Here is a 41,265-nt window from a genome sequence, read left to right on the forward strand (position 1 = left end):
AGCGGCGCAAGGTTGTTATGGACACACCTAACGCCTTTGCTGCTTCTCCTATGCTTACTAAGCTCTTCATAATGGATATATTAGCATAGATTTGAGTAGATTTGTTGAGTGCTGCTGCTAACCCTTTTGAAATCCGTCCCTTGACGGCTGCTGAGGGCGGTGGTTTTTTGATTTCGTACCCGGATTTCTCTGAGTGCATCTCCGATGGCGAGACGATTGAGCAAGCCATCATTAACGGCCACGATGCGTTGCTCAGCACTATCACTGCACTAGAGGCGAAGGGATTTCCTGTGCCCGCGCCCAACAGCGGCGGTGTGGCCTCTGACAAGTTCGTTGCCCGCGTGCCAAAAACAACGCACGCGCAACTTACCACCCGTGCGAAGGCCGAGGGGGTTTCTCTCAATACGCTGGTTCTTACTTTTATCGCGGAAGGCTTAGGATGTCGAGAGCATCGTGCTTGAGCTGTCTTTCGGTGTAGTACCGTCTGGCGCATGGCTGGTATGGATGTGCTGCTCAAGGGGCGAACAAAAAGGCTTCTAAAGCGTACGCATCGCCCAAAATAGCCCCGTTGCGCCGATTGGAATATGTCTGATCCAATGCAAACGAGCCAGTTGCTGCACCAGTGGATAAAAATGCCTCAAACAGTAAGCTACACCAGGCTTGAGCTTGATGTTGCTGCTGCCTAGGCGCTCGTACAAAAATTCATCGGTAAAGCCGCCAAAGTTTTGCATAAATTTGAGCGGCTGCGCCGAAACCACCGCCGCCACCGAGGCCAACAATGGCTGAAAACGGGGATGCGCTGTGGCTGCCAGAAACGTTGGTATTTGCGTCTGCGCGCGAAAATTAGCAATCGCAGACACGGCTATGGCCTGTGCGCCATTGTTTTGCCACAGTACCCCTGCTTCTGTGCCATTTTGCCCAGAATCGTAGGGCAATACCTGTTGCCAATACAAACGGATGAAGCACATAGCAATCTGCCGCGTGGTCAATAGCAGGTCTTCATTGTTATCTGCACCGTGTTCTACTGCCAAATCAGCCAAGGCAATGAGCAGGGCAAATTTGTAAGTGGAAGCAAAGGAACCTTCAGCAAAAAGGCGCTGCAACTTGTGCAAGAACTGCGCCTGGGCCTCGGAACTGGGGTAAGAATGGCTACTCTGCTGCAAGCCAGTGCCGATGTTATGCACAACAAGGCGCGGCGGGTGCAACGCCAGCCAGCCAAGTATCGAGCGCGTTGCGCTGAGGGGGCGTGAGGGTTTGCAGCTGTAACACTGCATTGGCCAGCCAGTCGTCTTCGCAGTAGAAGTAAGCCACATCCACCCGTAAAACTTGCGCCAACCTGCAAGCGATGTTGAATGCTGGTTCGTGTACGCCGGTTTCGTAGCGGCTGATGCGGGCGCTGCTGCAACCCTCATCCAAACCAATCAGCACGCCCAATTTGTCTTGGGGCAAACCCAGCCGCTCGCGCGCTTGGCGCAGGCGCACGCCAAAACAACAGGAAGAAAGGGAGGCTTTTTTGACCATGTTGGAACCAAGTAAGCACGCGCAACCGTCGTGGAAGTTGCTCTACTGGGAGGAGGTGCAAAAAAATTCCACATTGGTTACGCACGCTTACTTATGAAGAACGTCAAAAGGTAGTGGTAAAAATCCAAATGGTAACGCAAAGTGACATCGCTGTTTTGTGCAAGCTGCCTCTCGGGTGATTGTTCTAAAGTTACCTATGTTGATGCCTGCTTTTCATTTGGCACTTGACTACTACCCTATTTCGAAGCACTCATTACCTTGATTGAGACATGAGAGCGCAAGCATTACCCGGTTGGCGCTATCAATGCCGCACCTTATCCCCGCGCCACCAGCGTTGCCAACGCCACAGTAGCGTCTGCCACCACAGCGGCGGGGAGGATGGTGCAGGCGGGGCCGGCTCCGAGGCAGCTTCCATCAGCAGCCCCAAGCCTTGTTGGTACATGTCCAGCAACAGCAAACCCTCGCCCAAGGTGCGCCATGCCAGCCGTTCCATCTGGTCAAACACAGCCCCTTCTTGGCGGCTGCGCTGGGCCAAGGCCTCGCGCCAGTGCTGCACGGCTTGGGCCAACTCGCGCAGGTCGCGCAGGTAGCTGTGCCATTCGTACATGGCTTTCCAAGCGGCACTGAGCTGGCCCACCAAAGCCTGATGCTGGCGCAGTTCTTGTGCCAAAGTGGCAGCACGGCGGGCAATGGTGGTGGTTTCGCGCCGCTGCCGCCGCGCCCCCACCGCACCATCTAAGGCTTTGGCCAAGCGGCTCACGTTATCGCGCAGGCGGCGCAGTTCCTCATCGGCTACACATTCGTGCAGCAGCAACAGGCTGATGTCGGCAAACGACTCTGCCGTTTGCGAGGCTTGCGTTAAAGGGCCGCCCATCGTTATCCAGTGTTGGGGATGCCGCCCAGCCGCCAACCAAGCCAGCAGCTCAGGCCGTACCCCCTACGGTCAGGCCATCAATCCGCAGGGTAGGCTGGCCCACGCCCACGGGCACGCTTTGGCCCTCTTTGCCACAGGTACCCACGCCACTGTCAAGGCGCATATCGTTGCCAATCATGCAGATTTTTTTCAAAGATTCGGGGCCGCTGCCGATGATGGTGGCCCCTTTGACCGGGTACAAAATTTTGCCGTTTTCTACCCAATAAGCCTCGCTGGCACTGAAAACAAATTTGCCCGAGGTGATGTCCACCTGCCCACCGCCAAAGTTGCTGGCATACAAGCCTTTTTTGATGCTGGCGATGATTTCTTGTGGGTCTTTGTCACCACCCAACATATAGGTGTTGGTCATGCGCGGCATGGGGATGTGGGCATAGCTTTCGCGGCGGCCATTGCCGGTGGGGGCTACGCCGGTCAGGCGGGCATTGAGCGCATCTTGGATATAGCCTTTCAGGATGCCATCTTCAATCAGCACATTGCGCTGGCTGGCGTGGCCTTCGTCATCGACATTGAGCGAACCACGCCGGTCGGCCAGCGTGCCATCGTCCAGCACCGTCACGCCCTTGGCCGCCACGCGCTGGCCAATGCGGCCACTGAAGGCGCTAGAGCCTTTGCGGTTGAAATCGCCCTCTAGCCCGTGGCCTACCGCCTCGTGCAGCAGCACACCGGGCCAACCGGGGCCAAGCACCACCGTCATTTCGCCCGCTGGGGCTGGGCGCGATTCCAAATTGACCAGCGCTGCATGGACAGCCTCATCCACATACTGCGTAATCAGCGCATCGTCAAAATAGGCCAAACCCAAACGGCCACCACCACCGGCGGAGCCAACTTCGCGCCGCCCGCCTTGCTCGGCAATCACCGTGACCGACAGGCGCACCAAAGGGCGCACATCGGCAGCCAAAGTACCATCAGCACGGGCCACCAACACCACATCGTATTCGGCGGCTAAACCGGCCATTACTTGGGCCACACGCGGGTCTTTGGCGCGGGCGCGTTGCTCCACGCGCTCCAATAGGGCTACTTTAGCCGTGCTGTCTAAGCTGGCGATGGGGTCAGTGCCGGGGTACAAACTGCGGCTAGTGGCCACCTTGGGGCGCCCCACCTTGACCTTACCGGCTTGGGCAAGCGCCCCAATCGAGCGCACCGTGCGCGCCGCATCCAGCAGCGAGGCCAAAGAAATATCGTCCGAGTAGGCAAAGGCGGTTTTTTCGCCACTGACGGCGCGCACCCCCACCCCTTGGTCAATGCTAAAGGAGCCGGTTTTGACAATCCCTTCTTCCAAACTCCAGCCTTCGCTGCGGGTGTATTGAAAATACAAATCGGCATCATCCACCTGATGGGTGCGGATTTCTGCCAGCGCTTGGGCTAAATGGGACTCATCCAAGCCAAACGGAGTCAGTAGCAACTGGCGGGCAATGTCGATACGTTCAAGGGTAGGCGCGCGTCGTGGCGCAGCAGAGGAGGTACGGGAGGTCATACGGGCATTTTAGGTTGCGGCCTCGGGCTGTGCTTGCGGTGTTGCTGCTGGCGCATCACCCATTGGGATGCCGGTGACATCGACGGGCTGGTTGTGCGCTACGGGCATCCGCTGTGCGCGCGCAATCGACATCAAAATGCCCAGCGCCAGCCCCAACGTGACCATCGCCGTGCCGCCGTAGCTGATAAAGGGCAAAGGTACGCCCACCACCGGCAACATGCCACTGACCATGCCCATGTTGACAAAGGCGTAGGTGAAAAAAATCATCGACACCGCACCGGCCATCAGCCGCCCAAACAAGGTGGTGGCCCCCAAGGCAATCGCCAAGCCGCGCCAGACCAAAAACAAAAAGCAACTCACCAGCAACAGGTTGCCCAGCAAACCAAACTCTTCCGAGTAGGCAGCAAAGATAAAGTCAGTGGTGCGCTCGGGGATGAACTCTAAATGCGTTTGCGTGCCAGCCATAAAGCCCTTGCCCCAGATGCCGCCGGAACCTATCGCAATCATGCCTTGGATGATGTGAAAGCCCTTGCCCAACGGGTCGCGTGTCGGGTCGAGCAAGGTACAGACGCGCTGTTGTTGGTATTCGTGCAACAAGGGCCAACGCACCCCCGGCGCACACAAATCATCACCAAACCAGACAATCGAGCCAATGCCTATCAACCCCAACAGCACGGGCGGAATCACCAGCTTCCAAGGCAGGCCTGCAAAAAAAATCACCGACAAACCAGCGGCCAACACCAGCAGCGAAGTGCCCAAATCCGGCTGCTTCATGATGAGGCCCACCGGCACCGCCAGCAACACCCCCGCCACCAAAAAATCCAAGGGGCGCAATTGGCCCTCGCGCTTTTGAAACCACCACGCCAGCATCAGCGGCATGGCAATTTTGAGCAGCTCACTGGGTTGGATAACGATGCCGAGGTTAATCCAACGTTGCGAGCCTTTTTTGGTGATACCAAACAAAGCCACCGCCACCAGCAACACCACCCCGGCGGTGTAGAGCGGCACGGCCAACATCAGTAAACGCTGTGGCGGTATCTGCGCCACGACAAACAAAATGCCCGCTGCCAACGCCATGTTGCGGCTGTGGTCGCTAAAGCGGGTGCCGTGGTCGTAGCCCGATGAATACATGGCCAGCAGCCCCAAACTGGCCAGCAGCAGCAGCGCCAGCAGCAGCCAGCCATCAAAGCCACGAAAGAAGGGCTGTAAACGTTGCAGCAGTGAAGGCCGCTCAAAAGTGATTCCCATAGGGTGCAATTATCCGTGCAGCAGCAAAAACTGCGCTACAATAGCCGCTTGAATTTGCAAACGCTTCAAAAAAGCCCCGCAAACGCTAAAGTTTCAGACAGTTTAAGCAAGTCAAATTTTAGTGCTATAATTCAAAGCTTAGCGGCTGTAGCTCAGCTGGATAGAGTACTTGGCTACGAACCAAGGGGTCGTGGGTTCGATTCCTGCCAGCCGCACCAATAAGGTAAGCCCTGAAACTGCAAAGTTTCAGGGCTTTTTCCTTTTCTCTTGGGAATTTTTGGCCATGAACAAAGCATTCACCAAAGAATCCGACGGCGATGGTGCTGACGACGACATCCGCTTGCCGCCCCTGCCCGCAGGCAGCAAAAACTACATCACCCCGCTGGGCTATGGCCGTTTGCGGGCCGAGTTGCTGGCGCTGATAGATGTAGAGCGCCCGCGCATCGTCGAAATCGTCCATTGGGCCGCCAGCAATGGCGACCGCTCCGAAAACGGTGATTACCTGTATGGCAAAAAACGCCTGCGCGAAATTGACCGGCGCATCCGCTTTCTCACCAAGCGCCTAGAGCTGGCCGAAGTGGTGGACCCAGCGCTGCACAGCGGCAAAGACCAAGTTTTTTTTGGCGCTACCGTCACCTATGTGGATGATTTGGACTGCGAGCGCAGCGTCACCATTTTGGGCATTGACGAGGCCGACAGCAGCCAAGGCCAAATCAGTTGGGTAGCACCAGTGGCGCGCGCTTTGCTCAAGGCGCGCGTGGGCGACCAAATCGACTTGCCCACCCCGGCCGGGTTACGCACCCTGGAGATTTTGCAAGTGTGCTACAGCAGCGCTTTTTCGGCAGTGTTGTAGCTGGCGCACTTTAGCGGCGTGAGGCACGCAACACTGCTGGCACCCGGTGCAGGTTACGCAAGGCGGTTTCTAAATGGGTTTGGTCGCGCACAGCCACGACAAAACGCAAATCAATCGTGTCTAGCGCGACTTCGTCGTCCATATCCACATGCAGAATGTCCACCTCGGTACCAGCCAATTCGGAGGCAATGCGCGCCAATACCCCTTTGCCATTGCTGATGGTGACGACGATACCGGCCTCGAACAGGCGCGTAGGCTCTTCGGCCCAATCGACGGTAATAAAGCGTTCGCTGTCGCGGTGTTGCAATTTTTGCGCTGTGGCACATTGGGCCGTATGGACTACCAAGCCCTCGCCCCGGCCCAAGTAGCCAATGATGTTGTCGCCCGGAATCGGGCGGCAACAGCGCGCGTATTGCACCGAGGCGTTTTCACTGCCATCCAAACTCAAACCACCTTGCGAGACGGTTTCGTGCGAGGTATAGCGCTCGCGCGTCATGAGCAAGGCATCGGGGCGGTGGCCGTGTTCACTCATCAGCACCGTGAGGCGTTTGGCCACAATGCTGGCCACCCGTTTGCCCAAGCCGATGTCGGTCATGAGTTCATCGCGGCTGTGGCTGCCCGTAAAGCGCAGTAGTTTGTCCCAAATGACTTTGGTGTTGCCGTCTTCGGACGGCAAGCCTTCAATGCCTTCGGCGCGCAGGGCTTGGGTGAGCAATTTTTCGCCCAAACCTTCGGACTCGGAATGGGCCAAGGTTTTGAGGTAATGGCGAATTTTGGAGCGCGCGCGCCCAGTACGCACAAAGCCCAACCAAGCGGGGTTGGGGGTGGCCTCGGCGGTGGTGATAATTTCGACCACATCGCCGTTTTTCAGTTCGGTGCGTAGCGGCACCTGCTCATTGTTGATTTTGGCTGCCGAGGTGCGGTTGCCAACGTTGCTGTGGATGGCATAGGCAAAATCCACCACCGTGGCCCCTTGCGGCATGGCCATAATTTGGCTCTTGGGGGTAAAAACATACACCGCATCGGGGAACAAATCCACTTTAACGTGGTCCCAAAACTCGGCTGCATCGCGGGTTTCGTTTTGGATGTCCAGCAGCGATTGCAGCCATTGGGTGCCTAGGCGCTCGGCGGCGGTGCCATCATGCTCTTGTGCTTTGTACAGCCAATGCGCCGCTACGCCAGCCTCGGCGATGATGTGCATCTCTTCGGTGCGCAGCTGAAACTCGATGTTGATGCCCGATGGCCCGACCAGGGTGGTGTGCAAAGACTGGTAGCCATTGAGCTTGGCAATGGCGATATGGTCCTTGAACTTGCTGGGCACTGGCTTGTACATTTGGTGCAGCAGGCCCAAGCCGGTGTAGCAGTCAATGATGCTGGGCACAATCACGCGAAAGCCATACAAATCTGTCACCTGGGCAAAACTCAGGTGCTTGAGCATCATTTTTTGGTAGATGGCGTACAGGGTTTTTTCGCGTCCAGCCAGGCGCACCTTCATGCCCGCTTTGGCAAATACGCTATCGACATCGGCCTGCACTTTTTGAATCAAATCACGGCGGCGGCTGCGGGCTTTGTGGATGGCTTTGCTCAGGGTGGCATAGCGCCACGGGTGCAAGTGGCGGAACGACAAATCTTGCAGCTCGCGGAAGGTTTGGTTCAGGCCCAAACGGTGGGCAATTGGGGCGTAAATTTCAATCGTTTCGGACGATATACGCTTCCATTTGCTGCGTGGCATGTCCGACAGGGTACGCATGTTGTGCGTGCGGTCGGCCAGTTTAATCAGGATAACGCGCACATCGCGCGCCATTGCCAACAGCATTTTGCGAAAGGACTCGGCTTGGTTTTCTTCGCGCGTGTCAAATTGCAGCTTATCGAGTTTGGTCAGTCCATCCACCAACTCGGCCACCGGCAGGCCAAAGCGCTCGATTAAATCGGCTTTGGTGATGCCGCAGTCTTCCATCGCATCGTGCAGCAGGGCCGCCATCAGCGCTTGGGCATCCAGCTTCCACGTAGCGCATTGGGCCGCCACTGCTATGGGGTGGGTGATGTAGGGTTCGCCGCTGTTGCGTAGCTGGCCCAAATGGGCGGTATCGGCATAGCGGTAGGCTTGGCGCACCAGCTCAATGCTGGCCGGGTCAAGGTAGTCTAAATTGTCGGTCAGGGCGGCAAAGCTGGCCGCCGCTGCATTGGCTGCCGCTGCTGCGGCATCCCCGCCGCTGGCTGGGGGGGCATCCGCCTGTGAGGAGCCAAGAGAGGTGGGGGTTTTCAAAGCCGATTTCATGCCTCAAATGTAGCGTTGCTGTGCCAAGTGTGCAAAACAGGAAAAAATACCATTTTGCCTATTCGCATTTTTTGCTGCCCAAAGGCATCGTCTTTGCTGCAATTTTGGCAGCAAATGGACACTACGGCGTTAAGATGGATGGACTCCCCCAATTGCGACCCTAGGAGTCCAACATGGCAACAAAAGCGTGGGCAGCCGCTTGGTGCTTAGCACTGGTGGCCTGTGGCCCACAGCCCGAGATGGCGCGCACAACACCACAATACAGCACGCAAGCCCCCGACGGGGTGCGCCAGTATGTGTTTGCCATTCATCCGCTGCACAACCCAGCGCGCTTGTTTGCTTTGTATGGGCCGCTGATGGACTACCTGAACCAGCATTTGCCCGACACCCCGCTGCGGCTAGAGGCTTCGCGCAATTACGAAGAGTTTGAAAAAAAACTCTATGGCCGCCAATTGGACTTTGCCCTGCCCAACCCCTACCAAACCCGCAATGCGCTGCGCCACGGTTACCGGGTGATTGCCAAAATGGGCAATGATGAGCTGTTTGCCGGGCTGATTTTGGTGCGCCGCGACAGTGGCATCCAACAGGTAAGCGACCTCAAAGGGAAAAAGGTAGCCTATCCAGCTGCAACCGCCTTGGCCGCTACCATGCTGCCACAATACTACCTACAAACCCACGGCCTGAATGTGCAACGCGACCTCGACAACCTGTATGTAGGCTCGCAAGAATCCTCTATTCTGAACGTCTATTACGGCCACACCGCCGCAGGTGCTACTTGGCCCCTGCCGTGGCGCGAGTTCCAAAAAGAGCAGCCCGACAAAGCCGCCGAATTGGAAGTGAAATGGCAAACCGAACCGCTGGTCAACAATGGCGTGGTAGCGCGCGATGACGTGCCCCCAGAGCTGGTCGAAAAAATCACCGTACTGCTGGAAACCTTGCACACCACTCCAGAAGGCGAGGCCCTGCTCAAACGCCTAGAGCTATCGCAGTTTGAGCGCGCCGACAACCAACGCTATCAAGTGATAGAAGACTTTTTGCAGCGCTTTGCACAAAAAGTGCGCCCGCTGCCGCAGGAGCAACCATGAGCGCGGCTACATGGCAACGGGTGACTTACGGCGTAATCGGAGGGGCTTTTAAACGCCAAATTGTGCTGGTGTTTGCACTGGGTTTTTTGTGCCTGTTCAGCGCCCTGGTGGCCTATTTGGTGCGCGCACAAAGCCAAAATTTGTACCAAGAAAACCACAACGCCGCCCAAGGCTTGGCGCAATCGCTGGCGGTCAGCTCGCGCTCTTGGGTGTTGGCCAATGATTTAATGGGACTGGAGGAAGTGATTGTCTCGTTTGCCTCTTATCCCAGTCTGCACTATGCGATGGTGCTATCGCCCACGGGCCGGGTGCTGGCGCATACCGACCCCAGCAAAATGGGCCTGTTCATCCACGACGAAACCAGCAAAACTTTGCTACAAGCCCCCAATGGTGCCTACCAAAGGCTGGCCGATGATGCCCAACTGATTGACCTTGCCGTGCCCATTGCCTTGGGCGAGCGCCACATGGGCTGGGCGCGCGTGGCACTGGGGCGCGAGAGCATTCAGGCCGACCTGCGCGCCGTAGTCATCCGCAGCATGGTGTTTATTGGTTTGGCCACCGCTTTGGCTTTGCTGGCTTCAGCCCTGATTGCCAACCGTTTGGCGCGGCGCATTGCCGCTTTGGTGCGTGTGGCCGACAAGGTACGCAACGGCGATAGCAGCGTGCGTGCCGACCTCAGTGGTGCCGTCGATGAAGTCACCCTGCTGGCCGAAAGTTTTAACCGCATGTTGGATGCGCTAGAGCAAAATCAACAGGCGCTACGCACCGCCTCGCGTTATAGCCGCAGCCTGATAGAAGCCCACCTAGACCCGCTGCTGGTAGTCAACAGCGCTGGCAAAATTACCGACCTCAACCACGCAGCAGAAAGCATCACTGGGCGTAGCCGCCAAGCCTTATTGGGCACTGATTTTGCCGAGCATTGCACCGAATCCGCACAAGCCCACGAGCTGTTTGTGCAAGCACTGGCCAGCGAACAAGTCACAGACCGCGCATTGTCGATTCGGCATGTGGATGGCCACATCACCCATGTGCTGTACAACGCTGGTATTTTTCGCAACGCTTTGGGCGAGGTGCTGGGCGTGCTGGCCGCCGCGCGCGACGTGACCGAGCGCCAGCGCTTAACGGAAGAAATGCGCCGCTACAAAGACCGCCTAGAAGCCGAAGTGCAACAACGCACCGCCGATTTGGTGTTGGCGCGCAACGCTGCCGAAGCTGCCAACCAAGCCAAAAGCGCCTTTTTGGCCAACATGAGCCACGAGCTACGCACGCCGCTCAATGCCGTGCTGGGCTTTTCTAACATGATGCGCCGCGACCCGCAGTTGCCCGAGCGTTTGCGGCAAAACCTCGACATCATCAATCGCAGCGGTGAACACCTGCTCACCTTGATTAACGACGTGCTGGACATGGCCAAAATTGAAGCTGGCCGTGTGCAGTTGCAACAATTGCCGTTTGATTTGGGTGCCTTGGTGCGCGATGTGACCGACATGATGCAAATACGGGCGCAAGAAAAGGGCCTGCATTTGCTGATTGACCAAGATTCGGAGTTTCCGCGTTACATCGTGGGCGATGAGGCCCGCTTGCGCCAAGTGTTCATCAACTTGCTGGGCAATGCAATTAAATTTACCGAGCAAGGCGGGGTCTCCATCCGCTTGGGTACACGGCAAAACGAACGCGCGCATTTGGTGATTGAAGTGGAAGATTCTGGCCCCGGCATTGCCCCGCAAGACCAAGAAGGCATCTTTTTGCCTTTTACCCAAGTTGGCGAACAAGGCATCAACAAAGGCACCGGCTTGGGCCTGACGATTACGCGCCAGTTTGTGCAGCTAATGCACGGCAGCATCACCCTGCACAGCACCGTGGGCGTGGGTTCGATGTTTCGCATCGAGTTGCCCTTGCAATCGGCTTCAGAAGCCGACATCCACCGCCCCGAGGCCGTCCAGCATGGCGAAGTACTGGGCTTGGCACCGGGCCAACAACCTTGGCGCATTTTGATTGTGGAAGACCAGCGCGATAACCAAGTTTTGCTCTCACAATTGTTGGGGTCGGTAGGCTTTGAATGGCGTATTTCCGAAAACGGGGCCAAGGGCGTGCAAATGTTCCAAGAGTGGCACCCCGACTTTATTTGGATGGACCACCGAATGCCCGTGATGGATGGCGTAGAAGCCACGCGCCGCATTCGGCAATTGCCCGGTGGCAAAGAGGTCAAAATTGTGGCCGTCACGGCCTCGGCCCTGCAAGAGCAAAAAGCCGAACTCTTGGCCGCTGGCATGGATGATTTTGTGCGTAAACCGTACCGCTCCAGCGAAATTTTTGACTGCATGGCCAAACATTTGGGGGTGCGTTATCTGTACGAGGGTCTGCCCGAGGTCGATGATGACGCAGCCACCGCCCTGAGTGCAGAGATGTTTGCCAGCCTGCCCGATGCCCTGTGCCAACAATTGCAGCAGGCGCTAGAAAGTTTAGAAAACGAGGCCATTGACCTTGCCTTGCAGGCTGTGGCCGGGCACGATGCCGCTTTAGGCAAAATTTTGCGCCGTTTAGTAGGCAACTTTGACTATCCGACCATCCTCAACACCCTACAAACACGCCTCCATGTCGCATAAAGGAAGAATTCTGGCCGTCGATGACACCCCGGCCTCGCTCAAATTGCTGTCCGATTTATTGCGTAACGAGGGCTACGATGTGCGCTCGGCCATCAATGGCGAGTTGGCCTTGCGCTCAGCGGCCATCAACCCGCCCGAGTTGGTGCTGCTCGATATACGGATGCCCGAAATGGACGGCTTTGAAGTCTGCCGCCGCCTCAAGGCAGACCCTGTCACGGCACAAGTGCCGGTTATTTTTGTCAGCGCCCTGACCGACACCGATGAAAAACTGCACGGCTTTGAGCTGGGGGCGGTCGATTTTGTGACCAAGCCGTTTCAGCGCGAGGAGCTGATGGCACGGGTGCGGGTGCATCTCGAAGTGGACCGCCTACGCAATCACCTAGAGGAAGTGGTGCTAGAGCGCACGCATAAATTGCAAGAAAGCCAAGAACACCAGCGCAAAACACTGATTGATTTTGTGACCACCTTGGGCGCTACGGTAGAGCTACGCGACCCCTACACCGCTGGCCACCAGCGCCGGGTGGCCGACTTAGCGAGTGCTATTGCGCGGCAATTACAATGGCCACCAGAGCAGATAGAGGGCTTGTATCTGGCCAGTGTGGTGCATGATTTTGGCAAAATCAGGGTGCCGACCGAAATTTTGTGCAAGCCGGGCAAACTCAAAGAGCTGGAGTTTCGCTTGGTGCAAGAACACTCTAAAACTGGCTACGACATTTTGCAATCCATTGCGTTTCCGTGGCCGATTGCCCAAGCGGTTTATCAGCACCATGAGCGCTTAGATGGCTCGGGCTACCCACAGGGTTTGCGCGGCCCCGACATCTTGCCCGAGGCCAAAGTGCTGGCCGTGGCCGATGTGGTTGAAGCCATGATGTCGCATCGCCCCTACCGGGCCAGCTTGGGGCCAGAAGTGGCACTGCAAGAGATTGAAACCCACCGAGGCACACTGTACGAGGCCGAAGTGGTCGATGTGTGCGTGCGCCTGTTCCGCGAGCAGGGTTATCGGCTACCGGGCTAAGGCGCAGCCGCCTGGGCTGGGGGCAAAACAGCGCGCTCCTCTAGCGCTTTGGCACAAGCCGCAGCCAACAGCAAAGCGGCGGAAGAAAAGTAAATCCACACCAGCAACGCTACCAAAGAGCCTGCGGCCCCATAGGCTGACACCACCGCCGCCCCAGATAAGTAGCTGGCCAAGCCGTGGCGGCCTACCGTAAACAAGCCCGCCCCCAGCACGGCCCCCCAAGCCAAAAAGCGCAAACGCGGTTTGGGGCTGGCGCTGATACGCATCAAGCCCAAAAACAGCGCTGTGGCAAACAGAAACGACACCCCTTCGCTTAACAAGAGCAAAGGCAAACGGTACGGCAAATACGCACCCACCCATGCAGTGGCCAGCGCCAGCGCTGCCGACAACAACAGCGACAACAGCAGCAAAAAGCCCAGCGCCAGCAAATAAGCCAGCCCACGCAAGCGCAAAGCCGCTGTGGCACGCCAACCGCCCCCTAGTGCGGGGGCTTGGCTGTGCCAGATACGGGTAAAAGAGGCTTGCAACTCGGCAAACACCCCAGTGGCCCCCCACAGCAGCAGCAACAAAGCCACCACCGAGGCCAGCAAACCCTCAGCCGGGGCTTGGGCGCTCGCCAAGGCTTGGCGCACCACTTCGGCGGTGCGTTCGCCAGTAAAAGTGCGAATCTGCACCAATAAGTTGTGCTCTACCACGGTGCGGTCTAGCCACCAACCTAAGCTGGCCACCAGCACCACCAACAGGGGGGCCAGACTCAACATGCCGTAAAACGACATGGCGGCACTCATGCGCGGGCCGTCGGCCTCTAGCCATAACTGCACCGCCCGCACCGGCCACCAGTGTGTGGCTGGGGGCGTAGAGGCATTGGCTGGTGGAGCCTGCGCGCTGTCGGGGGATGGGCTGGACATAGGTGCAATATAGTGCTTTTGGCTACTGCTGCAGGTTGCGCTGGCGCAGGGCCAACCAAAGCACAGCGCCCCCCGTCAGAGCCAGCGGCAACAAAGAACCCACATTCAGCCACCACCAACCTTGCGTAGTCACTAAAGCGCCGGAGGCAAACGAGGTCAGGGCCATCGTGGCAAACACCGCAAAATTGATGGCCGCTTGGGCGCGGTCTTTTTCTTCTGGCCGATAGGCTTGCAAGGCCAGGGTGGTGCCACCAGTGAACAAGAAATTCCAGCCCACGCCCAAAAAGAACAAAGCCACGGTAAATTGCGCCACTTCTTGCCCAGACAAGGCCACCAGCACGCAGAGCAAATTCAGCAACACCCCCGCCCCCATCACAGGCAACACACCCCAGCGCTTGACCAAATGGCCGGTAAAAAAGCCGGGGGCAAACATGCCCACCACGTGCCATTGCAAGACAAAGGCTGCCTCTTCAAAGGCGTAGCCGCACACCTGCATGGCCAGCGGAGTGGCTGCCATAAGCAAGTTCATGACCCCATAGCCCAGTGCTGAGGCCAACATCGCCACGATAAACGCCGGTTGGCGCAACAGTTCGGCCAATGGCCGCCCCGCTTGTGCTGTGTTGCTGGCAGCAGCAGGGCTGATACGCTCAAACCGAATGGCGGCCATGCAAACCATAGACAGCAAGGCCACACCCACCAGTGCCAAATAGGTGGCTACAAACGGCACCTGTAAGCCATCGCGGCTGTGATTGGCCAAATACGGGCCAGCCACGGCCCCAATCAAGCCCCCCGCTAACACCAAAGAAACGGCTTTTTCCCGAAAGCTGGGTGCAGCCAACTCGGCGGCAGCAAAACGGTACAACTGACCGTTGGCGCTGTAATAGCCCGCCACCATCGTGCCCAAGCACAGGCCAAAAAATTGACCGCTATAAACCGCCCAAGCACACCACAGGGCGCATACCAAGGCCACGGCCAAGCCTATCTGGAATGACACCTGCCGCCCCCAACGCCGCTGGCTGCGTGCCACTAACCCCGTCGAGAGCGCACCGCCCACCACATAGCCCATCACGGGCAGCGTAGCCATCCAACCATAGGGGGCCAATTGCAACCCAACCAAACCATTGATGGCAATAAAGACCACATTGTTGGTCAGAAACAAGCCTTGGCACAAGGCCAACAACCAGAGATTACGGTTCATGAAAACTTCTTTATCAACTATTTGACTATTTAACTACTTATGCAAATAATAGCTGGCATTTCTTCTTTGCTTTTTGGGTGTGGGTGTCTCTATGCTCTATTTTCGTCCTCTTGCGCTGGCCTTGGTGGCACTGCTGTCTGGTGGCACCCCTGCTGCATGGGCGAGTGAGGCAGCCACCGTGCCCGCCCAAGCCAACCACAGCACCCAGCGTAGCAGTTTTGATGGCACGGTAGAGGCGCTGCGCCAAACGGTGCTGGCAGCCCAAGTCTCTGGCGCCGTGGTGGAGTTGGCGGTCAAAGTGGGCGACCGGGTACAAGCCGGGCAGCTGCTGTTGCGTTTGGATGCACGCACCGCAGAGCAAACCGCCACCGCCGTACAAGCCCAAGTACAGGCGGCCCAAGCAGCGCTGGACGTAGCTGCACGTGCCTACCAGCGCCAGCAGCAACTGCACCAACAACAATACATCAGTCAAGCAGCCCTAGAACAGGCCCAAGCCCAATTCAAGGCCAGTCAAGCCCAAGTCAATGCCCAAATGGCCCAAGCAGAAGCAGCACGCAGCCAAACAGGGCTGCATACCGTGCGCGCCCCCTATGCTGGCGTAGTGGCCGAAGTGCCCGTGGTGCTGGGCGATATGGCCATGCCCGGCAAACCCTTGCTCATTTTGTATGACCCCAGCGCATTGCGCGTCACTGCGGCGGTGCCGCAATCGGCATTGCTGCCAGAGGTGGCCGTTGATACTGTGCAGGTAGAACTGCCCGGTTTGCCGGGTGCAGCGCAATGGCAGCAGCCGCTGCGCGTGCAGGCATTGCCCACAGCAGATGCCGCCACACACACCGTACAAATTCGGGCTAACTTGCCTGTGGGTCTGTCAGGCGTGGTGCCAGGGCAATTTGCACGCCTGTGGCTGCCAGTGGCAAACCAGCACACCGATACCACTGCACGCCAAGCCACCGTATCAGTGCCAGCGCAAGCGGTGGTGCGCCGGGCCGAAATGACGGGCGTTTATGTGCAAAGCCCAGACGGCCCGCCGCGTTTGCGCCAAGTGCGCTTAGGTCGCACCACGGGTGAGCATATCGAGGTGTTAAGCGGTCTGGCCGCAGGCGAGCAAGTGCTTCTCAACCCGGCCTTGGCCCGCCCCACACCGGTGGCTAGCCATTAAGGCCACCACCATGCGTCAATCCACCGAGCCAACTGCTTTGGGTATTTCGGGCCGCATTGCCGGTTTTTTCCAAAGCGCCCATATCACGCCACTACTGGCCTTGCTGGCCTTCTTGTTGGGCGTGTTTGCGGTGTTGGTGACACCGCGCGAAGAAGAGCCGCAAATCAACGTCACGATGGCCAATGTGCTGGTGCCGTTTCCGGGGGCCAGCGTGCGCGATGTGGAGCAAATGGTGGCCATTCCAGCAGAACAGGTGCTGTCACAAATCAGCGGTACCGAGCATGTGATGTCGCTGTCGCGTCCCGGTTTGGCGATTTTGACGGTGCAATTCAAAGTGGGCGTGCCACGCACCGAGGCATTGGTACGCCTGTACGACACCATCCACTCGCATGCCGATTGGTTGCCCCAAGGCTTGGGGGTCTTATCGCCCATTATCAAACCCAAGGGGATTGACGATGTGCCCATCGTTACCCTGACCTTACACAGCCGACGTGCCGATACGGGTGCGTTCGATTTAGAGCGCGTGGCGCACAGCATCGAAGCTGACCTCAAGCGTGTGCCCGGCACGCGCGAAATCACCACCGTGGGCGGCCCCGGTCGCGCGGTACTGGTAGAGCTGGATAGCGCCCGCATGGCAGGCAGTGGCATCACAGTGGACGACTTGCGCCGCGCCCTGCAATCGGCCAATTGGGGTCTGCCGGTGGGCGAGCTGCTCGGTGGCAACCAAGCCGTCAGCCTTGAATCTGGCCCCTTCTTACGCAATGCCGACGAAGTGGCCGAACTGGTAGTGGGCGTGCGCGCTGGCAAGCCGGTGTTTTTGCGCCAAGTGGCCGAGGTACGCGATGGCCCGTTGCCACCCAGCCGCTATGTTTGGCACGGCACAGCCGGGCAAGACGCTACGGTATCCCCCGCTGTCACCCTCAGCATCACGAAAAAACCGGGCGAAAACGCTATCGATGTCGCCAATGCCGTGCTAGAACGCGTGGCCCTGCTGAAGAACACCGTGATTCCGGCGGATGTGGAAATTGCTGAAACGCGCAACTATGGCGCTACCGCCAACGACAAAGCGCAAAAGCTGATTCAGAAACTGCTGTTTGCCACCGCCTCGGTGGTGGCATTGGTATTTATTGCACTGGGCAAACGCGAGGCTGCGATTGTCGGCACCGCCGTGGTGCTAACGCTCACCGTGACACTGTTTGCCTCTTGGGCTTGGGGCTTTACCCTGAACCGGGTGTCCTTGTTTGCGCTGATTTTCTCCATTGGCATTTTGGTAGACGATGCCATCGTGGTGGTGGAAAACATCCACCGCCACCAGCAACTCTACCCCGGTAAAACGCTGGTGCAGATCATTCCCGGTGCGGTGGATGAGGTGGGCGGCCCGACCATTTTGGCGACCCTGACGGTGATTGCCGCCCTGCTGCCTATGGCGTTTGTCTCGGGCTTGATGGGGCCGTACATGAGCCCGATTCCCATCAATGCCAGCATGGGCATGTTGCTCTCACTGGCGATTGCCTTTGTCGTTACCCCGTGGCTGGCGCGCCTGTGGATGAAGCCGGTTTCGGTGGCCGAGGCAGCGCACCATGCCACGCACCCGCATGGCATGGCGGGCAAAATCACACCGCTGTTCACGCACATTTTTACCCCGCTGCTCGATCAGCAACGCGGTGCGCGCAACCGGACTCTGTTGGGTTTGGGTGTGGCAGGTTTGATTGCCCTGTCGCTGGCGCTGCCAGTGGCTGGGCTGGTGCTGCTCAAAATGCTGCCGTTTGATAACAAATCCGAATTCCAAGTGGTGGTAGATATGCCTGCTGGTACGCCGGTAGAGCAAACCGCCGCCGTGCTGCACGAGCTGGGGGCTTATTTGTCCAGCGTGCCCGAAGTCACGCACTATCAAGCCTATGCCGGCACCGCTGCGCCGATCAACTTCAATGGACTGGTACGCCAGTATTACCTGCGCGCCGGTGGCGAGGTGGGAGACATCCAAGTCAATTTGGTGGATAAACACCAGCGCAAGGCACAAAGCCACGCCATTGCCACACGGGTACGCCCAGCGCTACAAACCATCGGCCAGCGCTTTGGTGCCAACGTCAAAGTGGTAGAAGTGCCACCCGGCCCGCCCGTGCTGGCGCCGATCGTGGCGGAGATTTATGGCCCGGAAGAAGCAGGCCGCCGCCAAGTCGCCAAGGCCGTGCGGGCGGTATTTGAAAACACTCCCGGTGTGGTGGATGTGGACGATAGCAGCATTGCCAGCGCCCCGCGTACCCTGTTGTTGGTCGATCGGCGCAAGGCCGCTTTGCTCGGCATCCCCCAACAAGCTATCGTCACCACGCTGCGCGCAGGTTTGGCCGGTGAAGCCGCGACTTACCTGCACGACCAAAGCAAATACCCTGCTGCGGCGGTGCTGCAATTGCCAGCGCAGCAGCACGGCGATTTAGCCACCCTGCTGCAACTGATGGTACGCAGTGCCTCGGGGGCTTTGGTGCCGATTCGTGAATTGGTGACGCTGAGCGACAGCGTACGCGAGCAGCCGATCTATCACAAGGATTTGCTGCCGGTGAACTTTGTCGTGGCCGACATGGCCGGTGCTGTCGATAGCCCACTCTATGGCATGTTTGCCATGCGTGCCAACATCACCAAGCTGCCCATGCCCGATGGTGGCCCACTGGCGGAATACTTCATCCGGCAACCGCAAGATGCTTGGCGCGGCTATGCCCTGAAGTGGGATGGCGAATGGCAAATCACCTACGAAACCTTCCGCGATATGGGCGCGGCCTATGCCGTGGGCCTGATTTTGATTTACCTGTTGGTGGTGGCGCAGTTTGGCTCGTACCTTACACCACTCATCATCATGGCCCCGATTCCACTGACGATGATTGGTGTCATGCCCGGCCACGCGCTGTTGGGCGCACAGTACACGGCCACCAGCATGATCGGCATGATTGCGCTGGCCGGCATCATCGTACGCAACTCGATTTTGCTGGTGGACTTTATCAATCTGCAAGTGCGTAGCGGCGTGCCCTTCGAACAAGCGATCGTGCAATCGGCCATCACGCGCGCGCAGCCCATTGTGCTGACTGGGCTGGCAGCCATGCTGGGCGCCTTCTTCATTCTGGATGACCCGATTTTTAACGGGCTGGCCATTTCGCTGATTTTTGGCATTGCCGTCTCGACCGTGCTGACGCTGGTGGTGATTCCGCTCTTGTATTACGTGGCCTACCGCCATCGCCTAGAGGCCCTGCACCCACCCCCTGTTTTTTCAACCCCTGGAGCTTGATGAGTATGAGCACTTCTTACCGTGACCTGACCCGTGATATTTCTGCCGAATTGGGCAAGCTGCGCACCGAAATCCCCGACACCCTGCAAGCCTTTCATGCGCTGGGCAAAGCTGCTTCTGCCGAGGGCGCACTGGACAAAAAAACCAAAGAGCTGATTGCCGTGGCCTTGTCGGTGGCGGCGCGTTGCGATCCATGCGTGGGCTTTCACTTGCAAGCGCTGGTCAAGCTGGGTGCTACCCGTGCCGAGCTGGCCGATGTGCTGGCGATGGCCGTCTATATGGGCGGTGGCCCGTCGTTGATGTACGCGGCCAAGGCTTCGGCAGCGTTTGACGAATTCAGCGCCGCGGCCGCAACGTAATTTTGCTGCCCTGCCCTCCGCTCTGCCTTGGGGGGCTGCAGGCACTGGCTATTTTGCGGCACTAGGCGGATACTAGAACCGAGCGTAGCTATTGGCATCTGAAGCGACCTGCATACTAAAAAAAATGGGGGGGCCTTGTGCAGGTGCGGGTTGGTGAATGGCCGCCCCGATAGGAGACAAAACATGCACCGCATCACTACTCCTTCTGCGGCTGCGGCCATGCCCTCGCGGCGCCACTGGTTGGTAGGCACCGCCAGTGCAGGTGCAGCCCTGACCTTGGGGCTGGGCCACCACACCACGGCACAAGCCAAGCAGCGCACCAAAGCCCATGTCGTGATTGCGGGCAGCGGCTTGGGTGGTTTGGCCATAGCGCACCGTTTGTTGAAGATGCTCGATGGTGTCCAAATCACCATCATTGATGCCAAACAAGCACACAACTACCAGCCCGGTTACACCTTGGTTGCCAGTGGGGTGTGGCCTGTCAGTAAAGTGATGGATCGCAATGCCGACTTCATGCCCGCTGGAGTGCGTTGGATCCAAGAGATGGTGGCCGAGTTTGACCCCACAGCACAAACCGTGGTCACCAGCAGCGGCCAACGCGTGCGTTATGACTATCTGGTGGTGGCAGTGGGGACGCACCAAGACTGGCACCAAATTGAAGGCATGGACACCCACGCCATTGGGCAAAATGGCCTGACCAGTGTCTATCCTAGCCCCGAAGCTGCAGCGGCCACTTGGACGGCGATGGACGCCTTCCGCCAAAAGGGCGGTCAGGCCGTCATGACGCTGCCCAGCACACCGCTCAAATGTGCGGGTGCGCCGCTCAAAATGACCTTCATGCTGCGCGACCGGCTGGCCCAAGCAGGCACCCTCGGCTCATCTCAAGTCACGTTCTATTCTGCTTTAGGCAACGTCTTTGGTGTCAAAACTGTCAATGACAACGTGTTAGAGCGCTGGCAGACGCTGGGCGTCAACGTACAGTTCACGCAGAAGCTCAAAGCTATCGACATAAGCGCACGACGGGCCACCTTCGTCAACCCAGAGGGTGCAGCCACCGAGGTGTCCTACGACTTTATCCACCTAGTGCCGCCGATGCGTGCGCCCGATGCCATCAAAAACTCTGATTTGTCTTGGAAAGAAGGCCCGATGGCGGCTGGTGGTTGGCTGGAAGTGGACAAAGACACCTTGCAACACCGGCGCTACCAAAACGTGTTTGGTTTGGGCGATATCAATGGCACGCCACGCGGCAAAACAGCCGCCACCGTGAAGAAAAGTGCCCCCATCGTGGCACAGCATTTGGTCGAAGTGATGGCAGGCAAAAGCCCCAGCCAAAAGTTTGATGGCTACACCTCTTGCCCGATGATTGTGCGCGAAGGCTCAGCCATGCTGATCGAGTTTGATTACGAAGGGCGCTTAGTGCCCTCGTTGCCCATGATTGAGCCACTGCAAGAAAGCTACTTTGCTTGGCTCATGAAGGTGCGGATGCTCAAGCCCGCCTATCTGTCGGTGCTCAAAGGCCGTGTGTAACCCCCCAGCACAGGAGACAAACCATGTACGAAATTTGGCTGGTGATGAACATTGTGTATGAGCTTGCCCTGAGCATTTGGCCGGTGCTGGCATTGGCCGGGGCGGTATGGTTGCTGCTGCTGGTCATGGCGCGCCAGCGCATCGGTTGGCGGCAAGTGCCAAGGGCGGTGGCGGTAGGGGCAGCGGTGGCGGTGCTGCTGTTTTTCAGCGTACCCAGCTTGACACAATCGTCTTGGTCCAATATGGGCTATTGGGTAGATTGGGCCAATTTGTTGGCGATAGCATTGGGCTTGGGGGCGTTGGCAGCGGTGTTTGCATGGCCGCTGCTGGCGCTGCTGCGCCAGCCCGGCACCACAGGAAAACCCTGATAGCCCCTGCAAGCCTTTTGCAAGCCCTGCCGGGTTGAATGGGCTTTATGCCCAATGCCTTTAACTTTGCCGCTTCACCCTTTGACTGCTTGACCCCTGAAGAACAGGGGCTGGTACGAAAAAACGTGGATATTGCCTACTTTCCCAGCGGAAAGGTGGTGCTGGATGTGGGGGCCGTGCCTACACACCTGTTCATCCTCATCAAGGGCTATGTCACGCAAACCGAGGGCGAAGAGGTGCTGGCCACCTACGGCCCAGACGACACCTTTGATGGCCGGGGTTTGGTGGCCGGGCGTGTCAGCAGCCGCTTTGTGGCCGCCGAGGAGGTGTTGGCCTACCAACTCACCCACGAGGCCGTGAATGAACTGATTGCCCGCAATGCCACTTTTGGCGCTTTGCTGTTTTCAGACATTGGGCACAAACTCAACACTTTGGCCCAGCGCGGCGATGAGCACGAGCTGCAATCGCTGACTTTGGCGCGCGTCGATGCCACCTACCTGCGCCCAGCCCATGCCGTCTCGGCGCAAACCGATGTCATCTCGGTGGTGCGCTTGTTCCAAGAGCAGCGCACCAACAGCGTGCTGGTAACGGGCCTGCCCGACGGCCAACTCGGCATTTTTAGCAACACCACTTTACAGCGTGCCGTGTTGGATGGCCGCCCGCTGCACCAAATCACGGTGGGCGAATTTGCCAGCAGCCCGGTGGTCACCGTGCGCCCCAGCGACCAATTGGGCGATGCGATGGCCCTGCTATTGCGTAGCCGGGTGCATCGGTTGGTGGTGGTGGATGAACAGCAAAAAATCCACGGCATCCTAGAAGCGCTGGACATGTTCAGCTTCTTGGCCAACCACTCGCACCTGATTACGGTACAAATTGAGCAAGCCTCCGATTTGGCCGCCTTAGAGCAGGCCGCCAGCCAAATCACCCGCTTGGTCACCTTACTCTACCGAGGGGGCACCCGTATCCGCCTGATGGCCACCTTGGTGCAGCAACTCAATGCCCGCCTCTTTGAGCGTGCTTGGCAGATGCTGGCCCCGCCCGATTTAGTACGCAACAGTTGCCTGTTTGTCATGGGCAGCGAAGGCCGGGGTGAACAACTGCTCAAAACCGACCAAGACAACGGCCTGATTTTGCGCGATGGCTACACACCCCCCGCAGATTTAGATGCCATTTGCCAACGCTTCTCCCAAGCCCTGATTCGCTTTGGCTACCCCGAGTGCCCCGGCTACATCATGGTCAGCAATTCGGCTTGGCGTGATTCCGTGAGCCTTTGGGCGCAAAAAGTGCGCCAGTGGTTGTTGTTGCCCGATGCCGACAGCCCGATGCACTTGGCCATTTTTATGGATGCCCATGCCGTAGCTGGCGATGCCCGCTTGCTCGACGAGGTGCGCGCCCGCCTGATGGAGCTGGCAGTCGATAACGATGGGATGCTGGGCCGTTTTGCCTCGGTGGTGGACTCGTTTGGCCAACAGGCCAGTTGGTGGGCGCGCTTGCTGGGCAATAACCACGGCACACCCAGCCTCAACCTCAAAAAAGAAGGCATCTTCCCCATCGTGCATGGTGTGCGTAGTTTGGCCTTGGCACGGCGGGTAGTGCAAACCAGCACGGCAGAACGCATTACAGCCTTGGTGGCCGATGGTGCCCTCAGCGCCAACCAAGGGGCCGAACTGACCGAAAGCCTGTTCTTTTTAATGGGCCTACGCCTTAAAGCCGGTCTGGCAGAGCTAGACATGGGCCGTGCTGTCAGTGGTGATGTCACGCCCGAACATCTGAGCAGTTTAGAGCGCGATTTGCTCAAAGACACCTTGGCCGTGGTCAAGCGCTTTAAAGCTTTGTTGCACCAGCGTTTTCATTTGGATGCCCTATGAGCCAACCACCCGCTCCACGCCGTTGGTGGCAACAATGGCAGCGCCAATGGCAACTGCGCCAACTCAATAACCCAGAGTACCGTTTTTTGTGGGAACCAGCCCCGCCGGATGAATGGGTGTCCTTGGACTGCGAAACCACTGGCCTGAATGTACGCAGTGATGAAATTATCTCGATTGGGGCGGTGCGTATTGCCGGACAACGCATCCTCGCCAGCCAACGGCTAGAGCTGCTGGTGCGCCCCGACAAGGGCGTATCTGCCGAGAGCGTTCGCATCCACCGCCTGCGCGAGCAAGACGTGGCCCAGGGCCTGCCCTTGGCAGAAGCGATGCACACACTGCTGCACTTTATGGGCAGCCGCCCGCTGGTCGGTTATTTTTTAGAGTTTGATGTCGCCATGCTGAACCGCGCCGTGCGGCCCCTGTTGGGTACAGGTTTGCCCCAGCCACAAATAGAAGTTTCGGCCATGTACTACGACTACAAATTCCAGCAGCTGCCACCCTACCAGCAGCAAGAAAATGCCGATATTGACTTGCGCTTTGACACCCTGATGACCGACCTGCAACTGCCCCGGCGCGATGCCCATGATGCGCTCAACGATGCCATCATGGCGGCACTGGCTTTTATCAAATTGCGGCAACTGGCCGCCAATTAGCGCCCACTTTTGCGCCACTGCGCCATCGCGGCTTTGCCTGCCGGTGTCAGCAGCGGCTGCAATTGTCGCCAATTCAGGCTAATGCTGTCATTGCAGGCCCGCATGGCATGGCTGTGCAGGGTTTCAAACACCAAGCCCTGCGGGGTGGGATAGGGCTGTGCCAGCTCCATGTGTTCAACGTCTTGGGCGCAATCGTCCTCTGGGGTGTTGCGCGGGTCGTGCTTTTCTAGCAGGGTACGCAAAGGGGTGCGTAGTGCCTCGCCCGATGGGCCATGCTGGGGCGCAGCCGCTTTGGCTCCACCCTGCAACCAATCCCATACGGCCACCGGAGTGCCAGTTTGCAAATTCCAAGTCAGGTACGACACCGCAGAAAAACTGTGTGCGCCACCGCAATACAGCTCAGGGGTAACATCGCGCAGTACCAACATGGCATCATTCCAGAGTACCGGTTCTAGCGCACTCTCCCAAGTGCTGCCGCCCATGCGCGTGCATTCGTAGTCTTGCACGGCTTGCTCGCCCAACCACTGGCGCGCATAGGTATTGAAGGCCACAATGCCCACACTGCTGCCGGGCAAGGCCAAAGAACGTGCAATCGGCGTGAACAATTCTTGGTAGGTGCGCCCTTGGTGTTGCCTAGGGCGTGATTGCACCGCGTGGGCTGCTTGGATAGGGGCATAAAAATGGGCATCGCAAGGAGCCTCTTCTGGCGGGGCCGCCGCTGGTGCAGAAACACGCTGCAATTGGATAGGCCATTTTTTGGCCCCATCCAAGGCTTGCCAAGTGCCTTGCAAACCACCTTCGGTGTGGGGCAACAACTGCCAATGGGCCAGTGGACGCAGTTCTACGCTACCGGCATCGCGTAGCTGTTCGGTCAGGTTGAAATGCCCGGTGTGCAATGCCAAGGTCAGGGCCTCGTCACTGCTGCGGTCGGTGCTGCTGGCCTCTAGCCACAAACCCCGGCGCTGCGCTAAGTGGTAATACTGTGCCCCTTGTGCCGATAAACAAACCATCACCGCATGGGGGCCAATCTGGCCTTTCCAGGTGCCCGCATAGGTCAAAGCCGTGGACGTGGTTCCGGCATAGCCGCTGATGGTGGCCACAGCCAACCCAGCAACTGCACAGCGCAAAACGGCAGGAAGAGGCGCAAACATTTTGAATCAAACTCCTTGAACCAAGCATACTAAACCTTCACCAGCCCCGTTCCAGCACTGGCCCCAGCGGCTATGGCAGACTGGCGAAAAAAAACCGGGCCACACGGACCCGGTTTTTGTCAACCACAGGCACCACATCCCATAGGAGGGTGCCTATGCGCTACCGACTTAGTGGCCCGAAGCGCCAGAAGCACCCAAACCAGTTTCGGAACGAACCTTCTGAGCAGCAAACTCAGAGCGTTCGCGGGCAGCATTGGCGCTCTTGTCAGTGATCGAGAAGAACCAGACACCGAAGAAGCCGATGGTCATGGAGAACAGCGCAGGCGAGCTATAGGGGAACAGGGCCGAGCCAGCTGGATTGCCCAGCGTAGCTTCCCAGACCGAGGGCGAAACCACCGTCAGGGCCACAGAGGAAATCAGGCCCAAGAAGCCACCAATCACCGCGCCCTTGGTAGTGCAGTCTTTCCACAGCACCGACATGAACAACACAGGGAAGTTGGCCGAAGCAGCAATCGCGAAGGCCAGCGACACCATAAAGGCGATGTTTTGCTTCTCGAACGCAATACCCAGCACCACGGCAATCACACCCAGAGCCAAGGTAGTCATACGCGAAACCTTCAGCTCAGAAGCGCTGTCAGCATTGCCCTTTTTGATGACGGTAGCGTACAAGTCGTGCGATACCGCAGAAGCGCCCGACAAGGTCAAGCCAGCCACCACCGCCAGAATAGTCGCGAAGGCCACAGCGGAGATGAAGCCGTAGAACACGTTGCCACCGACCGACTTGGCCACCAGCACAGCAGCCATGTTGGCCGTACCTGCACCGCCGTGGATGATGCCCTTGGCAGTATCAGCGTACTCGGGGTTGGTCAGCACCAAGGTGATAGCACCAAAACCGATGATGAAAATCAAGACGTAGAAGTAGCCAATCCAAGTGGTAGCCCACAGTACGGATTTACGGGCTTCTTTGGCATCAGGCACAGTAAAGAAGCGCATCAGGATGTGGGGCAGACCAGCAGTACCGAACATCAGAGCCATACCGAAAGAGATGGCAGAGATGGGGTCTTTAATGAAGCCACCGGGGCCCATGATAGCCAAACCAGCCTTGGCAGCCTCTTCAGGCGTTTTACCAGAGTTGGCAGCAATACCAGCACGCACTTCCACGCCCTTGGCAAACAGCGCTTCGGGGCTGAAGCCAAACTGGGCCAGCACCATAAAGGCCATGAAGGTCACGCCCGACAGCAGCAGCACAGCCTTGATGATCTGCACCCAAGTGGTGGCTGTCATACCGCCGAACAGCACGTACACCATCATCAGCACGCCCACGATGACCACCGCCATCCAGTATTCCAGACCAAACAGCAGCTTAATCAGCTGACCTGCACCCACCATTTGGGCAATCAGGTAGAAGGCCACCACCACCAGCGTGCCCGAAGCAGCAAAGGCACGAATGGGGGTTTGTTGGAAGCGATAACCGGCCACGTCGGCAAAGGTGAACTTGCCCAAGTTACGCAGGCGCTCGGCCATCAGGAAGGTAATGATGGGCCAGCCCACCAAGAAGCCCAGCGAGTAAATCAGGCCGTCAAAGCCCGAAGCCATCACCGCAGCCGAAATACCCAAGAACGAAGCAGCCGACATGTAGTCGCCCGCAATCGCCAAACCGTTTTGGAAGCCGGTAATACCACCACCGCCAGTATAAAAGTCAGCAGCAGACTTGGTCTTGGCTGCCGCCCATTTGGTGATGTAGAGCGTGCCGGCAACAAACACGGCAAACATGGCGATGGCCGTCCAGTTGGTGGCCTGTTTGGCCGCTTGGCCCACATCGCCGCCAGCGGCGTATGCGCCACCAGCAGCCAAGAGCGCCAGCAGCGCGCCGACAAATTGCACACGAGACTTCATTTGGCAGCGTCCTTCAAGATTTCTTGGGTCAGGCGGTCAAACTCGCCATTGGCGCGGTTGACATAGTAGCCAGTGATGGCAATGGTGAAAATAATCACGCCCATGCCAATAGGAATACCAATCGAGGTCACACCCGCACCAATAGGCTGGGCCAAGAAAGGCTTGTTGAAGGCCACCAAGGCGATGAAGCCGTAATAGACAATCATCATCAAAATGGTCAGGGTTACACCTATGCCGTTGCGCTTGGATTGCAACTCTAAGTATTTGGGATGGCGTTGTATCTTATCTACCACCGAATCGCTCATGGCGTCGTCTCCTCAGGAATGGATGAAAGGCAAAGCCGCAAAAAACACCAGCTTTACGAGGTTGGCCCATTCTGCAAACGGCGTCTGACCAACTCCTTACGAAAATCGCTCAAAACTGTCATTTAAGTATTTGATTTACTTGGGGGAAACCCGTTGGTAATTACCCTAGGTTTTGCCCTACCAAGAGTGGGACGACGGCTGTTTTTTTTGGTTTCAGGCACCATCACACGGTTTTCTGCATTCTTTTGGTTGCTAAAGAAAGTTTTTCATGCAAGACGGCCTAATCCGCATTCGGGGTGCGCGCCAGCACAATCTCAAAAACTTGGACTTGGACATCCGCACCGGCGAGTTGACCGTGGTCACCGGCCCCAGCGGCTCGGGCAAGTCCAGTTTGGTGTTCGATACCCTGTATGCCGAGGGCCAACGCCGCTATGTGGAAACCTTCAGTGCCTATGCGCGCCAGTTTTTAGAGCGCATGGACAAACCCGCCGTCGATGCCATCGAGGGCGTGCCGCCAGCCATTGCCATCGACCAAACCAACCCGGTACGCAGTTCGCGCTCCACCGTGGGCACCATGACCGAGCTGAACGACCACCTCAAGCTGCTGCTGGCGCGTGCTGGGCAGCTGTTTGATCGCCAAACCGCTCAGCCGGTGCGCCACGACAGCCCCGAAAGCATCTATGCCGCCTTGCAACGCCGCTGTGCTGCCACCGACCCGCGTTTGGTACTGACCTTTGCGGTAGAACTGCCTGCCGATACCAGCCCGGAGCAGCTCCAGCAATGGCTGTTGGCCAGCGGCTTTACCAAAGTGCAGGCACAACGCAGCATCGACACCCCCAGCGGGCCACGCCAAGTGCTGGACGTGGTGGCGGACCGCTTTCGTATCGGCAAGGTAGAAAAAGCCCGCGCCATCGAAGCGATTGAACTGGCCTTGCAACGCGGCAGCGGGCGTTTACAAGTCTGGGTGCTGCACGAAGGGTCAGCAGCGGCCCCAGAAACTTGGCGTTTTTCTACCGGCCTGCATTGCCCTGACAGTGACTTGCGTTACAACGATCCGCTGCCTTCGGCGTTTTCCTTCAATTCGGCGGTGGGGGCGTGCGAAACCTGTCGGGGCTTTGGCCGCGTGATTGGCGTGGATTGGGGTTTGGTGATTCCCGATGGCAAGCGCACACTGCGCGAAGGCTGTATCAAGGTGATTCAAACCCCGGCGTGGAAAGAAGCCCAAGACGACCTGATGCGCCATGCCGAGGCCGAGGGCATCCCACGCGATACCCCTTGGAACCGCCTCACGCCGGAGCAACAGCACTGGGTGTTGCAAGGCTCACCCCGTTGGAAAGGCCAATGGAACCAGCAGTGGTATGGCATTCAGCGCTTTTTTGATTATTTGGAAAGCAAAGCCTACAAAATGCACATTCGGGTGCTGCTGTCCAAATACCGCAGCTACACCGAATGCCCGCACTGCGCTGGCGCGCGCCTCAAAACCGAAAGCCTACTCTGGCGCATGGGCAGCAAAGAAGAGGCCGATGCGGTGTTGCCGCCAGCACAGCGCTTTATGCCCGTGGGCGTGGCGTGGAGCCGCGCCCAACTCGAAGCCCTGCCCGGTTTGTGCCTGCACGACCTAATGCGCTTACCGATAGTCCGTTTGCGCCAATTTTTTGCCGGTTTAGACAGCAGCGGCCAAGGCAGCGAGGCCCAAGCCCTGCGCTTGTTGCACACGGAGATTGGCACCCGGCTCAAGTACCTGTGCGATGTGGGTATTGGCTACCTGACGCTAGACCGGCAAAGCCGCACGCTGAGCGGCGGCGAGGTGCAGCGCATCAACCTGACCACGGCGCTGGGCACCTCCTTGGTCAACACCCTGTTTGTGTTGGATGAACCCAGCATTGGCTTGCACCCGCGTGATATGCACCGCATCACGCAAGCCATGTTGCGCTTGCGTGATGCGGGCAACACGCTGGTGGTGGTGGAGCATGACCCCGCCGCCATGCTGGCCGCTGACCGCATCATCGACATGGGGCCAGGTCCTGGCGAGCGCGGCGGCCAAATTGTGTTTGACGGCAGCACCGATGCCCTGCGTCACGCCGATACCCTGACTGGCCAATACTTGGGCGGACGCAAGCACATCGGTATGGGCTTTCAGCGCCCGGTGAGCGAAGCTACACCGCGCCTACTGCTGGAAGGGGTGCGCGCGCACAATTTGCAAAATTTAACGGTGGGCTTTCCACTGCAACGTTTGGTCACAGTGACGGGGGTGAGTGGCTCCGGCAAATCAACGCTGATTCAAAACGTGCTGGCCCCAGCCTTGCTGCGCCATTTTGGACTGGCCACCGAAGCCCCCGGAACCCACGACCGGCTGTTGGGTGCCGAACATCTGAGCGCCGTGGTGTTTGTCGATCAGTCGCCGATGGGCAAAACGGCGCGCTCTAATCCGGTCAGTTATGTCGGCGCTTGGGATGCCATCCGTGAATTGTTTGCCTGCACGCCGGTAGCGCGCCAGCGCGGTTATACCGCCGCCAAGTTCAGTTTTAACACTGGGGATGGACGTTGCCCCAGCTGTGGCGGCTCGGGCTTTGAGCATGTGGAAATGCAGTTTCTGAGCGATGTCTATTTGCGCTGCCCGGATTGCCACGGCCAGCGCTATCGCCCCGAAATTTTAGAAGTGACACTAGAGCGCACCCGCCCCATGCTATCGGGGTCACCATCGGGGTCAGATTCCCATTCTTTGAAGAAATCAGATTCTGACCCCCATTTTTTGAATGTGGCTGATGTGCTGGAACTGACCGTGAGCGAGGCCGCTGTGCTGTTTGCCCAAGACCATGCGGTGATGGCTGGCCTGCGTCCGCTGTTGGAGGTGGGGCTGGAATACATCCGCTTGGGCCAGCCCGTGCCCACGCTGTCGGGCGGTGAAGCGCAACGGCTGAAACTGGCCGGCCATCTGGCCGAAGCCGGGCGCACCGCCAGCAAATCGCGCCAGCCGCTGGCACGCAAAGGCACTTTGTTTTTATTGGATGAGCCTACCACTGGCCTGCATTTTGACGACATCGCCAAGCTGATGCGCGCACTGCGCCAGTTGGTGGACGTGGGGCATTCGCTGGTGGTGATTGAACACAATTTGGATGTCATTCGGGCCAGCGACTGGCTGATAGACCTTGGCCCCGAAGGCGGCGAGGGCGGAGGCACCATCGTGGCCGAAGGCACGCCGCACGATTTGCGCCAGCACCCCACATCGCACACCGGCGCAGCCTTGCGCGACTACGCACAAACGCTGGGCGTGCTGCCTTTGGGCGTGCAAGAGCCACCAGCGCGCTGGGGCCAAGCTGCCAGCGCCAGCACTGCACCTGCCATGCCCGAGAGCATCCAAATCATCAACGCCAAGGAACACAACCTGAAAGGCTTGTCGGTAGAGATTCCACGCGGGCGCTTCAATGTGATTACCGGGGTCAGTGGCTCGGGCAAATCGACACTGGCGTTTGATATTTTGTTCAACGAGGGCCAACGCCGTTATTTGGAATCGCTCAATGCCTATGCCCGCAGCATGGTACAACCTGCTGGACGGCCCGAAGTGGATGCGGTGTATGGCATTGCACCCACGGTAGCGATTGAGCAGCGCCTGTCACGCGGCGGGCGCAAATCCACCGTGGGCACGGCCACCGAGGTTTGGCATTTTTTGCGCCTGCTGTATGTCAAACTGGGGGTGCAGCATTGCATCCACGACGATGCGCCAGTGCAACCGCAAAGCATAGACCGCATCGCCGCGCAATGGCTAACGGAGTTTCGCGGTCAGCACATTGGCATTTTGGCCCCGCTGGTAGTGAACCGCAAGGGCGTTTATACCGAACTAGCCGACTGGGCGCGCCAGCGCGGCTACACCCATTTGCGCGTAGATGGCGAGTTTTTGCCGACCACCAGCTTCCCACGCCTCGACCGCTTCAAAGAGCATTCCATCGAGTTGCCTATTCTCAGTTTAGACGTGGCCCCAGCGCAAGAAGCCCTGTTGCGCGCCGGTTTAGCGCAAGCGCTGGAGCATGGCAAAGGCGTGGTGCAGGTCTTGAGCGATTTACACGGCCTGCGCGAAGCCATGCAAACCGGCAGCAGCACGGCGGGCATTGGGCGCTTGCAGGTCTACTCGACCCTGCGGGCTTGCCCGGTCTGTGCCACCAGCTATGCCGAATTGCAACCCGCCCTGTTCAGCTACAACAGCAAGCATGGTTGGTGTCCGCATTGTGTCGGCACGGGCGTAGCGTTGACAGCCACGCAACGCAAGGCATTAGATGATTCGGTGCGCGACGACAAAGACAAAGGCCGCGAGCAAACTTTTGCCGAGCCAGACATCGACGAAGTCGCCGATACCCCCTGCCCGCATTGCGAAGGCACACGCCTGAACGCTACGGCACGCGCGGTGCGCTTTGGCGGCCACAGCATCACCGAAGTGGCTCGCTGGCCGATAGGACACATCCAACACTGGCTAGACCAACTGAGCTTGAGTGAGCGCGAAGCGGGCATTGCACGCGATTTGATTCCCGAAATCCGCAGCCGTTTGCAATTTCTGCAAGAAGTAGGCTTGGGCTACCTGACGCTAGACCGGGGTGCGCCCACGCTGTCGGGCGGCGAGGCGCAGCGCATCCGGCTGGCGGCACAACTGGGCAGCAACCTGCAAGGGGTGTGCTATGTGCTGGACGAGCCAACCATTGGCCTGCACCCGCGCGACAACCATATCCTGCTCAATGCCCTACAAAAGTTGGGCGACCAAGGCAACACACTGGTGGTAGTCGAGCATGACGAAGACACCATCCGCCGGGCCGAACACCTGATCGACATTGGCCCCGGTGCGGGCCAGCGTGGTGGGCAGCTGGTAGCCCAAGGCAGCGTGGCCGATCTGACAGCAGCATCAAACTCGCAAACCGGCCGCTATCTGTTGCACGCCATGCGCCACCCGCTGCAAGCGCGCCGAGCGGTGGATGAGACCCCAGGCACCACTTGGCTCACTGTGCATAGCGCACAGCTGCACAATTTGCAGCAAGTCACGGCCCGCGTGCCGCTGCATCGGCTGGTGGCTATCACGGGCGTGAGTGGCTCGGGCAAATCGACTTTGGCGCGTGATGTCTTGTTGAGCAACGTCGCCGCCTGGGTGCAACAGCGCAGCACCCAGGCCGGACGGCAAGCGATGGACGCAGGCCAAGCCCCAGCACTGCACGGCTGCACCGGCCTGCAAGGCTTTGAGAGCATTGCCCGTGTGTTGGAAGTCGATCAAACGCCGATTGGCAAAACACCACGCTCCTGCCCAGCCACTTATATTGGTTTTTGGGACAACATCCGGCAACTGTTTGCCCAAACGCTAGAGGCCCAAGCGCGTGGCTACAGTGCCGGGCGCTTTAGCTTTAACACCGGCGCAGGCCGTTGCCCCAGTTGCGAAGGGGCCGGTATCCGCACCATTGCCATGAGCTTTCTGCCCGATGTCAAAGTGCTGTGCGAGGTCTGCCACGGTGCGCGCTTTAACCCCGAAACGCTGGCCGTGACCTGGCGCGGTAAGCACATCGGCCAAGTGCTGAACATGGAAGTGGACGAAGCCGTGGGCTTTTTTGCCTCCATGCCCGCCATTGCCCACCCGCTGCAACTGCTGCAAGACGTGGGCTTAGGCTACCTGACTTTGGGCCAGCCCAGCCCCACCCTGAGCGGCGGCGAAGCCCAGCGTATCAAACTCGTGACGGAACTGACCAAGGTACGCGACGACATCACACGCCGAGGGCAAAAAGCCGCCCATACCTTGTATGTACTGGATGAGCCGACCGTGGGCCTGCACATGGCCGATGTAGACCGATTGATTCGGGTGCTGCACCGGCTGGTCGATGGCGGCCACAGCGTGCTGGTGATTGAGCACGACTTGGATGTGATTGCCGAAGCCGACTGGGTATTGGACTTGGGGCCAGAAGGCGGCGCTGCCGGTGGTTGCATTGTGGCCGCCGGTACGCCAGAAGCACTGGTGCAAGCCGGTACGCACACCGGCCAAGCCCTGGCCCCAGTGTTGGCACGCGCTTGACAAAAAATCGTCATGCCTTGGCGGCATAGTGGGCACACAAGCCGCCATCAGGCAGCCTCGATTTTTTTGAACGGCTTTTTTTTATGCACTTTACCCCAGCACCCTCCCAAGCGCGACAGGGCAGTTTGGCCCGCCGTTTGCTGTCCGCCTTCTTGCTGGTCTTGTTGCTGGGCCTGTTGGGCGCACTAACCGGCCTGTGGTCACTTAGTCGCATCAACGATGCTACCACCGATATGGTGCGCCACAGCATGGCAACCGAACGGCTGGTGGCCGATGCCTACCGCGCCCAAGCCATCAACTCCGAGCGCTACAAAGCCGTCGCCCTCAGTTCTGAACCCGAAGTGGGCGAAATTTTGGGGGCCGATATTGCCCAAACCCAAGCCCGCTATGAAGCCCTGATAAAGCAGCTTGACCAGCAATTGCTTTTGCCCACCGAGCGCCAATTGCTGGCCCAAATCCAAGCCACGGCCAAAACTTTTGCCCTAGCGCGCACCGAACTGGTGGCCGCGCGTGACTCGGGCCTGACAGCACGCATCCACGAGGTTTATCAACAGCGCTTTCTGCCCACCAGCAGCGCACTACAAAGCGCACTGGCCGCTTTAACGCAATTGCAACGCCAAACCATCGACACGCGCGAACGCGAAATTGCCTTGTGGAGCGACCGCGCCCAACTCGCCCTCACCGGTTTTACCGCTTTGGCCTTGGTGCTGGGTGCTGTCCTGACGGGGTGGCTGGTACGCAGCATCACCCAGCCGATTGCCGCCGCCAGCGCCACCGCCGACCGGGTGGCAAACCTCGATTTGCACCAAGAAATCCAAGGCCATCCACGCGACGAAACCGGCCGACTGCTCACGTCCCTCTCGGTGATGCAAGAAGCCTTGCGCGTCTTGGTAGCGCAAGTACGGGCCTCGGCACAAAACATTCGCATGGCCACGGCAGAGATTGCCACCGGCAATGCCGACCTGTCAGCCCGAACCGAAAAAACCGCCTCGGGCCTACAAGAAACTGCCGCATCGCTGGAACAAATCACCCAGCGCGTGGCCCAATCGGCGGCCGCTGCACGCCGCGCTGAGAATCTCACCAACACCGCCGCCACCATCGCCACAGAAGGTGGCAATGCCATGAGCCAAGTCCAAGGCACGATGGAAGACATCCAGCGCTCCTCGCACAAAATTGTCGACATCATCAGCGTGATTGATGGCATTGCCTTTCAAACCAACATTTTGGCTCTGAATGCGGCGGTAGAGGCCGCACGCGCAGGCGAGCAAGGCCGGGGCTTTGCCGTTGTCGCCAGCGAAGTACGCATCCTGGCCACCCGTTCTGCCGAAGCCGCGCAACAAATCAAAACCCTGATTGAATCTTCCGTGGCCCAAGTGCATACCGGGGCCAGCTTGGTCAGCGATGCCAATGCCACCATGCGCCGCACCGTCAGCTCTATCTACGAAGCAGCCCAAGCCATGAGCGAAATCAGCGCGGCCACACTGGCACAAAACGAAGGCATCAGCCAAATCAACAGCGCTATGGCCCATATCGACCAAATGACACAACAAAACTCGGCCTTGGTAGAAGAGTCGGCCGCCGCCTCCGAGAGTTTGGAGCACCAAGCACAAGAACTGGCCCAACTCATCAGCCGCTTTGTGCTGCCAGAGCACATGAACGACGACAACCCCACTTGGCTGCCCGCAGCACCCGCCTTCCCGTCCCGATTGGCCCTGTCACACACGGTTTAAGCTGCGGGGCAGCGTCGGCTATCAGGGGCAGGCACAATTGACGTAAACGTAAAGGCCATTCATGATGGCTGGGTCTCAAGTTTACAAACAACATGCCGCCCATCACCTACACCATCAGCGACCTTGCCAAAGAGTTTGACCTCACCACCCGCGCCATGCGGTTTTATGAGGACATGGGCCTGCTGCAGCCCGAACGCACGGGCCCCGGCGGACGCAACCGCATCTACAGCGCCCGCGACCGCGCCCGGCTCAAACTGACGTTGCGTGCCAAGCGCCTCGGCTTGTCCTTGTCCGATGCCAAAGAAATTATCGACCTCTATGACAGCCCACGCGATACTGGGGTGCAGTTGCGCAAATTTCTGAGCGTGCTGGCCCAACACCGCCGCCAACTGGAAGAGCAAATGGCCGACCTGCAGGCCAACCTCGACGAAATCAAAGAACACGAAAAAGAAGCCCGCACCCTGCTGGCCAAGGTCGATAAAAATCAGCCATAATTGACGTTTACGTAAACGTCACTCAGGAGCTGGTATGGCAGAGGCTGTTTTTGAACCACGTAATCCCCAATACCTGCAACGGGTGCAGGACAGTTTTGTGCGCCAACAAGCCATGCACACCTTGGGGGCACAACTAGAACACGTGGCTCCTGGTTCTGTCGATATTGGCCTCGATTGGGCTGCCGCCCTGACGCAACAGCACGGCTTTTTGCACGCCGGCATGGTCTCCACCGCTTTGGATTCAGCCTGTGGCTACGCCGCCTTCACCCTGATGGCCGCCGAAGCCGAAGTACTGACCATCGAATTCAAAATCAACCTGTTGGCCCCCGCACTGGGCAAACGTTTTCGCATGAAAGGCCGAGTGCTCAAGCCCGGACGCACCATCACCGTCGCCGAAGGCCGCGCCTATGCTTTGGCCGATGAGCAAGAAAAACTGATCGCCACCATGCACTGCACCTTGATGGCCGTCACCGGCCGCCCCGACATACGCCCGTAAACCGCTTCCTCTTTTCAGCTTTTTTTACAACACACTAGGAGACATTTCCATGAGCCTGCCCATCAACCTGCCCGGCCTCAATTTCCAATTGGGCGAAGACATCAATGCCCTGCGCGATGCCGTGCGCGACTTTGCCCAAGCCGAAATCGCCCCCCGCGCTGCCGAAATCGACCACAGCGACCAATTCCCAATGGACTTGTGGCGCAAAATGGGCGACTTGGGCGTGCTGGGCATCACCGTGTCCGAAGAATACGGCGGCGCAGACATGGGCTACTTAGCCCACATGGTGGCGATGGAAGAGATCTCGCGCGCCAGCGCCTCGGTCGGCCTAAGCTACGGCGCACACTCCAACCTGTGCGTGAACCAAATCAACCGCAACGGCAATGCGGCACAACGGCAAAAATACCTACCCAAGCTCATCAGCGGTGAGCATGTAGGCGCACTGGCCATGAGTGAGCCGGGCGCTGGTTCCGACGTTATCAGCATGAAGCTCAAAGCCGAAGACAAAGGCGGCTACTACCTGCTCAACGGCAACAAAATGTGGATTACCAACGGCCCCGATGCCGATACCTTGGTGGTCTATGCCAAAACCGAACCCGAACTGGGCGCACGCGGTGTCACCGCCTTCCTGATTGAAAAAGGCATGAAGGGCTTTTCTATCGCGCAAAAACTGGACAAACTGGGTATGCGCGGCAGCCACACCGGCGAGCTGGTGTTTAACAACGTCGAAGTGCCCGCTGAAAATATTCTGGGCAACGTCAATGGTGGGGCCAAAGTGCTGATGAGTGGCCTCGACTACGAACGCGCCGTGCTTACCGGCGGCCCTTTGGGCATCATGCAAGCCGTGATGGACAACGTGGTGCCCTACATCCACGACCGCAAACAGTTTGGTCAAAGCATTGGCGAGTTCCAACTCATCCAAGGCAAAGTGGCCGATATGTACACCGTGCTGCAAGCCGGACGCTCGTTTGCTTATACCGTGGCCAAAAACCTCGATATGCTGGGCACCGACCATGTCCGTCAAGTGCGTAAGGATTGTGCCAGCGTGATTTTGTGGTGTGCCGAACAAGCCACGAAAATGGCGGGCGATGGCATCCAAATTTTTGGTGGCAATGGCTACATCAACGAATATCCTCTGGGCCGCCTGTGGCGCGATGCCAAACTCTATGAGATTGGCGCAGGCACGAGCGAAATCCGCCGCATGTTGATTGGCCGTGAGCTGTTTGCCGAAACCTGTTAATTTTTTACCCCCTCTGTATAGGAGCTTCCGCAATGCACCACCCCTCCATTAGCCAACTGTTCGACAACAACCGTATCTGGGCAGCGCAGATGGAGCGAGACCGCCCCGGCTTCTTCACCAACCTCATGGCGCAGCAAAAACCGCGCTATATGTGGATTGGTTGCTCGGACAGCCGTGTGCCAGCCAACCAAATCACCGGGCTAGAACCGGGCGAAGTGTTTGTGCATCGCAACGTCGCCAACGTGGTAGTGCCTACCGACCTCAATTGCCTGTCCACCGTGCAATATGCGGTCGATCAACTCAAAGTAGAGCATTTGATGGTGGTGGGCCACTACGGCTGCGGCGGCGTACTGGCAGCGCTAGAAGACACCCGCGTCGGCTTGGCCGACAACTGGATTCGCCACGTCAAAGACGTGCGCGACCGCCACCGTGACTTGTTGGCCCGCATGGCCCCCGAGTCCCGCCACGATGCTTTGTGCGAACTCAACGCGATTGAACAGGTAGTCAACATCGCCCAAACCACGGTACTGCAAGACGCTTGGGCGCGCGGCCAGCAAGTCACATTGCATGGCTGGTGCTATGGCCTGAAAGATGGCCTGATTAACAACCTACACATGTCCGTTAGCAGCAACGAAGGCTTTGAGAGCCTCTACCGTGCTGCCATAGCAGGTGTAGCCGAAGGCCGCTGCTAAACGCACCCAAAAATACAAAAAACTAATCCACAGGAGACAACACTATGACATCCCCAGCCACTACTGATTCCATCGTTATCTTGGGCGCAGCCCGCACCCCTATGGGGGCTTTTCAGGGCGATTTTTCTGGCATCGCTGCCCATGACTTGGGTGGTGTTGCCATCGCCGCAGCGGTAGCCCGTGCTGGGGTGGCCCCTTCTGCCGTGGGTGAAGTGCTGTTTGGCAACTGCCTGATGGCAGGCCAAGGCCAAGCCCCGGCACGCCAAGCGGCTTTTAAGGCTGGATTGCCCAAAGAGGCTGGCGCAGTCACGCTGTCCAAAATGTGCGGCTCGGGCATGAAAGCCGCCATGTTTGCCCACGATATGTTGTTGGCAGGTACGCACGATGTGATGGTGGCGGGTGGCATGGAAAGTATGACCAACGCCCCCTACCTGCTGCAAAAAGGCCGGGGCGGTTATCGCATCGGCCACGACCGCATTTTTGACCACATGATGCTCGATGGCCTCGAAGATGCCTACCAACCGGGCCGCTCGATGGGCACGTTTGGCGAAGACTGTGCTGCCAAATACAACTTCAGCAAAGAGCAACAAGATGCCTTTGCCACCGCCAGCGTGCAACGCGCCCAAGCGGCCATCACCTCGGGTGCTTTTGCTGCCGAGATTGCCCCCGTCACCTTGCAAACACGCGCCGGAGAAGTAGTGGTGTCGATGGACGAAGGCCCAGGCAAAATCAAGCTCGACAAAATTCCTAAGCTCAAGCCTGCCTTCAAAAAAGACGGCACGATTACGGCAGCCTCCAGCTCCAGCATCAACGATGGTGCGGCCGCGTTGGTCTTGGCCCGCGCCTCCACCGCACAGCAATTGGAGGCCAAGCCACTGGCACGCATCGTCGCCCATGCCACGCACGCCCAAGAGCCAGAATGGTTTGCCACTGCACCGCTCGGGGCCACACAAAAAGTGTTGGCCAAAGCTGGTTGGGCTGTGCAAGACGTGGACTTGTGGGAAATCAACGAAGCCTTCGCCGTAGTGCCGATGGCCCTCATGCACGACCTGAACCTGCCACACGATAAAGTCAACGTCAACGGCGGCGCTTGCGCCCTCGGCCACCCGATTGGGGCCAGCGGTGCGCGCATCATGGTCACTTTAATCTATGCACTGCAAGCCCGTGGCCTGAAAAAGGGCGTTGCCACCTTGTGCATTGGTGGCGGCGAAGCCACTGCCGTTGCCATTGAGTTGCTGTAAGTTTGAGGCTCAGGAGACCCCCATGCTGCTGACCCAAGATCAGGAAATGATCCGCGATGCCGTGCGCGATTTTTCCCAACGTGAACTCTGGCCCCACGCTGCCCGCTGGGACAAAGAACACCACTTCCCCAAAGAAGTACACCAAGGGCTGGCGGCACTCGGAGCCTACGGCATCTGCGTGCCCGAAGAGCTCGGTGGGGCCAATCTCGACTATGTCACGCTGGCACTGGTGCTGGAGGAAATTGCCGCTGGCGATGGTGGCACCAGCACCGCCATCAGCGTCACCAACTGCCCCGTCAATGCCATCTTGCTGCGTTATGGCAACAGCCAACAGCAACGCCAGTGGCTCACACCCTTGGCCCGTGGCGAGATGCTAGGCGCGTTTTGCCTGACCGAGCCACATGTTGGCTCTGATGCCTCGGCCTTACGCACCACGGCCACCCGCGAGGGGGACGAATATGTCATCAACGGTGTCAAACAATTCATTACCAGCGGTCAAAACGGCCAAGTGGCTATCGTGATTGCCGTCACCGACAAGGGGGCTGGTAAAAAAGGCATGAGCGCCTTCATCGTACCCACCAACACCCCCGGCTATGTGGTGGCACGCCTAGAAGACAAACTCGGCCAGCACAGCAGCGACACCGCACAAATCAATTTTGACCAGTGCCGTATCCCGGCAGAAAATTTGATTGGTGCGGAAGGCGAAGGTTACAAAATTGCGCTGTCTGCTTTGGAAGGCGGACGCATCGGCATTGCTGCCCAAAGCGTAGGCATGGCGCGCAGCGCCTTTGAGTTGGCAGTGCAGTATGCCAAGCAGCGTGAGAGCTTTGGCAGGGCCATTTTTAACCACCAAGCCGTTGGTTTCCGCTTGGCCGATTGCGCCACCCAGCTAGAAGCTGCACGCCAGCTCATTTGGCACGCTGCCAGCTTGCGCGATGCCGGTCGTCCTTGCCTGAAAGAGGCCGCTATGGCCAAACTCTTTGCCAGTGAGATGGCTGAACGGGTATGCAGTGCCGCCATCCAAACCCTCGGCGGCTATGGTGTGGTGAACGATTTTCCGGTCGAACGCATCTACCGTGATGTGCGCGTCTGCCAAATCTACGAAGGCACCAGCGACGTGCAAAAAATTATCATCCAACGGGCGTTGGCCTAATCTAGCGTTTCCAACGCTTTGCTCCCAGCCCGCGCATAGCGGGCTTTTTCTTTGCCTGTGCGACAGCACAGCAAAACTAAAAACACAAAAAGCGAAACCCCTCTAACCTTGGAAGGCTAGAGGGGTGAGCTTAGTGTATGTAGCCTGACGATGACCTACTTTCACACGGGAACCCGCACTATCATCGGCGCAAAGTCGTTTCACTGTCCTGTTCGGGATGGGAAGGAGTGGTACCAACTTGCTATGGTCATCAGGCTTAAACTGTGATTGCTGCAGTACTTTTGCACTGCAACAACAAATTCATAGAGTCTTATCAGCTTATCTTTTTGATTGCGCTTTTATTTTGGCATAACAGACCTTGATGTGTTTTTGAGGCATCATCAAAGTTATAGGGTCAAGCCGCACGAGCAATTAGTATTGGTTAGCTCAACGCATTACTGCGCTTGCACACCCAACCTATCAACGTCCTGGTCTTGAACGACTCTTTAGGGGGCTCAAGGCCCCG

31 protein-coding genes, 1 tRNA gene and 2 rRNA genes are annotated in these 41,265 nt (G+C 58.3%); 21 read left to right on the forward strand and 13 right to left on the reverse strand.

Annotated features, from left to right (window positions below; all coding sequences use genetic code 11):
• The first annotated feature begins 104 nt into the window (after positions 1-104).
• On the forward strand, positions 105-461 hold the full coding sequence (locus PHX60_RS13795) for a toxin-antitoxin system HicB family antitoxin (RefSeq protein WP_300078804.1): 357 nt from the start codon (positions 105-107) through the stop codon (positions 459-461).
• Between the two features lie 75 nt (positions 462-536).
• Here PHX60_RS13795 and PHX60_RS13800 read toward each other — a convergent pair whose 3' ends face one another.
• The 5 genes from PHX60_RS13800 to rodA form a co-directional block, all read right to left on the reverse strand.
• Complete coding sequence (locus PHX60_RS13800) at positions 537-1,112, reverse strand: hypothetical protein (protein ID WP_300078806.1); 576 nt, start codon at positions 1,110-1,112, stop codon at positions 537-539.
• A gap of 64 nt (positions 1,113-1,176) precedes the next feature.
• Complete coding sequence (locus PHX60_RS13805) at positions 1,177-1,521, reverse strand: helix-turn-helix transcriptional regulator (RefSeq protein WP_300078808.1); 345 nt, start codon at positions 1,519-1,521, stop codon at positions 1,177-1,179.
• 301 nt (positions 1,522-1,822) lie between these two features.
• A complete protein-coding gene (locus tag PHX60_RS13810; protein ID WP_300078811.1) occupies positions 1,823-2,395 on the reverse strand; it encodes a hypothetical protein in 573 nt (190 codons plus the stop codon).
• Between the two features lie 49 nt (positions 2,396-2,444).
• The gene (tldD, locus tag PHX60_RS13815; RefSeq protein ID WP_300078813.1) at positions 2,445-3,929 is read right to left on the reverse strand and encodes a metalloprotease TldD; all 1,485 of its coding nucleotides are present in this window, start codon (positions 3,927-3,929) and stop codon (positions 2,445-2,447) included.
• A 9-nt stretch (positions 3,930-3,938) separates the two neighbouring features.
• Positions 3,939-5,177, reverse strand: coding sequence for a rod shape-determining protein RodA (rodA, locus tag PHX60_RS13820; RefSeq protein ID WP_300078815.1), 1,239 nt, complete (start codon positions 5,175-5,177; stop codon positions 3,939-3,941).
• Positions 5,178-5,318: 141 nt separating this feature from the next.
• On the opposite strand from rodA, the gene PHX60_RS13825 reads away from it, so the two are divergent.
• Both PHX60_RS13825 and greB read left to right on the forward strand, forming a co-directional pair.
• Positions 5,319-5,395: transfer RNA gene (locus PHX60_RS13825), tRNA-Arg, on the forward strand.
• A gap of 65 nt (positions 5,396-5,460) precedes the next feature.
• Complete coding sequence (gene greB / locus PHX60_RS13830) at positions 5,461-6,030, forward strand: transcription elongation factor GreB (RefSeq protein WP_300078817.1); 570 nt, start codon at positions 5,461-5,463, stop codon at positions 6,028-6,030.
• A gap of 10 nt (positions 6,031-6,040) precedes the next feature.
• On the opposite strand, the gene PHX60_RS13835 is transcribed toward greB, so the two are convergent.
• Positions 6,041-8,308 carry a bifunctional (p)ppGpp synthetase/guanosine-3',5'-bis(diphosphate) 3'-pyrophosphohydrolase gene (locus PHX60_RS13835; protein ID WP_300078819.1) on the reverse strand — a complete coding sequence of 756 codons (2,268 nt, stop codon included), beginning with the start codon at positions 8,306-8,308 and terminating at the stop codon, positions 6,041-6,043.
• 173 nt (positions 8,309-8,481) lie between these two features.
• Between PHX60_RS13835 and PHX60_RS13840 the strand changes: the two genes are divergently transcribed.
• The 3 genes from PHX60_RS13840 to PHX60_RS13850 are packed head-to-tail and all read left to right on the forward strand — an operon-like array spanning position 8,482 to position 13,011.
• Positions 8,482-9,393, forward strand: a complete 912-nt coding sequence (locus PHX60_RS13840; RefSeq protein WP_300078821.1) for a phosphate/phosphite/phosphonate ABC transporter substrate-binding protein — start codon at positions 8,482-8,484, stop codon at positions 9,391-9,393.
• Positions 9,390-11,996, forward strand: a complete 2,607-nt coding sequence (locus tag PHX60_RS13845) for an ATP-binding protein (RefSeq protein WP_300078824.1) — start codon at positions 9,390-9,392, stop codon at positions 11,994-11,996. Before PHX60_RS13840 ends, PHX60_RS13845 begins: the two co-directional genes overlap by 4 nt.
• Positions 11,986-13,011: an HD domain-containing phosphohydrolase gene (locus tag PHX60_RS13850; RefSeq protein ID WP_300078826.1), complete on the forward strand. Its 1,026-nt coding sequence runs from the start codon at positions 11,986-11,988 to the stop codon at positions 13,009-13,011. The genes PHX60_RS13845 and PHX60_RS13850 overlap by 11 nt, the downstream gene beginning before the upstream one ends.
• Here the strand turns inward: PHX60_RS13850 and PHX60_RS13855 are convergent.
• Together PHX60_RS13855 and PHX60_RS13860 are read right to left on the reverse strand one after the other, a co-directional pair.
• Positions 13,008-13,919 (reverse strand): YihY/virulence factor BrkB family protein, encoded by a 912-nt coding sequence (locus tag PHX60_RS13855; protein WP_300078828.1) that lies wholly within the window; start codon positions 13,917-13,919, stop codon positions 13,008-13,010. The genes PHX60_RS13850 and PHX60_RS13855 overlap by 4 nt on opposite strands.
• 22 nt (positions 13,920-13,941) lie before the next feature.
• Positions 13,942-15,117, reverse strand: a complete 1,176-nt coding sequence (locus tag PHX60_RS13860) for an MFS transporter (RefSeq protein WP_300078830.1) — start codon at positions 15,115-15,117, stop codon at positions 13,942-13,944.
• A 91-nt stretch (positions 15,118-15,208) separates the two neighbouring features.
• Between PHX60_RS13860 and PHX60_RS13865 the strand changes: the two genes are divergently transcribed.
• From PHX60_RS13865 to PHX60_RS13895, 7 genes are all read left to right on the forward strand, one after another.
• Positions 15,209-16,276, forward strand: coding sequence for an efflux RND transporter periplasmic adaptor subunit (locus PHX60_RS13865; protein WP_300078832.1), 1,068 nt, complete (start codon positions 15,209-15,211; stop codon positions 16,274-16,276).
• Between the two features lie 10 nt (positions 16,277-16,286).
• Complete coding sequence (locus PHX60_RS13870; protein WP_300078834.1) at positions 16,287-19,550, forward strand: efflux RND transporter permease subunit; 3,264 nt, start codon at positions 16,287-16,289, stop codon at positions 19,548-19,550.
• A gap of 5 nt (positions 19,551-19,555) precedes the next feature.
• Positions 19,556-19,909, forward strand: a complete 354-nt coding sequence (locus PHX60_RS13875) for a carboxymuconolactone decarboxylase family protein (RefSeq protein ID WP_300078837.1) — start codon at positions 19,556-19,558, stop codon at positions 19,907-19,909.
• A 183-nt stretch (positions 19,910-20,092) separates the two neighbouring features.
• Positions 20,093-21,436, forward strand: coding sequence for an FAD/NAD(P)-binding oxidoreductase (locus PHX60_RS13880; protein ID WP_300078839.1), 1,344 nt, complete (start codon positions 20,093-20,095; stop codon positions 21,434-21,436).
• Between the two features lie 23 nt (positions 21,437-21,459).
• On the forward strand, positions 21,460-21,804 hold the full coding sequence (locus tag PHX60_RS13885; RefSeq protein ID WP_300078841.1) for a hypothetical protein: 345 nt from the start codon (positions 21,460-21,462) through the stop codon (positions 21,802-21,804).
• Positions 21,805-21,851: 47 nt separating this feature from the next.
• Positions 21,852-23,672: a DUF294 nucleotidyltransferase-like domain-containing protein gene (locus PHX60_RS13890; RefSeq protein ID WP_300078843.1), complete on the forward strand. Its 1,821-nt coding sequence runs from the start codon at positions 21,852-21,854 to the stop codon at positions 23,670-23,672.
• A complete protein-coding gene (locus tag PHX60_RS13895; RefSeq protein ID WP_300078845.1) occupies positions 23,669-24,325 on the forward strand; it encodes a 3'-5' exonuclease in 657 nt (218 codons plus the stop codon). Before PHX60_RS13890 ends, PHX60_RS13895 begins: the two co-directional genes overlap by 4 nt.
• On the opposite strand, the gene PHX60_RS13900 is transcribed toward PHX60_RS13895, so the two are convergent.
• The 3 genes from PHX60_RS13900 to PHX60_RS13910 all read right to left on the reverse strand — a co-directional run bounded on the left by PHX60_RS13900 (position 24,322) and on the right by PHX60_RS13910 (position 27,677).
• Positions 24,322-25,476: a hypothetical protein gene (locus PHX60_RS13900; RefSeq protein ID WP_300078847.1), complete on the reverse strand. Its 1,155-nt coding sequence runs from the start codon at positions 25,474-25,476 to the stop codon at positions 24,322-24,324. The genes PHX60_RS13895 and PHX60_RS13900 overlap by 4 nt on opposite strands.
• A 168-nt stretch (positions 25,477-25,644) precedes the next feature.
• Positions 25,645-27,372 carry a cation acetate symporter gene (locus PHX60_RS13905; RefSeq protein ID WP_300078862.1) on the reverse strand — a complete coding sequence of 576 codons (1,728 nt, stop codon included), beginning with the start codon at positions 27,370-27,372 and terminating at the stop codon, positions 25,645-25,647.
• Complete coding sequence (locus PHX60_RS13910) at positions 27,369-27,677, reverse strand: DUF485 domain-containing protein (protein ID WP_300078864.1); 309 nt, start codon at positions 27,675-27,677, stop codon at positions 27,369-27,371. The genes PHX60_RS13905 and PHX60_RS13910 overlap by 4 nt, the downstream gene beginning before the upstream one ends.
• 268 nt (positions 27,678-27,945) lie before the next feature.
• Here PHX60_RS13910 and PHX60_RS13915 point away from each other — a divergent pair, with 268 nt between their 5' ends.
• The 8 genes from PHX60_RS13915 to PHX60_RS13950 all read left to right on the forward strand — a co-directional run bounded on the left by PHX60_RS13915 (position 27,946) and on the right by PHX60_RS13950 (position 40,760).
• Positions 27,946-33,714 (forward strand): excinuclease ABC subunit UvrA, encoded by a 5,769-nt coding sequence (locus tag PHX60_RS13915; protein WP_300078867.1) that lies wholly within the window; start codon positions 27,946-27,948, stop codon positions 33,712-33,714.
• 83 nt (positions 33,715-33,797) lie between these two features.
• Positions 33,798-35,444: a methyl-accepting chemotaxis protein gene (locus PHX60_RS13920; RefSeq protein WP_300078869.1), complete on the forward strand. Its 1,647-nt coding sequence runs from the start codon at positions 33,798-33,800 to the stop codon at positions 35,442-35,444.
• A gap of 92 nt (positions 35,445-35,536) precedes the next feature.
• Positions 35,537-35,938 carry a MerR family DNA-binding transcriptional regulator gene (locus PHX60_RS13925; RefSeq protein WP_300078870.1) on the forward strand — a complete coding sequence of 134 codons (402 nt, stop codon included), beginning with the start codon at positions 35,537-35,539 and terminating at the stop codon, positions 35,936-35,938.
• 34 nt (positions 35,939-35,972) lie between these two features.
• On the forward strand, positions 35,973-36,434 hold the full coding sequence (locus PHX60_RS13930; RefSeq protein WP_300078872.1) for a PaaI family thioesterase: 462 nt from the start codon (positions 35,973-35,975) through the stop codon (positions 36,432-36,434).
• Positions 36,435-36,483: 49 nt separating this feature from the next.
• Positions 36,484-37,674, forward strand: coding sequence for an isovaleryl-CoA dehydrogenase (locus PHX60_RS13935; protein WP_300078874.1), 1,191 nt, complete (start codon positions 36,484-36,486; stop codon positions 37,672-37,674).
• Positions 37,675-37,706: 32 nt separating this feature from the next.
• Positions 37,707-38,366, forward strand: a complete 660-nt coding sequence (gene can / locus PHX60_RS13940; protein ID WP_300078876.1) for a carbonate dehydratase — start codon at positions 37,707-37,709, stop codon at positions 38,364-38,366.
• A gap of 44 nt (positions 38,367-38,410) precedes the next feature.
• Complete coding sequence (locus PHX60_RS13945) at positions 38,411-39,607, forward strand: acetyl-CoA C-acyltransferase (RefSeq protein WP_300078878.1); 1,197 nt, start codon at positions 38,411-38,413, stop codon at positions 39,605-39,607.
• Between the two features lie 22 nt (positions 39,608-39,629).
• A complete protein-coding gene (locus tag PHX60_RS13950) occupies positions 39,630-40,760 on the forward strand; it encodes an acyl-CoA dehydrogenase family protein (RefSeq protein ID WP_300078881.1) in 1,131 nt (376 codons plus the stop codon).
• Between the two features lie 142 nt (positions 40,761-40,902).
• Here the strand turns inward: PHX60_RS13950 and rrf are convergent.
• Positions 40,903-41,015: ribosomal RNA gene (gene rrf / locus PHX60_RS13955) — 5S ribosomal RNA — on the reverse strand.
• A gap of 135 nt (positions 41,016-41,150) precedes the next feature.
• A 23S ribosomal RNA gene (locus PHX60_RS13960) occupies positions 41,151-41,265 on the reverse strand; the annotation flags it as partial.

The organism is Giesbergeria sp. (assembly GCF_028686475.1).
GTDB lineage: Bacteria > Pseudomonadota > Gammaproteobacteria > Burkholderiales > Burkholderiaceae_C > Simplicispira.

Coding starts and splice junctions, on each gene's coding strand:
- PHX60_RS13860 (WP_300078830.1), bottom strand. CDS start 15,117: ATGAACCGTAATCTCTGGTTGTTGGCCTTGTGCCAAGGCTTGTTTCTG.
- PHX60_RS13840 (WP_300078821.1), top strand. CDS start 8,482: ATGGCAACAAAAGCGTGGGCAGCCGCTTGGTGCTTAGCACTGGTGGCC.
- PHX60_RS13810 (WP_300078811.1), bottom strand. CDS start 2,395: ATGGGCGGCCCTTTAACGCAAGCCTCGCAAACGGCAGAGTCGTTTGCC.
- rodA (WP_300078815.1), bottom strand. CDS start 5,177: ATGGGAATCACTTTTGAGCGGCCTTCACTGCTGCAACGTTTACAGCCC.
- PHX60_RS13900 (WP_300078847.1), bottom strand. CDS start 25,476: ATGTTTGCGCCTCTTCCTGCCGTTTTGCGCTGTGCAGTTGCTGGGTTG.
- PHX60_RS13945 (WP_300078878.1), top strand. CDS start 38,411: ATGACATCCCCAGCCACTACTGATTCCATCGTTATCTTGGGCGCAGCC.
- PHX60_RS13895 (WP_300078845.1), top strand. CDS start 23,669: ATGAGCCAACCACCCGCTCCACGCCGTTGGTGGCAACAATGGCAGCGC.
- PHX60_RS13915 (WP_300078867.1), top strand. CDS start 27,946: ATGCAAGACGGCCTAATCCGCATTCGGGGTGCGCGCCAGCACAATCTC.
- PHX60_RS13865 (WP_300078832.1), top strand. CDS start 15,209: ATGCTCTATTTTCGTCCTCTTGCGCTGGCCTTGGTGGCACTGCTGTCT.
- PHX60_RS13805 (WP_300078808.1), bottom strand. CDS start 1,521: ATGGTCAAAAAAGCCTCCCTTTCTTCCTGTTGTTTTGGCGTGCGCCTG.
- PHX60_RS13935 (WP_300078874.1), top strand. CDS start 36,484: ATGAGCCTGCCCATCAACCTGCCCGGCCTCAATTTCCAATTGGGCGAA.
- greB (WP_300078817.1), top strand. CDS start 5,461: ATGAACAAAGCATTCACCAAAGAATCCGACGGCGATGGTGCTGACGAC.
- PHX60_RS13905 (WP_300078862.1), bottom strand. CDS start 27,372: ATGAAGTCTCGTGTGCAATTTGTCGGCGCGCTGCTGGCGCTCTTGGCT.
- PHX60_RS13880 (WP_300078839.1), top strand. CDS start 20,093: ATGCACCGCATCACTACTCCTTCTGCGGCTGCGGCCATGCCCTCGCGG.
- PHX60_RS13920 (WP_300078869.1), top strand. CDS start 33,798: ATGCACTTTACCCCAGCACCCTCCCAAGCGCGACAGGGCAGTTTGGCC.
- PHX60_RS13870 (WP_300078834.1), top strand. CDS start 16,287: ATGCGTCAATCCACCGAGCCAACTGCTTTGGGTATTTCGGGCCGCATT.
- PHX60_RS13910 (WP_300078864.1), bottom strand. CDS start 27,677: ATGAGCGATTCGGTGGTAGATAAGATACAACGCCATCCCAAATACTTA.
- PHX60_RS13930 (WP_300078872.1), top strand. CDS start 35,973: ATGGCAGAGGCTGTTTTTGAACCACGTAATCCCCAATACCTGCAACGG.
- PHX60_RS13925 (WP_300078870.1), top strand. CDS start 35,537: ATGCCGCCCATCACCTACACCATCAGCGACCTTGCCAAAGAGTTTGAC.
- PHX60_RS13890 (WP_300078843.1), top strand. CDS start 21,852: ATGCCCAATGCCTTTAACTTTGCCGCTTCACCCTTTGACTGCTTGACC.
- PHX60_RS13885 (WP_300078841.1), top strand. CDS start 21,460: ATGTACGAAATTTGGCTGGTGATGAACATTGTGTATGAGCTTGCCCTG.
- can (WP_300078876.1), top strand. CDS start 37,707: ATGCACCACCCCTCCATTAGCCAACTGTTCGACAACAACCGTATCTGG.
- PHX60_RS13850 (WP_300078826.1), top strand. CDS start 11,986: ATGTCGCATAAAGGAAGAATTCTGGCCGTCGATGACACCCCGGCCTCG.
- PHX60_RS13835 (WP_300078819.1), bottom strand. CDS start 8,308: ATGAAATCGGCTTTGAAAACCCCCACCTCTCTTGGCTCCTCACAGGCG.
- PHX60_RS13950 (WP_300078881.1), top strand. CDS start 39,630: ATGCTGCTGACCCAAGATCAGGAAATGATCCGCGATGCCGTGCGCGAT.
- PHX60_RS13845 (WP_300078824.1), top strand. CDS start 9,390: ATGAGCGCGGCTACATGGCAACGGGTGACTTACGGCGTAATCGGAGGG.
- PHX60_RS13855 (WP_300078828.1), bottom strand. CDS start 13,919: ATGTCCAGCCCATCCCCCGACAGCGCGCAGGCTCCACCAGCCAATGCC.
- tldD (WP_300078813.1), bottom strand. CDS start 3,929: ATGACCTCCCGTACCTCCTCTGCTGCGCCACGACGCGCGCCTACCCTT.
- PHX60_RS13875 (WP_300078837.1), top strand. CDS start 19,556: ATGAGCACTTCTTACCGTGACCTGACCCGTGATATTTCTGCCGAATTG.